Source organism: Zobellia russellii (assembly GCF_018728565.1).
Taxonomy (GTDB): Bacteria; Bacteroidota; Bacteroidia; order Flavobacteriales; family Flavobacteriaceae; genus Zobellia; species Zobellia russellii.
This window is the reverse complement of the sequence record NZ_JACSOI010000012.1, coordinates 57,672-110,473: the sequence shown is the minus strand read 5'-3', so window position 1 is coordinate 110,473 and position 52,802 is coordinate 57,672. Positions and strand designations below refer to the sequence as shown.

Below are 52,802 nucleotides of genomic sequence, written 5' to 3'. Positions count from 1 at the left end.
ACCCCAAAATCAACATTATGGACTAATAAAAAATAAAATATTATCTTTAGAGAACTGGCCTAGGGCTTTTCATAGGAGCCATTGTTGGCAATAGTGTTTTTTAATAAATTAATAATCTAATGTCTAAATTTTTGTCAAAAGTCATAAAGGTTTTTAATTCTAAATTTAAATTAATTAAATCCTTTTCTGCTTCGAGAAGTTCTTTAATCAATTCATTTTCAGATTGGTCAATTATTTCAACTTTGTAGCCTTTATTACTCGTTAAAGACAACTTTCCATTCAGTTCTGGAATTTTCTCATTATCTGAGCTAATTTTAAAATCAATCGTTCTTTTTTTACTTGATGTTTTAGTTGAATTGACTTCTGATATTGTTATTTTTCCCTGAATTAGTCCAAACCAATTTTCAAGTATATTTTTTATAGTTTTATATTTTTGTCTTTCCTCTAATTGCCATAATAATTCTTGATAAAGGTTTTTTAATAGTTCAAAAAAGTCTTTATTGAAATTAGAACTGACAATTCTTAAAAACTCCTTTTCTTGGTCATATAAAAAATTCGGTGAATACTTCTCTATGGTTTTTAAAATCGACCTGTCTTTAATTTCAGAGCCTTCGTGAATTATTTTATTTCTTATGGATTGAATATCTTTTAGTTTGGATATATACTTTTCAAATGGTTCAATTGGTATATCTATAACCAATTCTAAATAATTAAATGATGATAGTAGATAATCTCTCTGACTAAAATGTGAAAGCTTTATTTTTTTTGCAAATGTTTGAGAAGACAACTCACATATTTTACTTAAAAAATTTTCATTTAATGAGTAAAGTCCAATTAAGGTAGACTTACTAAAAAGGTCTAAAAAATCTGAATATTTAGCTTTTATCTCTTCAATATCCTCTTGTTTTTTGTGTGCTAAATAGTCTATTCCTGAAATATGAGTAGCGTAAGCAATGTTGTTTTGGTCGTTAGGGTCACTATCTCCAATTGTTTCATCATATTTTTGTTGAGCACTTTTTTCCGATTTTTTATATCGTTCAGTTAAAGCGTCTAATTCTTCTTGCCAACTTTTTAAATAATTTTTAATTGTACTCGAATGTTGTTTTTCAAATAACTCAAGCTGTTCATCTATTGCTATAAATGATTTCTCGAGTTGTTCAATCTTCCGTTGATTATTCAAGAAGTGAAATGTAATTTGAAATGGTGTCATTGAGTTTTTTTAGACATTATTGCCAACGTCTCGTATAAAAATAGTAGCGGATTTTGAAAGGCTTAACTTTCTGTTTAAGACCTACCGTAAATATATATAAGCGACTTTGATTAAGCACCAAGGCCGCTTTTATTTTTATACCTTGTTGGCAAATCGTTATTTTTTCATTTAGCGTATTAATTGTCGTGCGTTATTACTTATTCATTTGACCTAAAATTTCAACTTTTCTTAACCATTTTGCTCTAAAGTCTTCTTTAGAAAGTCTTATAGGTCCAATAGTAGTAATTCGCACCTTTTTTATTCCAATGTATTTTAATGTTCCTTTTTTCATAGCGTTGTGGCTAGGGTTTCCATAAACCCATTTATAATACCACGCAGGTTGGTCTAATGTACAAATTACTCTTGCTGTTTTTCCAGTAAAATACGTATCGCTAAATAATGAATTTTCTCTTTTGTTAAAAGCAAATCCAGGAAGTAAAACTCGGTCTAAAAACCCTTTCATTATTGCAGGTACAGAACTCCACCAAACAGGATAAATCCAAACTAAATGGTCAGCCCATTTTAATTTGGCTTGAGCGTCTAATAGGTCAGGTTCTAATTCTGTTCGTTTTCTATATCCAAATTGTAGGTTTGGGTTGAAGTTCAATTCTCTGATGTTAATTTCCTTTATTTCAGCATTCGATTTTTCAGCCCCTATTTTATAGGATTTTGAAAGTGCAAAATTGAAACTTTCTTTATCTGGATGTCCATTTATGATTAGTATGTTTTTCATAAACCTAAAAATAAGTTTTCAATTTTCTTTCAAATTTCGTGTCTGTTAAATTCTCAATTTTGAAGAACTTATAAAGAATAAAACAAGTTGATACCGTTAAGAAGAATGTGCAAATTATGAAGCTGCTAACACTACAAAAAACAGCTAATATTTGTGTCCCGATTTCTCCCAAATATGAATCGAAGTAATCTTGCTTTTCGATAAAATAGCTGTAAACGGCTATTGCATATTTGTAAAAACGAATGGTAAGTTCATATAATAACCAAATAGGATAAAACCATTTTCTAATAGGTTCCCACCATTTTCCCCAAATTGATTTTAGTTGTTTGTTGTTTTCTTCCATTTTTTAAACCTTTTTACAAAGGTTATTTTAATGGAAGATGTATCATTTGATATAAATCAAATTCGTTTTTTTGGATTTCTTATTCTGCTTAATGTTTCAAGTGTAATTCCTAAATAGGATGCAATGTGCGTAAGAGGTATTCTTTGGGTTATATTTGGATAAATATTTAAAAGGTGTTTATAGCGTTCTTCTGCCTTGTTGAACTGAATTGTATATAATCTTTCACATAGACCTAACATAGTTTGAGTAACAACTTTACTAATAAAACGTTCAAAATCGTGGTACTTCTTCGAAAGGCAATCAACTGTATCTTTTGAAAATTCAAGCACAACGGAATCTTCAATAAATTCAACATAATGAGGACTTGGCTCTTCGCTGAAAAAACTGATAATTGCAGCCATTATTTCATTTTCAAAAGTGAACCAGTCAGAAATGTCCTTTCCGTCTTTTAAATAATATGCTCTTGAACAACCTTTTACAATTAAGTAGGCTTTTTTGGAAAATTGTCCTTCACGAGCTACAATCTCGCCCTTTTTATAACTTACAATTTTTGAATTCGCAATTAACTCTTGTTGACATTCATTGGTGATAGGATGATATGTTTCTCCAATTTTATTTAAGATTTTTTCAATATCCATTTGTTTAAGTGACTACTGTTTTTCAGTTTGATGAATGTTCGTCATAATGTTTGCCAACGTTTTTGTATATGGAAAGTTGCGGGTTTGCGTGCGAGGAATTTCCGAAGGAAATTCAGACGTAGCAAACGTGCAACGACCCTTGTTTGAGCCAAACACCAGCAATTTTTTATATACGGTGTTGGCAACAGTATTTTTATTTTTTCCGATTATGAAATTCCGTCAGAATTTTTTCTTTTTCAGATTCCGATAATCCATAATCAGCAATTAATTCAGGTCGGAATGGTGGCATTTTATTGTCAATTTTTAAAAACCATTGAATTAGATATTCACTAACATCCAATTCAATTCCCTCACAACCCATTAAATAATAAACTTTGTATTCTTTGTCTTTTATTGATTCTAAAATTAAGTCGGTTTTTTTATCAAAAACACTATTTCTTATAAGTCCTTCGTAACCGATTGCTTTTACAGTTCCATTCGGATATTTTGTCAAATTTAAGAGTTCATTTTCAGTCGCATTATCCATTATCCAAAGTCTTTTATTAGCGTACTTTTCCATTGACCTTCCATTCGGTCCAGTTCCACCTGTATAAGCAATGTCTCTAACGACTAAAACAGAGTCTTTAATAGATTCCGAAACACCATTCCAATTATGCGACCAACTTTTTTCGTAACCAGAAGTTAGCACAGCAATAATTCCAATTCCGATTATTGTCAAAATTGGGAATAAAATCGAAAATCGACTTCTTTTGCGGTTATTTCTGCGTTTCGTCATATTGTTGCCAACGGTCCAGTATATGAAACGTAGCGTGTAAAAAGACGCTAACTTTTCGGATTATACACGAGCCGAATTTTTAAATTTTTCTTTTTATTTTAATCTCTCAAAAAGCCAAATTTAAAAATTTGGCGGTCTTCGCAAATACACGCAAACCTTTGGGAAAGCTTGTAACAGCTATGTTTTATATACATTGTTAGCACACGTATATTATTCCGTGTCGCTCTCTTAATTTCGCATTATCTATAAATTCAATTCCAAATGTCCGCTCAAAATATTTGAATGAAAGATAGATTGAATTGTAACAATATTGAAAACCTTCTTCGATTTTTTGAAGATTTATTGGATTCGGATTTGTCTCAAGATAAAATGATGAATTAGAATAATGAACAAATGATGAAAACTCTTTCCATAAATAAAATGCTCTATCCTTGAAAATTTCCACGTCTCGTGAGTGAGTTATATTTTCCGCAACTTGTGAAAGAGGCAAGAAATTTTTGAATCGAAATTCGTCTTTATTTGTGAAGTATTTGTCATTTTCAGGTTTTCCAGTAAATATATCTTTTAGTGCCTGAAATTGTTCGTCATTTAAATAATAACCATAAGCTCCATTGAAGTGATTATGATTTGAATTTGTTAAATCTTCTATGGACTTAAATGACTGTTTGTGTGTCTTTGCATTAATTTTTACAATTTCTTCTTCTCTGTCAGCGTGAAGCTCGAGATAGAGTAGGTGAAGAAAGTCATCCATTAAACTCCTCAGCAAAATAAAAGGCGTAGTAATTAATTCAGCGTTTCGATTTTGCAGTATTCTTTCCAAGTCAAGATGTAAAATAGCTTGTCTTCTTAAAATACCTAAATAGTAATCTTGAATTTCAATTTTTTCAGGGCAACGTCCTTCTAAACTACCCAAATTTGAATTGGCTAATTCTGCTAATAATTTCGCTTCGTTTGTTAAATGTTCGATGGTTGCCATATGTGTGCTAACTAGTGGATATGCGGCAAATTCCACATAACCATCGTATTAGGTTTAAATTTAATACTTTTTTAGAATTAATTAGTATATTAGACATAATATGTCCATTCCTGATTTTGTGAAAATATTGGAGGTTAAACGGTATAGTAAAAATACGATTGACAGTTATTCTTCAATTGTAAAGATGGCCGAGCATTTTTTCCAAAAAACCTTAAACCGAGTGAGCGAAACGGAGCTGCAAAGGTATTTTTACCACATGGTGCATACCAAAAAAGTTTCTTACTCCTATCAGAAACAGATTGCAATGGCGTTGAAGCTCTACTATAAGGAGATGTTCAGGCAAAATATTAATCTAGAATTTTTATTTCCCAGTAGGAAGCCTGAAAAACTTCCTGTGATAATTTCAAAAACGGAAATTCTAAAAATCATTCAATGTGCCAATAACGTTAAACATAAAAGTATGATTGCCCTTACCTATAGTGCGGGTTTGAGGGTTGGCGAACTAATAGACTTAAAAATCATGGACATAGACTCATCTAGGATGGTTATACATGTTAAATCTGCAAAAGGCAACAAAGACCGCATAATTCCCTTATCCGAAAAAATTCTAGTTATGCTTCGTATGTATTACAAAGAATTTTCACCAAAGCTCTTTTTGTTCGAAGGTCAAAAAGGGGGAAAGTACTCTAGTTCAAGCTTTAATAAATTACTTAAGGCGGCGGCAAAAAGAGCAAAAATCAATAAACGGATTACAGCACATACCTTAAGACACAGTTATGCTACGCACCTTTTGGAAAAAGGAACTGATATAAGGGTGATACAAAAGCTACTCGGTCACAATTCAATTAAGACAACAATGATTTATACCCAAGTTGCAGAACCTACTTTGTTAAATGTGGTCAGTCCTTTTGATGATTAAAGCAATCACTAAACTTAGTTGATACACTTATTCCTGAAACTATCATACTAATAAGGTAAAATGCGGTCATTTAGTGTTTCTATTCTGTATGAGGGTAAAAATCATTAAAACGTATTTTCAACCTCCGCTGCTTCCAGCATAAGGTAGTGCAGGTCCGTATTTTTTATAAAGGGTTTCAACAGTTGGCTTCCCGGTCCGTACATGGCCAGTTCTACATAATCGGCAGAATGTTGCATACCGGTCCAACCCACGGAATTATGTTTTAGTTGTATTTTGGTCAAAGCTTTAAATAAAAATTTTCTTTCATGTGTAGAATATGATTTAACAATGAAGTTTTTTACCGCGCCTAAAAAACCAACAATCGTAATTATCGCTTCCATATGGTAAAAGGTTTGTTTAAGCTTATGGGTGTTTTTTACTCCACGATTTTTATATCTATGGAAGTTCGGCTTTGCCAGCCGGTTGCATCTGTAACCGAATAGGCACAGTGGTAATCGCCGGTATCAACATCGTTTGGTATGGTTACGGCAATATTTATTTCATAGCTTGTCAATTCGCCATCAATTGTAAAGTTCTCCACATAAATTAAAGGATTCACAGGGGATTGAACTTCGCCCAATTCACATTTCGCTACTTGGTCGTCATGGGTATGATGGTCAAAATTATGGTGGATATCAATACTGTAAGCGGCCAGTTCACTGTTATCGGTCACCATGGCCCTAAAATTATAGGTTTCTCCTCTGGTCAACAATGTGCAACCTTGTGGAAAACCTTCTGAATAATTAACGCTGATAGTAGGCTTTTCTTCATCTATGTCATCACTGTTATCGTTAGAGCATGCAGCGGTTAACAAAATAAAGGATGCTAAATAGAAATATTTTAATGAGAACTTCATTTTATGCGATTTAAAACCGCATAGCACTTCTAAGTACTATGCGGTGTTATTGGATTTAGTTACTCGGTAACAATTAAATGCGTGTCATATTCTTTAGTATTGCCATCTTCATCTTCCACAGTAAAAACCATGTGGTACTCACCTGCAGGAGCAGTAACCGGCACATCAATATGTTTATGGAACTCGGCATCGGTGAGTTCGTGGTATCCTTCTGTGTACTCAGATTCAAAATGCCACTCTTCTTCGCCTTCGGCAAGCGTTAGTCCGTGTGCGTGAATATCAACGGTAATACCATGTATACCGTTTACGGCACTGATCATAAATTCGGCATGAAAATCTTCGCCTCTGGCAACGGTTTCATCAATTGAAAAATCGCTTAAAGTAATAACGTCCATAATTTCAAGGTGACCTTCTACCTCTGTGCTGTTCCCTAGTTCATCGGTTACCAAAAGTTCAATATGGTATTCACCTGAAGGAATATCTGCAGGGATATCTATATGCTCATGAAATTCTGGATTAATTACTAAGTATTTAGCATCCGTAAATACCTTTTCAAATTCCCAGTCTACTTCTCCTTCTTCGGCAGTTACGTCATCTGAATGAATTGAAAGTGTTATACTGCTTACCGTAGCTTCTGCACTGATTTCTGCCGCTAAATGGATGTCAGAACCTTTAAAAGCATATGCTTCTTCTGATTTATGGTCGTGGTCTTCACCCTCGTCATGATGACCTTCGCCATATTCAAAGCTGGTAATGACGGGAGCATTCATTTCAATAGCTCCATCATCATCACTACTACAGGATTGTAAAAAGAGTCCGGCGGAAGCAACGATTGCTAAAAATTTTAAATTGGGTTTCATACTAGTTGTTTTCATAGGTTTTAATTTTTAATTTGATTACTGATTACTGATTACTGATTACTGATTACTGATTACTGATTACTGATTACTGATTACTGATTACTGATTTTAAAAAGGTATTGTTAGGGATAATGAGATGTTTCTACCGGCTTCTGGAACATCTATGAGTCTGTAGAAGCTGGTGTGATTAAAATATTTGGTATCGAATACGTTGTTCAGTTTTACACGCATTTCTAGAGGCAGATCGTTCTTAAAAACATCTACTTGCGTTAAAAAAGACATGTTCAACACCTGATAGCCGTCCGTCTTTTCCTCCGGAGGTACAATTTCTTCCTGGGCCGCTGTAATTCTAAAATCGGCGATCAATTGCGGCTTCTTAAAAAATAGTAGCTTGTTGAATTCATATCTAGCGGAGAGCAAGCCGGATAATGGAGGGGAAAACGGCAATGTAAATCCTTCCTTCGCGCCACTGATCTGCCTGGAATGCACGTATTCAACAGAGGCATCTACCTGTAGGCTTTTAGTAATGGTAGTACTTGCGTTAAACTCGCCACCAATTCTAAATACCTTGGCTTGGGTATACTCATAGATCTGTATGGTTTCGTAATAGCTTGATGTTGGGTTGAGGTAAATGTAATTTTGAAATAGGTTTACAAACGGACTCACACCTACGGTAAATGATTTCTCTGTATGGTCTACGGCCAAATCTAGCTGATACGATATTTCCGGGTCCAAATCGATATTCCCTTTTTCATAACGGTACATGTGATAGTTAACACCGTCCGATGCCAATTCATTGGCCAATGGCATTCTAAAGCTTCGGCCAACATTTATTTTGTAACTGGTTTTATTTTTGATGTAGCTGATGCCTAGAGAGGCACTAAGGCTACCAAAATCGAGTGTTTTGTCTTTTGACCGTTGCAGGAAAATATATGATGTAGAGCCATCCTCGTTATTTACGGTGGAAGGGAACCAATCATAATACGCTTTGGTATCTACACGACCCACATCATAACGCAGGCCTGCTAGAACATGAAAATCAGAATTGACCTCAAACTGATCGTATGCAAAAAGACCAGCGGTAAAACGGTTGTATTCGGGAATTAAAAATCCCCATCCGCCTATATTGTTGTTCTGGTACTCCGTATTTAAACCTACCACCATGTCATGTTGGTCAGTAGGTTGAAAGGCATCCCGAAAATTTAAGGAGTAGGTATTTTTAATAAATAATCTTTCTTTGGTTTCCGGAGGTGTTGGCATATAGCCATGAGGAACAGGCTCTGAATGTTCTTCACGGTTGTTGTTCTGATAACCAAGGTCTAGGTGTAGATTATGCTCTCCAATATTTATTGAAGTATTGTTGGTGATTTTAAAGTGATTGACCTTGTGATAGGGAAGGTCTATATCTCTGCTAGAGTTGTCATAATCTATACTGGAAGTTCTAACTTCTAAACCATGTGCATTTGCAAAGAATCCGTTTTTGGCGTTAACATTACTAAATACGGTTTCAGATTTTAGGCCATTAGAAACAAAACCGATTCCTAGACTTGCATCCGCTTCGTTTCCGGCCGTATTCCTTAAATTATTTTCATGCAATTCAAATATGTAATTCTCATAATTGATCTGGTCAGCCGGTACCTTATAGTCGCCATAATCCCTATACGTTAGGCGCCCGCGATAAAACCATTTGTCTTTTCTAGCCGTAACACCTGCAGAAACACCCAGCAGATCATTGTTGCTTTCGCCTAGGATATTCACTTCGCCATCAAAAGAATTGGGTAACGGTGTTTGGTTTGGCTGTATATCTACAACACCTGCTATAGCATCAGATCCGTATAATAAAGAAGCCGGACCTTTAATAATCTGTATGTTTTCGATACCGTGCTGGTCAATTTCCAAGCCGTGGTCATTGCCCCATTGCTGTGCTTCGTGCTTTATGCCGTTCTGTACCACGGCAACGCGGTTAAAACCCAGTCCGCGAATTACGGGTTTGGATTGTCCCGAACCAATATTTATAGTACTGACCCCGGCTATTTTGCTTAAGGTCTGCATTAGCGTGTTTTCCCTGTTCTGATCAAGGAATTCCTTGGACACCGACGTAGTGACTATGGGAACTTCTAAAGCTTCTCTTTTTTTGGTTTTTCCATTGACTTTTACTTCGTCTAGTACGGTAGCGGACTCATGCAAGAATACGGTTAGTTCTTCCATATGTGGGCCTACATCAACACTAATGGTTGTAGGTTCGCAACCAATATGAGATATCGTAAAGGAGTACGAGCCCTTAGCCACATGGTTTATGATAAAAGCACCATTTTCCGTTGAAACGGCATACAAGCTTTTACCTGCAATTGTAGCGCCCTGTGCCGGCGATAAGTCTTTTGCGTGCAACACAATCCCTTTAATTTGAAAAGTTTCCTGTGCGAACGCTGTGGCGCATAGACTAAGGAATAGCCATATACCCAGTATTTTATGAAACATAATGGAGAACTAAAAGATAATAATCTGTTATCCCAGGAAAGGGGCTAGGTGAGCCTATACTTAATGCTGTTGAGGTAAGTAGTCAATTACTTGGTATATGGAATCACTACCATAGTACTAGAGCAAAAAAACATTGAACTTTTGTATGGAACCAAACCAGCAATGATAGCGTATAGGAGTGCTTAGTGTTGAAATGGCGGCGGCCGTGAAAAAAGCTGGTCCGTGGCAATAGAACTTGAACCGACAAAGCTATAAATTTCAGTAACCGTTTCTTGAAGTAAGTATGTTGTATTCTGAATTGCCGAATACTGAGATTCAGGAGTAGTGGCGGGAGTTAAATTAATGGTGTTTACATGGAGACAAATACAGCATTCCACACCATGGTCATCTTCATCTGTATGTGAAAATAAATGAAGGCCCGCCATTTTTGTTGTAATAAATAGGGCAAGGAGGAGAAACGTTATACTATTTCTTAAACGACCAATCTTCATTAGTAAAACTACTGAACTAAAAATATTATGAATCTAACCTTTAATAAAGCTATTGCCTGCAATTGACTATAGCTTGTAAACTTTTGTTGTTCACTATAAACGCTCATTAACATATTGTCCAAGGGAAACTTTACTATTGGATTCTCTAATGTTCAATGGCTGTGTGACAAATTTGTTACGTCGGTAAAATTAATAATAAAAACCATTAATGCAACTGAATTGCGATTATAATGCAATTAAGGTGCAATAATGTTTAGGGTGAGGAGTGTCATAAATTCTAATGAGCAAGTGAAATTAGGGTAGGTAAGGCTCTTTGTTGTTTTTTATGAATAGGATTACAGCCTATAAGTGAGAAAACCTTAAAGGCGAAAACACCATACATTATACGAAAGCATGTTCCATTGCATAATGACGATGAGGATTCACATATACATTACTACGGAATTTTATTTTCTATTAAAGTGTTGTAAGGGTATAAGACCACTATAAGATTTACTCCCCAATCAGATTCTTTTTCAACCGTAAAGGAAGTTCTACTTCTTGATTGATGAGTTTTTTTGCTCCGGTATCATCTTTTTGTAATTCAAAACTATCGTACAATCCTCCTAAAGGTGTAAAGGCTTGGTATTTTATGGTGTTTTTAGAAACCGTAATAATCTGGAACAATTGAGTGAATTCACCACGGCGGGCCATCCAATTCTGATTCTGGGATTCATACATTTTAGGACCACTAACGGATACGGCATAGATAGTCCCAACATCTGAAATAATGGTTTTGCCTTGATCTTTGTTTAAGTCGTTTCCACGGGCATAGGTATGGTCATGGCCTTGCAGTACTAAATCCACCTTGTACTTGTCAATTAAGGGTTTTAATGCTTCCCGTAATACTTTGTTATCACGCCCCTTAGCGGTAGAATAAATAGGGTAGTGCATAAAAAGCGTTATCCATTTACGGGTATTTGTGGATAGGGTTTTTTCAAGCCATTCCATTACTTTTTTACGAGATTCAGGGTGCTCATCAAACTGTTCCGCATCAAAGGAAATCAACTTCATATTTTGGTAGTCCAGTGTATAATAGGTTTCCATGTGCTCCAATTGAGGTCCGTTTTGTGGCAGGTTGAACTGGGGTTTCCACAGTTTGGAAAGCTCCCCATCCTTATACTCATGATTTCCGGGCGTCATTACGCTTGGTATTGTGGCGTGAATGTAGCTGCCTGCGTAAAACCATTCACCCCATTCTTCATTGGATTCACTGTGATTGATCAAATCACCGGCATGTAGCATAAAATCAACATCCGGCACCATTTTGTAAGATTTACGAATGACTCGGGACCACATGGATTTTACATCGTTCTGCGCATCTCCAAAATATACAAAGCTGAAAGGGGTATTTATATTTGCATCGGGCATTTCTATTTGAAACCATTCGCTCCAAGTATTCGCATTCGGCGTTCCATATCCAACACGGTATACATAAATTTTACCAGGTTCTAGACCGTCTACCAAAGCCGAGTGGTAAGCAGCAAGCACTTTGGGTTCTTTGTCCCGTATATTTTCGTTCTCGAACAGTTGTGTTTTTGCCAATATTCTCCTAAAATTACCGGGTAGTCGTAATTCCGGCCCATGGGATTCTAGGGCAACTTCTACAAAAGCGGAATCTACGGATTGCTGGGTGCGCCAGTTTACAGCAAAACTGTGGGCAGGGTCCGCAGTTAGGTTAACAATAATGCGATCAGGAACTTCAGAGGGAAATATTAATTTATGACCAGCTATCTTAGAAAAGGACTTGTAGTGGCTGTGACCATGGGTATTAAGCTCTTCGTTGTCTTGAGCGTAACCAACATTTACGATTAACAAAGTTAGAAGGCTTAAAATGAGGGTAAATGGTTTTAGTTTCATCTGATGCGGCATTATGGAATAGGTTACTTTTCGATTAAAAGAAATTCATTTAATTCCTCTGGAAGGTCTGTTTGAATGATATTAATGTTTTTTTGCTTTAATAAGGCTTTAAAACCGGAATTCTTCTCGTTTTTTTCCATGCTGTCATATTTGCCCAAAGCATTCATCCATACTCGAACGTTAGCATCTAAAATATGCTTCATAAGTGCATCATCATAATAACTTTCATCAACGTGGATGACTTTAATGTAATCCCACTTTAGAATTTCTTCTACTTCATCCTGGCTATGGGCCCTAGGCATAATTTTAATATCCGGACTTTTCTCATGAAGTTTTGGAGATAGCTTATAATCGTACAAAAAGAAGATAATCTGCCCTTCCATATTATGTTTTTTGATTAGCGCAAGGGCTTTGTCAATATGTTTAGGAGCAGCTTTAAAGTCCACATCAATTAAAATTTTCCCTTTTGTTTCCAAAAGCACTTCTTCAAAAGTAGGAACCTGTTCTTCGGTCAAGTGGTTATTATGTTTAAGGTGAAGTTGCTGTATTTGCTCATAACTGAGCATCTCAACTTTACCAGTACCATTGGTGGTTCGGTCTACGGTACGGTCGTGCATTACCACTAATTTGTCATCTTTGGTAACCCTGATGTCCAATTCAACAATTTCTACTCCCAAACGAATGCTTTCACGGATGCCAGCAATTGAGTTTTCTGGATAATTCTGGTGAGCGGCCCTATGGGCCGCCACTAGAATCTTTTCGGGTCGGTGATTAAAATCATATAAAATACTATCTGCCTTAGTTGTTTGACAGAAACCTTGGTTGAAGCACAAAAAAGCAAAAACAATAGTGCTCAGGTTTATTTTTAGATTCATTTTATCAATTTTAATTCACGGTTTTCATGGTTCTTAAACCTTTGCTTTCAAGATAGCGAAGCAATTCTTCAGGTCTATCCGTCATGATTGCGTTGGCACCTTGTTCCAATAACCAGCCCCAAGCTTTGTCAGGACCTTGCAATAGAGCCATTTCATCTGTTCTACCGGCACATAATTCATCCCAGAGAGCAATTGCTAAAAAACCATCTCCATTAGTTTTCATTTGTGATTTGGCTATTAAAAGCGGTTGGGCTTGTTCGGTATCAAAGATAGTTTCGTAGTAGAACGGATTAATGTCTTTTTCATATCCTTGGTATAGCTCTTTTACTTTTGGATTCTTGTACCAAAGTTTGGGCATGTATATAATGCTATCCATAAGGGAACCGTATTTTTGGCGCATCACCTTAACGTCATCATTACCTTTAAAAATAGCATGGTCTACGGTTCCGGTCTTCTTTAAAACTTCATACGACTCCCTTACCCATTTACTTTCGGTCTTGTCCAAGTTTACCATGACCTTACCTTTTACCAAGTTCATGACCTCCTCTAGTGTGGGCACCTGTTGGTTGGAATGCCTAACTCCAGCAGCATTTTTAAGGCGAAATTGTTTTATCTCCGCCAAGGTCAACTCATTTACTTTTCCACTTCCGTCAGTTGTTCTATCCACCGTAGTGTCATGCATAGCCACTAGATGACCATCTTTAGTAAGCCTAAAATCCAATTCAATTACATCAATACCCAAGTCAATACACCTTTGAACGGCCATTAATGAATTTTCAGGTGCATAGCGCCAATCTCCTCTGTGGGAAATGGCAACGATATATTCCGCAGACGGATTTTTAAGCTGATGTAAAATTTGCGTGGCTTTGCTTTTGGATGCGTTGTGGGACTCCTGTCCCACAACCATTTGCATTCCAAATATCAAAAACAAAAACCCTTTAACGGTGTATTTTATCTGTTTCTTCATATTCTATTCTTAGTAACCTGGATTTTGAACTAATGCCGGGTCCGCGGCTATTTGACTTGCGGGCAGCGGTAGTAGTAATTTGTTGGCATCCGTGATGCCCAAAACGGACTGTGCACGACCTTGGCGTAATAAATCGAACCAACGGTGACCTTCCCAAACCAACTCTAAACGTCTTTGTAAATCAATTTCAGCAAACAATGAGGCCTTATCCGTACCACCGCTATAATCCCCAAGATCAGCTCTGTTACGAATTTCATTCAAGTAAGTGGTAGCTTCCACGGTGTTACCCAATTCGTTTTCTATCTCGGCCAACATAAGAAGCACATCGGCGTAACGCAATACCACCCAGTCACTAGGGGAGTCACCAATCACGGTTGTGGGAACGGCAATTTTATTATTATAAGCTAAACCGGATTCCAATTGTCCTACAAACACTCCTTTTCGGGTATCTGCATCATCGTACAATGCGAAGAAATCAGGTTTAAGTACGCCATGCCCTTTGGTACCGGCCATACCGCCATCCTGTCTTCCGGTTGGGTTGAACATTCTATAAGCATCAGAACCTTCGCCATTAGAGTTTATTCCTGAAGCGTATTGAACCACAAATATGAGTTCTTCATTAAGTTCGTTATCAACTGAAAAAACTTCATCTACCGCGATTAAATCATGAGCGTTAGAGTTTACCACTTTTAACAAACTTTCCTTTGCGGCAGAGTAATCTCCTAGGGTAAGGTATACTTTACCCAAAAGGGTCTGTGCTGCCGTTTTTACAACACGTCCTCTGTTGCTGTCATTGCGAGAGGGGAGAGCACCTTCCGCAGCTTCCAAATCTGAAATAATCTGGGTGTAGACTTCCGCAACAGGTGTTCTAGACTGGCCAAAATATTCCTGTGGATTACCAACTTCGTCTATAATAAGGGGAACGTCTCCAAAAGTTCTCACCAAATTAAAATAAAGCAAAGCTCTAATAAACAGCATTTCTCCGGTACGTGCCTGTTTTAACTCTGCGTCTTCAAACTCTACTTCTTGAATTCTACTGAGCACAATATTGGCTCTTTGGATGCCTTTGTAAGTGTCTTCCCAAACGTTAGCAATAAGGCTGCTTTGTGGAATGACTATAAAATCGTCCAACATTCCGTAATTGCCACCATCATTGGCAGGAGTTTCATCATAGGCATCTTCACCGGGCAATTCTCCCACAGCGGGCATTGCCGTGTCATAAACCCCTGTAAATTGCAATGTAGCGAACACCGCATTTACGGCTTCTTCCATTTCGGCCTCATTGGCGTAAAAGTTATCGGCAACCTTGGTGGTGGTCGGGTTCTGTATTAATTCTTTTTCGCAGCTTACCAGTCCCAATACAAGAACGGCAAGAGTTAAGGATATATACTTTTTCATTTGAATAGCTTTTTAGTATGAGATTTTTAAACCAATTGTATAGGTCTTGGAAATAGGGTAGTTGCCACCGGAATTGTAGCCGGAAGTAAGTATGTCACTAGAAGTTCCATCAGGGTTCCAGCCTCTCCACTTAGTTGAGGTGAATAGGTTGTTTCCAGAGAAATAAACCTGCAAGCCGGAAAGTTTAATTCTCTCCAAAAGGTTTTCTTGAAAATTATAACCTACTCGTAAGTCTCTAAATCTGAAATAATCCCCATTGTTCTCTTCTACGGTAACAGAGCTACGCAGAATTTTTCTTGAGTTGGAGAAATTTCCGAAGTTGGGTTGTCCCAAAAATCCGTCAGGATTGTTGACAGGGTGATACCTATTATCAAAATAATATTTGGTAGGAACCCCAAAACCTTCTCCGGATTCAGTTATAGAGCTTAAGTCTCCATCCAATAATGTTCTTCCTTCAACACCTGCAAAATTGGCGCTTAAAGTAAAACCCTTATAATCCAAGTTTACACCAAAGCCATAAGTAAAATCCGGAGCATAAGTGCCTTTGGAACTCTTGTCCTCATCATCTATAACACCGTCATTATTAATGTCAACTACTTTTAAATCGCCCGTAAGCGTACCGTCCAAATGTGGTGTAGAATCAATTTCTTCTTGTGTCTTGAATACACCATCTAAGGTGTAGCCATAGATTTCGGCTATAGGTCTACCAATCTGGGTTGTAAAAAGTTGGTCCCTACCTGTAGCAATTTTATCTTGACCTGGTCCAAGAGCAATAACTTTGTTTTCATAGGAGGTTAGGTTGGCGTTAAATCCAATACCCAATTCTCCTACTTTAAAATTGTTCCCTGATATCTGAAACTCCCAGCCTTGGTTTTCCATCTCTCCAATATTGGCCAATACATTATCATAACCAGTTTGCTGTGGAACAGGAACATCCAATAGCAAATCTTTGGTGTTGGTTTTGTAATAGGCCATGTTAAAGTTCAATTTATTGTTGAACAAACCAAGGTCTAGGCCAATGTTAAAGGAAGAAGCTATTTCCCAACCCAAATCTGGATTAGGGGCAGATGTGGTAATATATCCTGGTGCAATGCCACCATCAAATACATAGTTGGAATCCGTTACCAATGCTTTGGAAGCATAGGTGCCAATCTGGTTATTTCCTGTTTGCCCCCAACTGGCGGATATCTTACCAAAACTTACTACATCATTTTGAGGAAAAAAGTCTTCTCTGGTAAATACCCAACCGGCTGCAACGGATGGAAAGTTACCCCATCTATTGTTGATTCCGAATCTTGAAGAACCGTCGCGACGAATGGCTGCCGATATTAAATATTTAGAATCAAAATCATATTGCAAACGAGCTAGGTAAGACTCCAATGTCCATATACCTACATCCGCCGATGCCGTAAAAGCACTAGCACCCGCAATGTTCTGAATGTTATCATCTGCATATCCGGTACCTATTACCCTTGTATAATCCGTATTTTCCTTTTGAAAAGTATAACCACCTAAAAGGTTAAGGTGGTGTTTCCCAAAACTCTTGTCATACGTTAAGGTATTCTCTAGCAAATAGTTGATTTTGTTCTGTTTGCGTTGTTCTCCATTGGCATCTGCTCTTGGGGCTGGAGTTCGGTATGATCCCACACCAATAGGGTAGTAGTAATCCCGTACATAGGAATCATAATCGCCACCCAATGAGAATTTATAGGTTAGTCCCTCCAGAATTTCTGCATCTATAAAGGCATTACCAAAAATCCTAAAACGTTTTTTAACGTCCGTAATTAAATTGGCTGTGGCAATTAGGTTTTCAACCGGCGTACCGTTAATACGAACGCCTTCAACTTCATGCTGTTCGTGTACAAGTTGATCACTGATATTAATGCTTCCATCTGAATTGTATGGACTATAGAATGGGAAATTAAGGACAGAGAGACCAAGTACACCATTACTACGGCTACCTTGGTCTACCGAGTTTTCAATGGAATACGTAGGCTTTAAGTTAATGCCAAATTTCACCTTTTCCGAAATTTGGCTCTGAAGGTTTACAGATCCTGAGTAGCGTTTAAAATCCGTACCAACAACAACACCTTCTTGATCATAATATCCTAAAGATGTATAGTACGTTGTTTTTTCATTTCCTCCGGAAACAGAAAGTGCATAATTTGATAAAGCGGCATTTCTAAAGCCCTCATTGATCCAGTCAGTATTCACAAGACCGGGCTCACCATTTAAGTAGGGAGTCAACTCCGGCAAGAAAAGTTCACGGCCGTCAATCTGTTTTCCATCAATTAGTTTTGTGACCCTTACTGAGTTTGGATCCGTTTCGCTTCTATTAGTGGGGTCTTTAGAAACATAGCCCCAGTTTCTAGCTTCCGTTAGGAATTGAGCAAATTCATAACCATCTACCAATTCCACTCCGGAACTTTGTTGTTGCACGCCGCCATAAGTTTCTAGTGTTACCGTTGTTTTTTGATTACGGGTACCGGATTTGGTAGTAATCAATATTACTCCATTCGCAGCTCTTGAACCATAGATAGATGCAGAAGCGGCATCTTTTAAAATATTTATTTCCGCAATATCGTTAGGGTTTACAGAACTTAGTGAACTACCTTCCGTAAGCGGAAAACCATCAACTACGATTAAAGGGTTGGTACCTGCAGTTAACGTTCCTGTACCTCTAATAATAATTTGCGAATCTGTACCCGGTTGTCCGTTAGATTGATTAATAATTACCCCTGAAATTTTACCTGCCAGTTGCTGGTCAACCGTAGCAGCTGTAACATTTTCAAGTTCGCTGTTTTTTATTTCTGAAACCGATCCAACAACTTTGGCCCTGGCCTGTTGGCCATAGCCAATAAGCACAACTTCTTGTAAGGCAGAGGAAGCCATGGATAATTTAATGTCTATCTGTGTCTCGTTTCCTACGGGAATATATTCTGTGTCGTAACCAATATAGGATACAACCAGTACCGCATCCGGTCCCACATTAATACTGTAATTGCCATCAAAATCCGTAGCTGTACCATTAGTAGTTCCTTTTTCTACAATAGAGGCTCCGGGTAAGGGTTGGCCGGTTTCGTCTAGAACCCTTCCTTCAACTTGTTGAAAAATTAGGTCAACAACTTTCTTTTCGGTTTGCTTTCGTCGATCTATGGAAATATTTTCATCTATTCGCCTAAATGCAAGACCTGCGTCTTTGGACAGGATTTCCAAAACTGATTTTAACGAGACTCCTCTGTAATTAAAGTTGTACCTATTTTTTAAACTGGTAATGGAACGCCCATAAACAAAGTTAAATGCAGTTTGTTCCTCAATAGTTGAGATGACCTCTTCAATAGAGGCATTCTTTAGGGATAGTTCTACGGAAACTTGGTCTAATCGTTGTGCTTCAACCGTCGATGCAAAAAGAGGGTTCATTAGCGCAACAATCACAAGTAGAACGGTAATTTTCATTGTCAACGCAATAAATTGTTTAATACTTAGTGAATTCATAACTTCACAGAATGTTTAATGGTTATCTATTTAATCGTTAAATGCTATGCAGTCTGTTGATCCTCGCCAAAGTGTCACAGGCTGCTTTTTTGTTTTGAGTCTATCTTACATGGTGGTTAAGGGTTTTAATGGTTGCATGATCCTTTAAATAAAATGGTGTTATTTTCTAAATACTCGTAGTCCATACCTTTGGTGGCAAATTTTATACTCTCTAAGACTACGTGAAGTTTTGCTTTTTCGTAACGAGCCGTAACATGGCAGTTTTTAAGAGATGGAGACAGGAAGTCTACTTCAATACCATACCATCTGGTTAGCATTTTTGAGGCTTCTAGGAAAGTGATGTCGTTAAATCTGATAATTCCATTTTTCCAATCTAGATAGTTCTCATTGGCAACGGTAGATGTGATAAGTTCATCCCCTTTTTTACTGTACTCTGCCATCTGATTTGGCGTTAGATATACCGTATTAATGTCACCATCCTTATTTTCTGATTGTACGCGTACTTTTCCTGTCCTGACCGTAACAGATATATTTTCACTAAAATCGTAAGCGTTTACATTGAACGAGGTTCCCAATACTTGGGTTGTTACGTTTTCGGTATGTATAATAAACGGTTTGGAGGGATTTTTTGCTACTTCAAAAAACGCTTCACCGTTGAGTTTTATCTCTCTTTTGGAAAGGTTATTGAAACTTTCGGGAAACTCAACACTACTGCCAGCGTTTAAGGTAATTTTTGTTCCATCTTGTAGTGTTAAGGTGGAACGCTGCCCCCATTTAGTAGATTTAGTTATAAATTCTTGTGCAACTACATCTTCTTTTTCAAACGGATTGATGGTATAAAGAGCAGCGCTTAAACTAAATAAAAGCAGAATCATTGCGGCTGCAATTTTCAACCATTTATAAGTGTTGGGGGATTGGTTTTGGGTAGGGGTTATTCCCTTTTTGATAATGTTGGAATATATTTCGGATTGAATACGGGACTCTTCGTCTTGTATCTGCATCGTAGCGTCCGTAATAGTATAACTATCAAGAACTTTATCCAAAAGCTCTTTTTCCTCTTGGGAACAGTTACCTGAAATGTACTTATCAATTAAATTTTGAAGTTCTTTTTCCGTCATTACTATGGTGCTCTATAAGTAAGAGTGAAAAAAGAGGGGTAACCCTAAAGAAAAAGGTGTTTTTTTTGAAAAAAATAATTTCAGGAAGCAATAACAGGTGTCAACTGTTTGATTGATTGGGTTATATGATATTCAACCGTTTTTATAGAAATATTCAATTCATGAGCAATTTCTTTGTTAGACAGATCATCATATCTGCTCATAGTGAAAATTTGCTTGGTCTTTAATGGCAGGGTATTAATGCAACTTTCAATTTTGGATTTGGTTTCTTTAAAGTCCAATTCTCTCTCTGTATTGTTTTCTATATGGACAAGATTTACCTGAGTTAGTAAATCAGTATAATTTTTGTTTTTCCTGATGTATTCCAAACACTTGTATTTAGTAGCAGAAAATAAATAGGATTTTACATTTTTGATTTCTAGTTCCTTCCTTTTGGTCCAGAGATTACAGAAAACATCTTGAACTACATCTTTGGCTTCCGTTTCATTCTGTAACAGCTTTAGAGAGAATAGATAAAGTCCTTTCCAGAGCCGGTCATAGAGTTGCTTAAAAGCAACCTCGTTGTCTTTGAGAGTGAGCAAAAACAAATTGGCATCTGAGATTTTCATAGGTGTGGTCTAACACCTGCAATGATACCTAGATAAGTTAAGGCATATATTACCTTAACTTTAATTTTGTCTTATAATAACTTCAACTCAGTGTAGCCTGTATTGATTAATTGGTCTTTAAGAACCTATTATCGGTTTGATTCGGTTTATCATTTAGTCCGGTTCCGGGTAAAGATATTCTTATGCTAGTATTTCAAATCGATCAATTAAAATTTTTATTGGTTCCATTTTCATCGCCTGTTGATTATATCTTCGTTTGTTAACTCTCTTAAACTACCGCATCTGTAGTGGTGGTTATTTTATAAAACCCGTTAGGGCATTCGTTAACATAAAAGATTTACTCAATGATTACTTCAAATATCACTACCGACAAAAAATGGTCCGTATTCTTGGCGGACGATGATGCCACTGATCAAGAAATATTTAGTGATGCCTTGGCTGAAATTAACGCTCCAATTTCCTTACGCACTTTTAACAATGCTTTAGAATTACTTAAGGAACTTGAGACCGGCACTGCTTTACCTGATGTTATTTTTTTGGATCTTTACATGCCTATAATGGACGGTAGCGACTGTCTAATTAAAATCCGTAAGAATCCATTGTTTCAGAATGTTCCTATAGTCTTATATTCAACCGAATTTGACATAGACCGTATTGAGGAACTTTTTGAATGTGGAGCCAATAGATATCTAAGAAAAACCGCGTCGTTTGAATCTCTTGTGTCGTCTCTTGAAAGAACGCTTGATTCATTAAAAAGAAATGCAATTAGTGGCCCCGCATTAATTAATATTGTGGTCTGATCATTTTAGGAAAAGGGGAGACTCATTAAGGTCTTATTTGTTTCATAGTACTTAAAATTAAAGTTATTAAAGACTATTATTACATTCTCCTAGTATTCAGCTTTGTTATAGTACTAATGGCCTTTTTGCCATTAGTACTATCTCGTATAAAAGTTTCTTTTACCGTACCGTTGCTACTTATTGGGTTTTTAACCTATTACCTAGGGGTACCGGTAAATTGGCCTGAACCCATATGGGGCAATAAACAGGTAACAATAATTACGGAAATAATAGTAATTATTAGCCTTATGGGGGCGGGTTTAAAACTAGGCATGAGATATAGTCCTAGGCATTGGAAAAATACATTGCGGCTCATACTGATTACCATGCCGTTATACATCTCGTTTTTGTTTCTTATCTGTCATTATTTTTTAGGTTTTGATGGAGCATCTTCGCTATTAATTGCTGCCGTCTGTGCACCTACGGACCCTGTATTGGCAGCGGAGCTCCAGTTAAAAAAGGACGAAATGTATGATAAGAAAAATACGGGAATGCGCTATTTACTTACTTCTGAAGCTGGTTTGAACGATGGTATGGCGTTTCCGTTCGTGTTTTTGGCAATTTTATGGTCTCAAAGCACTTCATTTCAAAATATAGATCTCACCTATTGGTTTGGTTATTATATGGCGTTCAAGATTATTGGAGGGGTACTTATTGGAAGCTTATTGGGTTTTGTCTTTAGTTATCTGATTCGTAACCTAAAGTCCATACATAAAAACAAGGTTCTTTCCGGATTTGTTGGAATAGGTCTCGCATTTTTTTCTTTTAGCCTTGCAGAGCTATTGAGTACTTATGGATTCCTTAGCACGTTCTTTACCGGCTTGTTCGCACAATATCACTTTCACAAAAAACTGAAGCAAACTGAGCAAACGGACAATATAAATTCCGATGAAGATAAACAGGAGATTTTATTGTTCAACGAAAAGATAGAGGAGTTTCTAATAATGGTATGGACTATTCTTTTTGGAGGTTTTATAGCATCGGGAATTTTAAATTTTGCCACTTGGCAAGGAATAGTAATCGCTTTGGTTACTATTATTGTCATTAGACCTCTCACCGGTAGAATAGCTTTAATGGGAACTCCCTTTACGGAACCTAAAAAATGGGCCGTTTCATCCTTTGGAATTAAGGGGGTAGGCTCTTTTTTCTATTTGGCATTTGCGTTACATGAAGGGAATTTTATTGCTACTAACGAAATTTATGCATTTGTGTCTTATGTAGTAATGTTCAGTATTTTAATTCATGGAATTACAGGGCCTAGTGTTATATCCTATTTCAAGAAAAATAATCCAGGTTAATGGAATTTTTATTTTAAACTTAGGTAGAAATTATACTCTATTCAATCTAAAAGAAAGGTTTGATACTATGTATTAGGAGTATCAAATTATCTCTTTGCATCACTTTCGGATAAATACAAATCCTACATTTAATATTGCTTAACATCTTGTTTGTTATAAAATAACAGGATTAAAATGTGATGTAAATGGAAATGCAAAAAACACCTAAAAAAAGATTGGCCATAATTGGTTCTGGCCCAATGGCCATATATCTACTGAAACATATAAACGACCGTATAAACACCCTTAAACAAGAGATAGGTAGCATTTTTATTTTTGAAAGTGGTAAGAACATGGGCATGGGTATGCCGTATACTCCAGAAACTACAGATGTTTATAATCTATCCAATATATCTTCCGAAGAAATTCCTGAGCTTACAGATACTTTGGGAGATTGGTTGCGTAAGCAGAATAAATCTGTTTTAAAATCTTTGAACATTACAGAGCTTCCTATCAACGATTCTGAAGTATATAGTCGTTTGGCGCTAGGACAATATTTTCGGTCGCAGTACATCCTATTAATTAATAAATTAAAGGCCAAGGGCGTTTCCATTACCGAATTTGCCGAAAACAAAATTATAGATATTCTACCTGGATCTGATGAAGTTCGAGTGGTAGACCAAGATAACAATACGCATGTCTTGGACAAGATTGTTATAGCTACAGGCCATGAGTGGAAGAATGAGGAAAAGAGTGGAGCAGGCTATTTTTCCAGCCCATGGCCCATACATAAAATTTTACCTGAACAAGGCCACCTGTATAATTTTACGATTGGTATTTTAGGAGCTTCGCTGAGTGCTTTTGATGTGGTTACTTCTCTTGCGCATCGTCATGGAGAGTTTGTTAAAGAAGCTGATCAACTGATTTTTAATCCACATAAGGACGCTCCCGATTTTAAAATTGTACTGCATTCCGCCGAAGGATGGTTGCCCCACCTGCAATATGAACAGCGTAAAAGCATGCGGGAAATTTACAGGCATACCAGCAGGGAAGAGATTTTGTCCTTAGTTGATGATTTGGGTTTCTTAAGATTGGAAACCTATTTTAATGAGGTTTGTAAACCTGCATTAAAAGAAGCACTTTTTGAAGATCGCTTAGAAAAGGTTGCCCATAGATTGGACTCTCCCGATTTCGGGTTTGCTAACTTTGTTGAGGTCATGTCCAAAAAACATGAATACACCAATTCCTTTAATGGAATGAAACAGGAAATGGTAGCTGCCAAAGATTCTGTGGAAAACAATAAACCCGTACATTGGAAGGAAACACTTGATGATTTAATGTATGGACTCAATTTTCATGCAGAACTACTGCCTGCCGAAGACCATTTCTTTTTTAGAAAAAGGGTAAAGCCTTTTCTAATGAATGTCATTGCTGCAATGCCCCTTTCATCCGCCAATATTCTTTTGGCACTCTATGACGCGGGTCGTATAGATTTAATTAGTGGGAAGGTGAAAATACTGAATTCCGATTCCAACTCTGGGACAACTCATGTTGAAGTAAAAGACTTGGAAGGAGAAACTAGAAGTATAGCTTACAAGATGTTTATTGAATGTGGAGGGGATGGTACTATAGAGTTGACGGACTATCCCTTTCCGTCACTCGTTTCCGGAAAAAGTGTTCGTGAAGCTAGGGCCAAGTTTTCATCTGAAAAGGGCAAAGAAGAAGTGGAGGAATATGTTTCTAAGGAAAAAATATTCTCAGAAAATGGCAGATTATACATGTATACCGGGGGTATAGACATAGATACAGCATACCGGATTATTGATGGTAATGGAAATCCAAACAATCACATAAACAATATTGCCTTTACGCACACATTAGGGGTAAGACCTTATTCCTATGGGCTGCAAGCATGTAGTGCTACAAGTGAAATCTTGGTCGATTTTTGGTTGTCACAAATTTCGGGAGACAATACAGGAACCATCCAAATACGGGAAACCACTAAAATTTACGAAAGTAATACACATCTATAGAACTAACTCAGGGCTTTGCGGATTTCTTATCTTTGTTTAATTACCCAGATTTAATGTCAAGAGTGAATTTAATTAAAACATTTTAGGTGTACAGAATCGGTTTTTGGTTTTCTGTTATTGTACGATTTGTTTCGTTGAGCAATTGCCAATGGTTAAGAGCTCATTCCATTGAGTGGTGTATCTGGGACTGCGGTGTTCTTTTATAAGCGCCCACTCCTTGTCACGGTTGCCAACCGTAGCAAGTTTAATTTTATTCTTGCCGTACTTGCTGTTGAGATAATCCATTACATGGGTGATTGCAGGACTTTCAGTTTTGTGAGGGCTATTGAACAGATTAGTTTGGATTGTATTTTTATGGACCAATTGAGTTAGGTTGACACCTACTTTCTTGTAACGATAACCGGGTTTATAAATCTTCCGTAGGGCTTTAAGGGCTTCTTTGGTTAGCTTGGCCGTACTATCCGTAGGGGTGTCTAGTGTAATAACTATTTTATTATAGTACTGCTTGTCTATGGCACTATGTTGATTGGTCTGTAAGAATACTTCCATTTTTGAGGCAGCACTGTGCTGCTGTCGCAGAAGGTCGGCAACTTCAGCTACATATGAGCTACAAGCTTCTTCTATTAATCCTAAATCCGTTAGTTTAAAACCGAATGATTTTGCAGTACCAATTCCTTTTTTCTCATTGGGAAATGATGTCAACTGCAAACAGGGCACATTGTTCAATTCTCTCCAAAGGCGTTCACCAATTACCGTCATCTCTTTCCTAACCCACGCAACCGGCATATTTGCAAAATCTAGGGCAGTTTTAATATTCTTGGATTCAAGCCGTATGGCATGTTTTTTACCTATTCCCCAAATATCCTTTACCCTAAGACTTTGTAACAGATCTTTTCTTTTTTCTTCGGAATCAACAATGTAAACATTATTATTTGAAGGTATTTTTTTTGCTAATTTGTTGGCGAGTTTGGATAAGGATTTAGTTTTTGCAATTCCTACACCAACTGGTATTCCCGTATTTTTTTCAACTGTATTTTTAATATGATGGGCTAACTCTTGAAGGTTTTCCTTTTGGTAATGTGTCAAATCTATAAAGCTCTCGTCAATACTATATTCTTCTACCTGTGGCGAAAACAATTTTAGGGTATCCATTACTCTTCGGGACATATCACTATAAAGTGTATAGTTAGACGAAAAATAGGTGACGTCATGCTGATCCAGCAACTTTCTTATTTTAAAAACAGGTTGAAACATAGGAATTTCAGTTAACCCCTTAGCCTCTTTATTTGCGGCAATAATGCAACCATCATTGTTGCTAAGAACAACCACAGGTTTATTTTTAAGGTCTGGGCGGAAAACTTGCTCACAGGATGCATAAAAACTATTGCAATCTACCAACGCAATCATAAAACGGATTTAATAATAAAAGTTATAACTCCCCATATATTCAGCTCTGAGTTAAGATTTTTATCCATGTGCACTACATTAAAGGTATCATCCATAGTAGCCAACACGAGCTGATTGCTCTTTGGAGTCATGGATTTATCAACTATAAGCACATCATTCTCAACAATATTGAATTCCTGGAAATGGTTGTCGGCAACCCTAATAAAAAACGTTGCGGAAGGGTTCGTGACCAATATCTCGTTCAAGTCTATTCTAGGTTCTTTATAATGTGTTGCCGGGCTGGAAAACCCAGTTTGTACAGGTCTTTCGACCCTAAAATTTCTCTCGGATTTTTTTATCAGATTTATCTTCTGTTCCATTACACTTTAACTTGTTAGGCTGATTGATTTAAGACAACTATTATATAATATGGAATTAATCCAAAATTACGGATATATTCCATATTAAAGTATTTTTGGCTCTAATTTTTATGTAATTAGAATGGGAATTTGCCAACAATAAATTGAAGTCTCTTTTAGATTTTATCCGGTCAATTAAATACGAGTTAGAGCAACTGTATTGGGATTCAGGTAGGTAACTTCAACATTCAATATTTAAAATGTTAGTCATGAGTACAATAATTAAATCTAGTAAAGAAGGATTAAATAACGAAGTTCAACAAAACCGAGGGCTTGGTAATGAATATGAAAGACAGGAAAATACTTCCGAGGAAGTTGGAAAACCTGTTGATAACGGTGGTGTTTCAATATCGGTAGATGAAGAGCACCTAAGAAAACAATGGTTGGCGGTAAGGGATGAATATTTGGCCAATTTTCCTGAATTGGATGGCGTGGATGACCACAATGAAAAAGATAACATAGGGGTCTTGATCAATAGTCTGGCGAAAAAAAGACAGCAAACTCCGGAAACCATACAGCATGAAATTATGAATTGGTCCGCTAGTAAATAAGTGGTCATCAGAATTTGTACTATTATAAAATCTAGCCAAGTGTTATGAAGGAAAGCGCCACTACTATATCAGAATCAATAACCTTGTTCTATAATAATTTTATAGAGCGGTTACCTGGGATAGGCGTAGGTGTCCTTATTATAATACTTGGTTTATTATTAGGCTCATGGATAGGAGGTTTTGTAAAAAGAAGATTGGCCATCCGGACAGGTGATCCCTTAATGAGTAAATTTCTGGGGCAAGCTATCAAATACATCTTAGTTATTGTAGCCATAATGCTTGCATTGGAAGCTTCGGGTCTAGGTGCAATAGCAACTGGAATATTAACGGCGGCCGGTGCAAGTGCCGTGGTGCTGGGTTTTGCCTTTAAGGATATTGGTCAAAATTTTATCGCCGGAATCATAATGGCCTTCAGCAGACCTTTTGATGTAGACGATACCGTGCAAATAGATGATAACTTTGGAAAGGTAAAAGCTTTAGAGTTTAGATATACAAAATTAAAGACTTTTGACGGGAAGGACGTTTACATTCCTAATAGTGATGTTTTGACCAAGCCGGTCACGAATTATACCGAGGACGGCTTTTTTAGATGGGACTTCAACATTGGTATTGCCTATGAGGATAACATTGAAGGGGCAAAGGAGACTGTTTTAAAAGCTTTAAGAAAGGAGCCAAATGTTATAGAGGATGAGGAACACGAAAATTTTGTGATTGAGGACGAACTAGCCACTAGCACAGTAAACCTAAAGGTGTTTTTTTGGGTGGATACCAAAGATTTCAGAAGGATGGCCCTGATTACTAAGGGTAATGTGGTGCGGAATGTAAAGGAAGAATTAGAATTAGCAGGTTTCTATATGCCAGCCGATATACAAGAGATAAAGTTATATGGAGGCGAAACGGAGTTTCCTGTGAAGGTTAGCTCATTATCGGAATAAAGGCGGGCTTCTTTTTTACATATAATTTTGACATGAGCTTGTGTACTGCGTCTAATGGTTACAGCATATTACCGAAAAAATTTAAGGGTAGGGCAGAGTAGTTTGTCACGAAAAAGGTTTAGCACCACTTAATATCTATATAGACAAAAAAAAGGAGCTACTGTATAGTAGCTCCCAATCATTTAGTACGTAGTAAACTTAAGCTAAATCTTCAAGAGACTTAATCTTATTCAAATCTGTTCTAATCTTTAATTTCTGATCACGTATAAGGGCAGCTATCGAGGCGGGTAGCGTTACATCATCTAGAACTTCATCATATTCTTCTACGGCCGCTTTGTCTCCTCTAATAGCTTCTTCCAACATAGACTCATCGTTATCTGCCGAAAAGAGGGCTTTGATATCCATCCAAGCTCTATGGATACTACCTGTAAAACTACTATTGTCGTCAATAGAATCATAACTGGCTATCATTTCCGTTCTTAAAGCATTGTTGAATTGAGCACGCTCGCGTGATTTGTTGTCAAAATAAGCCTTTAGATTTGGGCTATCTGCATTCTCTGCAGCTTTCTTATAGCCTTTTTCGGCATCTCTATTTTTCTCTAGTATCTCTTCTAATTGATCAACTAACTTTTCATATTTTGTTTCCATGATAATCTTATTTTATTTGGGTTAATAATGGTAAAGTTTCATTTTTTAGATAACATCTATTATTGCAATAACTAATTTTAATAACCTTAAAAGATTAATTCTATTAGTTGTAAGAGGTCCAACCTATTAATATGTACCAAGCCGTTGTTCGGTAGTTATTAAATTAGGTTCGTAGGCTGCGCTCCATTAATCATTATTTACGATAAAGGCATGGATTACACCTGGTAACCAAGCCAACATAGTAAGCAAGAGGCTTATCAAAAAAGTAGAGCCTAGACCATGTTTGAGAAATACGGCCAATGGTGGTAATATTATATTTAAGATAATTGTGATTAAAGACATGATATATTAAATTTTGGTTCACACCAAAAGTAACTCCTACCTAGCAGAGTAGTTGACCGTAATCATGGTATGATTAACTGTATGACATTAAGATAATCTAATGTGGCATTCACCTAAATTCAGAATCAATAATTTTAATCCATTTTGTTTTTGAATTTTTAGAGTTCTCTAGTTTTAGTCTTATAAGATTAGATTTTTAACCCTAAACCTTTTTCTCTCACAAATATTCCTTAACAGAGTTTGGAATAATTAATATCACGTTTAATTTCGGTCGTCAATGAATTTTAAAAAATGTAATTATGAAAAAGCACATAAAAAAAATAGCTGTTTTATTCTTCGTTACGGCCCTTATTGTTTCTTGTAGCAAAGACAATGACCCTGCCGATGATGATTTCTTTGTGGGAACTTATAAAGGTTCAATCAGTTATTCCGAGACTTCTGGAAACACAAGCATTTCTACGGACGATGGGCGTGTAACGTTAGTAAAAGTTGGAGATTCATATAATTTTGATTTTTCAGATGGGATTCCAAGTCTAAAAGGCATAAAAATTGACAAGAACGAGAATATCCTGATCAGTAGTGATGGAGGAATACAAATAGATGAAGGCAATCTTACTATAGCCTATACCAAAGATGGAGAGGTGTGGGGTGCAGATTGTACTAGATAGCCACAAATGAATTTAGCCGCTCTCAATTGAGCGGCTAATTTTTTTGCCTTTCCCGTTTAAGAGCTAATAATTTTATGAAGTTGATTAAAATCCATTACCATTGATACATCAATTTCGTACGGCTTATTTATATCCACTTCTTTAAAATTGTGCTTTTGAACATTTTTTTGAATTATTGAAGACATAGGTATTTCTCAAAAAAAGTTGAGACTAATTTAAACTCAATTTAAAACTACTCGAGGTCAGATATTACAGCCTTAACATTTCCAATAGCAGAGGCTTTTTTAAATTCTAATTACAAGAGGTGAGATACCGGATAGGGAAATTACCTTTTAATATTCATTATTTACATGGGGTATTATTATCGATTATAAAATTTATTGATAATGGATTAAGTAAATCCGCAATTCGTTTTTCTCTTTTAGTGCTGTTCTCAGTTTTTGTCACACACTTTTAAGACATGGGTTTGTTTCATCAAAAATTCTTTAACCTTGTTGCAATGTTCTGAATGTAAGTTATTTAAGGTTTATTCGGTTGTCCAGAAAATCTTTTTGATTACAAGGTTTCAAATCTCAATTTAGGTCATTTTATAAAATGAAGCGAAATAGAGACTATCTAAAAGTAGTTTTATAAGGCAAATTAAAGAGTTCTCAACTCTTGACAACTAACTTAAACTTAACTCACTTATGCGAAAGAAAATTACAATGTTTTTCTTGGTGTTACTTTGTGCACCATTTTTTGCATTGGCGCAGCTAAACGTGACCGGAACGGTCATAGATGATTTGGGATTACCCTTGCCTGGCGCTTCAATTGTTTTAAAGGGAACTACTAATGGTGTTACCACAGATTTTGACGGAAACTTTTCCATACAGGCCAATGAAGGCGATGTATTGGTGTTTTCGTACATAGGTCTAAAGAATAAGGAGGTAATCGTTACTTCTGAAGTGGTAAATGTGGCCATGGAGAGCGATATATCACAACTTGATGAAGTCGTAATTATTGGTTATGGTACCACCACCAAAAAAGATGCCACCGGTGCAGTACAATTATTAACTGCCGATGACTTGAACAAGGGTGCCATTACTACTGCAGACCAAATGATTACCGGTAAATCTGCTGGTGTACGTGTGGTAAATAATGGTGGCGATCCAGATGCGGAAATTAACATAAGAATTCGCGGTGGTTCTTCCTTGAATGCTAATAACAGTCCATTGATAGTGATTGATGGAGTACCGTTATCGAATCAGAATCCCGCAGGGCAAGCAAATCCTTTAACATTGATAAACCCTAATGATATTGAATCTTTCTCAGTATTGAAAGATGCTTCTTCTACCGCTATTTATGGGTCTAGAGCTTCTAACGGGGTTATTATAATCACTACAAAGTCCGGTACTAAGGGAGCACCTCAATTTAATTTCTCCTCTAATGTACAGGTGGGGACATTGAGCAATCAAATAGATATTTTTGATTCTGCGGGGTTCGTAGATTTTATTCAGGGAACTTATCCGGATAGTGCAGGATTTTTAGGGTTAAACGGTACTGTTTATAATACTAATTGGCAGGAAGAGATTTACAGAACCTCTTACACCATTAATAACAACCTAACGGCCAGAGGGAATTTATTTAACAAAATCCCAATAAGAGCTTCTTTTGGACATTCTGAAATTGCAGGTATTTTAAAAGAATCCCAATTGGACAGGTATACGGCTTCTTTAAATATTGCTCCTGAGTTTTTTAATGAACATTTAAAAGTTACTATTAACGCAAAGGGTATTGCTACTGAAAAAGACCAACCGGATTCGGGAGCCATAGGCAGTGCGTTGGCTTCCAACCCTACATTACCCATTTATGACCCACAGGGAGGAATTTTTGGTGGTTATTACCAGTTGACCGATGATCAAGGTATTGTTGGTCCGGCAAACCCATTGGCCTTGTTAAAACAAAGAGAGCGTAATGAAGATGCGGACCGCTTTATTGGTAGCGCTGAGTTTAGATATAAGATACACGGTTTGGAAGATTTAACGGCCGTGGTAAATACGGGTATTGATTACTCGGAATCTACCATAAACGAATATTTCTTGCCAAGTGCTGTTGGGGCATATACGGTATTTAATGGTCTACCAATTTTCAACAACTTTAGCGAGAGTTTCAGCGAAAAACAAATAAAGAGAGACCACTTATTGGATGCGTATTTATCCTATGCCAAGGATTTTAGTGGGGCATTGAATAAATTGGATGTGCAAGCGGGCTACGCTTACCAAAACTTTACGAATCAGGGAACTACTTTTCCGACAACTACAGAAAATGGTTTTCGTGAGCCACAACAACCGTTTAAATATTACACAGAATTGAATTTGCAATCGTTCTTTGCCAGGGCAAATTTAACTCTTTACAATAATTTCTTGTTTACGGCTTCTGTGAGGGCAGATGCTTCTTCTTTATTTTCTGAAGACGATAGATGGGGCTATTTTCCAGCCGCCGCTTTAGCTTGGAAATTAGATGAAGAGAATTTTTTAGAGGAAGCTATTTGGATAGACCAATTGAAATTAAGGATTGGTTGGGGACTCACAGGGCAACAAGACATTACAGGTCCGGTGGGCTACTTTCCGTATACCGCTTTGTACGATGATGGCGATCCAACCGTAAGTTATATTTTCGGGAATGAGGTGGTTACCACCTATAGGGCTAACGCCTTTAACCCAGATTTAACTTGGGAAAAAACCTCCACTTATAACATTGGTATTGACTTTGATTTCTTCTCTAATTTTTTGAGTGGTAGTTTGGATGGTTATATCCGGAATACAACTGACTTGTTAGCAGAGGTGCCACAGTCCGAAGGTGCCTTAAGAAACAGATTTGTGAGTAACGTGGGGGAAACTGAGAGTAAAGGTTTTGAAGCTGCGTTACAGTTCAGGCCTATTCAGACAGATAATTTTTCGTTGGAATTTAATGCGAATGCAGCTTTTAATGAAACCTATATAACTGATTTGGATAATATTACCCAGTTTTCTAGCGGCGGTGGTATTGGTCGTGGTACCGGTATAAACATTGGGCAAACTGCAGTTGGTGAGCGTAATCGTACGTTTTGGTTATATGAGCAGGTTTATGATGCTAATGGAAAAGTTATTGAGGATGCTTTTGTAGATCAGAATGGTGATGGAGTTATCTCTGATGCCGATAGAAGATTTATTCCTTTTGAACCCAAATGGACATATGGTTTTGGAACCTTTGTGCAATATAGGAACTTAGATTTAACAGCAAATTTAAGAGGACAACTTGGGGGTAACGTATATAACGCCAACCTATTGAATAGAGGATTTGCACAGGCAGCTATTCCACAAACAGATTCTGGCTTTATCAACAACACTTTGAATTTGTTTGATGGTGTGCAATACAACGGGTTTCCAGAAATCCCTTCGGATACGCAAGCGTTGTCGGACTTTTACTTATCGGATGCTTCATTTTTAAGATTGGATAACATAACCATAGGTTATAGCCTTAAACCATTTGAAGATAAGAAATTGAGCCTAAGGTTCTATGGTTCGGCCAACAATGTATTTGTTATCACGGATTATGATGGTTTAGACCCTGAGAATTTTGATGGTATTGAGACTTCGCCCTATGCACGTCCACGTACCTACACATTAGGATTGAATCTTGACTTCTAAAAACTAACTACAGATGATTAAAAAGATAATATTCGGACTATTTACAGCTACCGTTTTAGTGGGCTGTACAGACGACTTAAATACAGAACCAAGAGTAGAGCAGAGTTTGGGTAACCTATTGGATTCGGACCCCAATGCCACTTTAGGGATTCTGGGCAAACTATATGGAGGCTTGGCCTTGCACGGTATTGGTATACCGGGTAGTAGTAACCAACAAGCGGATATCGCTGGAGACGACCCAGGGGAAACCGTATTCTTCAGGGCAATCTGGAATATGCAAGAACTCACTACCGATATAGCCAAAAACCGATGGGGAGATGGCGGTCTTGACCCATTGACTACAGCAACCAACTGGGTACCTACCAACAAATTCTTTGGCTATCTATATAATAGAAGTTATTTCAACATTGCACAGATAAACAACTTTATTATAGATGTGCAGAAAACCGATGAGCCAAATGCAGATGTATATGTGGCTGAAGCTCGTTTTTTACGTGCCTTGTTCTACTACTACCTAATGGATACTTTTGGAGGTGTTGTATTGGTGACGGAAGCAGACGGTGTAACGGGTGTGAGTAGAGTAAAGAGTACCCGAACGGAAGTTTTCGAGTTTGTGGAGAGTGAACTATTGGCAGTAGAAGAAACCATTCCTGCGAGCAATGAATATGGTAGGGCAAACAAAGCAGCGGTACACATGTTGTTGTCTAAAATCTATTTGAATGCCCAAATATACACAGGCACAGATAGGTATTCAGATGCTTTGATCTATAGTGAGAAGGTAATTTTAGAGTCGTCGTTTACGTTAGATGACGATTACCAATCCATCTTTCAAGGAGATAACTTTACATCTCCAGAAATTATTTTCCCAATTATTGGAGATAGAAATTCCGTACAATCCTTTGGTACGGCAACCTATCTTACTAATGGTAGTTTAGGCGATACGACCATGCCAATTGCAGAATTTGGAAATTCTGAAAGTTGGTTCGGGCACCGTTGTACTCCAGCTATTTACGGTTTGTTCGGTGATTTGGAAACAACTGGGGATAGCAGGGCTATCTTCTGGACGGAAGGCCACAGTTATGAGATGGATGATTATCGTACTTGGGAAAGTGGTTACCCAACTACCAAGTTTCAAAATCAATACTCGGATGGTAGTTCGGGTCAAAGTAATTTTTCCGATACGGACATTCCTTTATTCCGTTTGGCAGATGCCTATTTAATGTACGCCGAAGCCCAATTTAGGGGAGGCGGCGGTTCTGCTGCTCAGGCGGTTGATTATATCAATGCCCTGCGAGAAAGAGCATATGGGGATACTAGCGGTAACATTACCGAAGCAGACCTTACCGAGCAATTTTTGATAGACGAGCGTGCGCGAGAGTTGTATTATGAGGGGCATAGAAGACAGGATTTAATACGTTTTGACCGCTTTACGGGAGGAACTTACAATTGGCCGTGGAAAGGTAATGTGGTAGATGGAACATCAATTCCGGACCATTACAATCTATTTCCGTTTCCATTGGAAGCCTTACAGGCAAACCCGCTATTGGAACAAAACCCAGGCTATACTAACTAAAAACTAAAACGATGAACAGAAATTTGGTATTTATATACACATCCATCGTAGCAATGGCACTTTTAGTGACAGGTTGTAGCGATGATGACGAAAGTATTAGAGTAAGTGATGCTGCTAGCACCCAATTAACTTTGTCTTCTATGGACGCTCTTAATCTAACGAGAGATATGACGGGTGAAACTGTACTGGGCCTCAATTGGTCGGCACCTGATTTTGGTTACTCAGGAGCGGTACCTACCTATAACGTAGTTCTAGGTGTAGATACGGACACGGAAGCAATGCCCGCGCGCATAAATGTTGGCAATGTACTCAGCAAAAATTTCTTTGCGGAAGAACTGAATGAAGCCATTTCGGATGCCGGTGCGTTGGCAGGCTTGGAAAATGAAGTTAAAATTTGGGTAGAAGCTTTATTGGGTAAGGAGGTGGTAGCTTCCTCGGCTGAGCGGGCATTGACCATTACAGGTTACGCTACCTCATTTGATCTAAGTTCCCCTTGGGGACTGATAGGTTCGGCCACGCCAAACGGATGGGATGGTCCAGATGTGCCGGTATATGCAACGGCTATTGCAAATGAATTTGTTACATATGTTACCTTAACGGACGGCGAGCTAAAAATTAGAAGAGACAACGATTGGACGGTTAATTATGGAGATACCGGGGCAGACGGTACCTTAGACCTAGATGGTGATAATATTCAGGTTCTAGCTGGTACTTATAAAGTCATGTTTAGCTTAAATGATTTTAGCTATGCCATTGAGCCGTTTACATGGGGATTGGTGGGTGATGCTACGCCAACTGGATGGGATGGTCCGGATACACAACTAACCTATGACTCTTCTACTGACCAATGGAGAGCGGTAGTAACTCTAACCGATGGTGAAATGAAGTTTAGGCAGAACAATGATTGGGCCGTAAACTTTGGGGATTCCGGGGCTGATGGTACCCTAGAAGAAAATGGCGATAACATTCTTGTAGAGGCTGGTAATTATCTGGTTTCTGCAGACTTTACTAATAATCTTTATACCATAGAGCCTACGGATATTTGGGGCTTGGTAGGTGATGCCGCACCAAATGGGTGGGATGGTCCCAATATGCGTTTCACTCCGGATTATGCCAATGAAGGGGTATGGATTCTAGAAAACGTGACAGTATTAGATGGTGAAATTAAGTTCAGAACTAATGATGCGTGGGATTTAAATTATGGCGATGATGGTAATGACGGGACCTTAGAATCAGATGGCGCTAATATTCCGGTAAGTGCAGGTACTTACACCATCAAACTTTTCTTGGCAGATGCCGATAACCCAACCTACACTATCGAATAAATTAAAAATTATGAAAATCAAAAACTATATAAAAATAAGTATAGCTGCGCTAACTATATTGTTCGCAGCCTGTACCAATGATGATTTTTCAGAGCTAAAGGTAAAAGAAGCCAACGATGCCGAAGATTTACCTTCTGGTTCGGCAGTCGAAAGAACGGAAGCATTAGTGCCGGGTAATGGCGTTATGATGCAGGCCTTCTATTGGGACGTAACCGAAGGAGGAATATGGTGGGACAATGTTGAATCTAAGTTGAATGGCTGGGCGGCAAATGGTATTGATGCTATCTGGATACCGCCTATTTCTAAAGGCCAGAGTGGTGGCTTTTCCATGGGGTACGACCCAGCAGATTACTTTGACTTCGGTGATTTTCAGCAACATGGTACTGTTGAGACTCGTTTTGGTAACCGTGAAGAGTTGGAAAAAATGATCGGTACTGCTCACGAGAATGACATTGCCGTAATTGCGGATATTGTTTTAAACCATAACTCGGGCGGTCAGTTGGAATACAATGAGTTTAGGCAAATTGAAACTTATACATTGTTTGAGCCTGCATCAGGTTTGTTCAATAGAACTTGGTTAAACTATTTGCCTAATGCAGAAAATTTGGAAGACGAAGGTCGTTTTGGCGGTTTCCCAGATTTGGATTTAAATAATGAGTATGTGCGAGATTGGTTATGGAATTCGGAGGAGTCCGTTGCTAATTACTATATGAACACGTTGAAAATTGATGGTTGGAGATTCGATTTTGTAAAGGGCTTTTCTCCTGATGTTGTTAAAGACTGGATAGCCACCGTAGGTGGGTATAGTATAGGTGAGAATTTTGATGGAAATGTAGAAGGCGTTGTACGCCCTTGGATAGAAGCATCCGGCGCTAATGCTTTTGATTTCCCCAACTTTTTTAATATGCGAAATGCTTTCTTGAACGGTAATTTAAACGAGTTGGTTAAACCAAGTTTAATTTCTACAGTACCGGACAAGGCAGTAACTTTTGTAGGTAATCATGATACAGAAGCAAGGGATGGTAGTAATGAGTTTCCTGATGAGTTTGAAACGCATGCATATGCTTACATCATGAGTGCTCCCGGATATCCATGTGTTTTTTACTCACATTATGAGGCTAGTGGAGAGAAACAAAAAACTAAAATCAATCAGTTAATTAAGATTCGCTCAGAACTAGCTGCGGGAGATTGGACTGTAAACCATGTTTCTAATGAGGAATTTGTAGCGATTAGGGGTGGTGATGCAGAGAAGTCAGGTTTGGTACTCTACATTAATCTGAGTGGGGAAGAGGTAACAAGGGAGGTTCAAACCCATTGGGCCAATGCCAACATCAAAGATTACACAGAAGAATACCTGATTTTTGAGCAATCAGATGCTAATGGAACGGTAACATTAAAAGCACCTGCAAATGGGTATGCAATCTGGGCGGCTACGCAAGATGAACAATTAGCTTTTCCCGAAGCGTTATATGTGCCTGGGGGTTATCAAGGTTGGGATCCAGTTTCTGCGCCAATGCTTAATGCGGTAGAATTACCAAACCTAGCAGGTACCTTTAGGGGGCATGTGAGATTTACAGATGCAAGTAACGAATTTAAACTTACGGATGCAGCTAACTGGGACAATGGAATATATGGTGATGAGGGTGACGGTACTTCGGGTGTACTTGTTTCTCCTGGAAATAATATTGTTTTATCAGGTCCTCAAGATTATGAAATCAATGTAGACTTAGTTAATAATACATTTTCTGCAAACACTTGGGCAATAATTGGTTCTGCCACGCCAAATGGTTGGGATGACCCAGATTCTGACATGTCTTATGATTTTGATAGAAATGTTTGGACAATTACTGCGAACCTTACTGATGGAGAATTAAAGTTTAGGGCCAACAATGGTTGGGACGTAAATCTTGGAGATGCTGGCGCTGAAGGTTCGTTAGAAGATGGAGGTGGGAATATTCCTGTAACCGCCGGTAGTTATCAGATAGATTTGGACGTTGTCAATAAAACTTTTAGTCTTGGTACTTGGGCAATTATAGGTTCTGCAACCCCTAACGGATGGGACGACCCCGATACGGATATGGTTTACGATATGACCAATAATGTATGGACAATAACTACTGATTTGTTGCCGGGTGAAATGAAATTTAGGTTTAACGATACGTGGGATGTAAACTTAGGTAATACCGGAACTGATAATTCATTACGTCAAGATGGAGATAATATTATGATATCAACTGCAGGCAGTTATACAATCAACTTAGATATTATGACCAATACGTATACTATTAATATGAATTAGGAAGTTAGTTTAGTTAGTTTATTAGTTAATAAAGGTTGTCATTTGGCGACCTTTATTTTTTTAGTTTACCCCATCTTAAAAATTAAATTTACGGTTGTCAATTGTCATTCGTTATTTCTATATTATTTCAAGTCAAATACTATATTTGAGAAGTAGGTTCTTAATGGCTTTGACCTACTTATATGGCGAACGGTAATCTCGGTTCATTTACATTTATTAAAAGTTTTGGGTTAAATGATTTTCAATAAAATTTTCGAACAAATTTTTTCAACGGCTAATTATTTCAATTTTTTTTGGATAGCCATAATTTATCTGAACATAGGCAGTTTGGTCGCTCAAACAAATTTTGTGATAGATTATGTGCCAAAAGACACCAAACCATCAGACATACTATATTTAACGGGAACATTTAATAATTGGAACCCTGCAGATGTAAATTACAAGTTTACAAGAAAAACTGATGGAACATATGAGTTAAGAAATAAGTTTTTTAATGGGTCTTGGATATCCTATAAAATTACTAGAGGTAGTTGGGCTACTGTAGAGGTCAAAAAAGATGGAACACCGCTAACGGTAAGAAAACACTCTTTTAACAATGCAACAGAAGAAACGTTAGTCTTACAAGTGGCGGGTTGGTCCGACACTTTTTACGAACTAACCAAACCTCAAAAAGTAACGATTCTTATAACGGAAATACCCCGAAACACTCCTCCAAATTCCTCAATATATATATGTGGTAATTTTAATGGTTGGGTACCAGGAGATCAACGTTACAAAATGAAACAGCTTGCCAACGGAAACTTTCAAATAGAGGTTCCTGTTTATACAGCGCCGTTGGAATATAAGTTTACTCGCGGTAATTGGCTAACAGTTGAGGGTAATAGCTATGGCAGGCCTATACCCAATCGTATATTGAGTAGTAAAGAAATTAGTCTGAACCAGCCCATAAAAAACAGAATAACATATTGGGAAGATCAGTCTTATGGTATATTTAACCCTTATACCTTACTTTTAATCCTTACAGCTTTACAAGGCTTTTTTCTAATATTCATTATTAATTCCGGTAGGAACAATAACAAGTGGGCCAATCAGGCATTAAGTGTTCTCATTTTTATCATATCGTTCACATTAATTTCTAGAGTAGTAATATATGATCGTGTAATCTATACAGATTATCCAAGACTATCGCTATTGACTGATTTGGTGTTTTTCTTATACGGCCCCATTTTTCTTATATATATTGAAAGGTTATTGCAACATAGTAAAAAGTCCTTTTTGGCCTATTGGCCCCATTTTATACCCTTTTTAGTACAGATTGCTTTATACATCACTTTTTCTTTTAATCCCACACATACCTTTATTGAGCAAAATTTATTTCAATCTTTAGAATCTCCACCATACGCATTTTACGAAGTGATCGTACTGCTGGCATTAGTGTTTAATATATGGTATTGGTTTAGGATTAAAGGGAAAATTAAAATGTACTTTAGAAATATTGAAGTCAATTATTCTACGGATCAGAATATAAAATATTTGAATGTGATTATGTTGGTGCTTGGGATGTGTTTAGTATTATGGACGGTAATTGTTCTAGTTGATATCTATAGTACCTATAGTAATTATCCCATAAACTATACAGCAAATTTATTGATAGATATATTATGGGCCGTTTTTTCGGTGGTGGTTTATTTATTGGGGTATTTTGCTATAAAGCAACCGGAAATTTTTAGAATGGCCGTTGTAGAAGTAGAAGAGTCAGCACCGGAAGAAAATCGTACGCAAATCAATACAAGCGAGTTGAAGGAACTTAAGCAGGCATTGCATTTAAAAATGATTCAAGAACAGGTATATTTAAATCCAGAATTAAGTTTGCCCGAATTGGCCGAAAAAATGGATACCAATGTACATACCTTATCCAAAACTATTAATGCGGGATATTCCAAAAATTTCAGGGATTTTGTAAATTATTACAGAATTCAAGATTTTATAGAGCGCGCCCAAGACGAAAAATACAAGAACCAGACCTTCTTGGCTATTGCCTTGGCCGTTGGTTTCAATTCCAAATCATCCTTTAACCGGTCATTTAAAAAAGTAACCGACAAATCGCCTAGAGAATATTTCAATGATCTGAAAGCGGACTAGTCCTTAATCTTAGAATAAGTATCATTTTACAATATATATAGACCAAGTTATAATATAAGTCGATATAGAAGCCAATTCTCTATAGTTTAGTTTTCTCAACTAAAACTAAATAAGATGAAAATTGCAACAACCTTAATGTTGGCTTTGGTATTTTCTTTTACTCAACTAACAGCCCAAAATTCAATAGATAGATTAGAACCGCCCAACTGGTGGGTAGGGATGGAGTATAATACTATAGAATTGTTGGTTCATGGTAATGATATTGCATCTCATGATGTAACCTTAAAACCTTATGAAAATGTGCAATTACTGAGCACTAAAAAGGGAGCCAATCCAAACTATTTATTTTTGAAGTTACATATCGGGAATACTACGAAGCCAGGAAATTTGCAGTTAAACTTCCAGAAAAATGGAACATCAGTTTTTGTACAATCTTATGAAATAAAAGAGCGGGAAAACAACCGTAGAAATATAGAAGGCTTCAATACTTCGGACGCCATCTATTTGATTACACCGGACCGTTTTGTAAATGGTGACCCAAGTAACGATGCTGTTAAAGGAATGGTAGAAAGACCTAACCGAAATGATAAGGATGGAAGGCATGGAGGTGATGTAGCCGGAATTGTAAATCATTTGGGAGACATTAAGGATATGGGATTTACCGCCATTTGGACGAACCCAATTCTAGAAAATAACATGCCTAGTTATAGCTATCACGGTTATGCAATCACCGATTTTTATAAAGTAGACCCACGTTACGGAAGCAATGAATCCTTTAAGGCAATGTGTGATAAAGCTTCTGAAATGGGAATGAAGGTAATTATGGATATGATTGCCAACCATTGTGGACTAGAACATTGGTGGATGAAGGATTTGCCATCTGATGATTGGATAAATCAATGGGATACTTATACCCAAACCAACCATAAAAAAACTGTGGTACTGGACCCATATGCAACAAAAAAAGATATGAAAGAATTTTTTGATGGCTGGTTTGTTCCAACAATGCCAGACTTAAACCAGCGTAATGAATCTATGGCCAAATATTTGATTCAAAATACTCTTTGGTGGATAGAGTATTCAGGTATTTCTGGCATCCGTATGGATACATACCCTTATCCTGATATGTATTTTATGCGAGACTGGACAGCAGCAGTAATGACCGAGTACCCTGATTTTAATATAGTAGGAGAAGAGTGGGTATTGCGTCCAACGATTGTTTCGTACTGGCAAAAGGGAAAAGAGAATACAAATGGCTATACATCAGAATTAAAAAGTGTTATGGACTTCCCGGTACAACACGCACTTACCACTTCATTAAATGACCCAAATTCATGGAATGCTGTTTACGAGGAATTAGGTCAAGATTATTTGTACCCAGATCCTAACAACTTGGTTGTATTTCCTGATAATCATGACATGAGCCGTATTTATACACAATTGAATGAAGATGAAGATTTGGTTAAGTTGGCCCTTACCTATATAGCTACTGTTCGTGGAATACCACAAATTTATTACGGAACAGAAATATTAATGGGCAACAAAGGCACAGAAGATCACGGTGTTATTCGTAAGGATTATCCTGGCGGATGGAAAAAAGATAAGGTAAATGCTTTTTCTGGTGAAGGTCTTACAGAGTCACAGGTGGAAACGAAGAATTACCTCACTCAACTTTTTAAATGGCGAAAAGATAATAAGACAATTCATAACGGTAAGCTCGTTCATTTTGCCCCGGTCAATAACACCTATGTTTTCTTTAGGTATACAAAGGATGACATGGTTATGGTGATATTGAATAAAGATAAAGACCCCATTAATGTAGATATACAAGAGTATAAAGAAGTACTTAAAGGAAAGCTTTCTGGAAAGGACATTTTAACAGGAAAACTTTACAATGCCGTAGACCATCTGCAAGTTTCAGGAAAAACAGCGATGATTATAGAGGTTGAGTAATAAATCAATTATTAAATGATTTTTTGAAGGTAGATTTAAAACTAAACATTCAATAGGAAATTATAAAGAAACTGGATAACAGTAGTTTGTAAAGTTGAGTTATGTGATGTTAAAGGCAACAATTTTTTGTTGCCTTTTTTAATAAGAACAAAAATATTATAATCTCACCCTTAAAAACCATGAAAACTTAAACCGTAACTTTAAAATAGCATGGTTACCATTTATTCTGGTAAGAACTACTTTTCAAACAAAAATTCGAGAGGAAAATTGAGCCGTTTACTCCAAGCATTTTCACTATGGTTTTCCCCTGGAAAAAATTTAGTGGACCAATTAGTTTCATTATAACCTTTTTCGACCATCAACTGGTCTACTTTTTTTTGAATTTCCGGATACAATTTATCCAAAGTTTCATCACCACAGTCAAAGTAAAATTTATGATTTTTTGGATTGGGAAGGTTTTTATCTAGATATCTCAAAAATGCATCTGGTACCGGGTTGTTTTCAAGCGTAAAAGTACCGGGCCAATGTGTTGATAAACATGCGGCTCCTCCAAATACGTTGGGATATTCACAAATAGCGTACATAGAGATTAATCCTCCCATACTGCTGCCCATCACAAAAGTGTTTTCTTTGTCAGGGTAAACAGAGTAGGTTTTATCTATATATGGTTTTAGTTCTTCTACAATAAACTTAAGGTAGTTATTAGATTGGGGACTAAACATATTTTTTATAGGAACGTGAGAGCTTTTAAGTTGGGCATTAACCGTGTCCTTCTGACTATCTAACAAAGATTCAAACGGTTTTTGTGGGAAGTAATCAGAGTGTCTTGTTTCTCCTCCATTCCAAATACCAACAACTATAAATTTTTTAATTTTATTGGAATGAAATAATTTGGAAGCCACATCATCTACGTTCCAAGCTTGTTTGTTCCACGAGCTTTCAGGGTCAAATAACATTTGTCCATCGTGCATGTATAATACAGGATATTTTTTTAATGGAGAATAACCTTCAGGTAACCATACATCAACATTTCTGGACGTTATAAACTTTGACTCATAATTCTCAATACGTTCAAGCTTACCATGTATTACTTTGGGAAGCGTAGTTTGCGCTTGTACAGTTAGAATTGAGAATAAGATTATAGTGTACATATTAATTTTTTCATCAATTACTTGTGTTAATTACGGCTCTATTTTACTTTAATTTCCTTAAATGATACAGCTATGAATAGTACCGAACAAAGTAATTTTAACTTTCCTCCAAGTACAAGCACTTTCCTTAGATTTTCTTGATATATGAGCGCTGATTCTTATTAGTTGTTTTTTAGCTTTTCGGCTATTTCATCATAATACTCTTGTGTAATCACTTCAGTCCACGTGGTTGGCTGCCCGCCACCATATAAAGCTAGATATGTTACATTACTAAGCTTCGTGGAGGAATGCCAATGTTCAATATCTTTCTCACATTTAATTACATCGCCTTTTTTCAAAATTACAGGCACATTCCCTCTCTCCTGGTAATAGGCCTCTCCATCTACAATTATCAATACTTGTGCTGTTGCATGTTTATGCCAGTCCAATGTTGAGTTAGCTTTAAACGTTGCTTTTGTAATATTATAACCCAATTCCGCGTCATCGTGAATAATAGCATTCAACCAAGCTTCTCCAATATAATGTGTGTTTGGAGCTTTTGTTCCTTCGGTAAGATATGAGGATACGCTGTAATCAGAATCCTGAGAAAATACGGATGTAGATACAAAAATCAACAACAGTAAAATTGAATTTTTTATTTTCATAAGATTCTTCATTTATTTTGTTATTAGCGGTTTCCTATAAGAATAGTTGAGGGTTTGTGCCCGAGTATTTCCCGAAGAAAAACCAGAAGTAGCAAACACGCAACGACCTTTGATTAAGCACTAAGCCTCAATTATTTTTAGAGTGTTGTATGCAGGCTCTTTTATAGCTGTTCCACTAGTTTTCTGGCGGTAACAGTATCATATATAATTTTCAGTTTACTAATCTTATTTTGATTATCGAATTCAATAATGTCAACTACGTCAAATTCCACTTTTTGATTATTTTTTAAAGTCCATTTATAAGAAAAATAAAGAGCTAAATTGTTTGAGTCACTTTCTTCAAAAATTCCTTGTAAGCGAAGTTCAGAATTTGATGTATCACTATTTAACTCACGATAAAATTCATTCGCTTTTTTTATTCCGTATAGTGGTGAATCAACCATTCCATTTTTATTGAATAATGCAACTACTTGTTCAATATTTCCATTTTCAAGATGAGTAATATATTGCTTTGCTATTTCCTTTCTATTCATTATTCCATCAATTTTAAATTTCAGAGTTTGTTTCTCAGCTTTGTACCTACTAATCTAAATGATTTTTAACTATTTAAAAAGTGTTTGTAACTGCATAAGTGCAGATTTCTGTTGTTTTAATGGAACATGGCCTAGTAGCACTTGAATCTGTCTTAAATCGGTACCTGATTCCAGAAGATGGGTGGCAAAACTATGACGCAAAACATGTGGTATAACAGTTTGTGTTACTTTTGCTTTAATAGCTATGTCTTTTACAATTTTCAGTATATTCTGGACAACGTATTCCCCACCTTTTCTTCTTTCGAATAAATAGTTGGAAGCACTTCATTACATAGAGTATATCCTCAAGTCTTCCAGTACTGTCTTAGGGAGTAGGTTGTACATATTCTTATTGTGAAAACGATAGCAAAATACATTGAACAATTTTAACCTTTCCGTTGGATAATTTGTCCAAATAGGACAAATCGTGTTCTAAAACGTGTTCACTTTCGTATTCAATTCTAATAGCGTCAAGAAATATAGACATAAAACAACGGTTTAGAGTGAACTAAACCGTTGTTTTTGAGTGATTTTACTTATGTAGCGAGAGGGGGGCACGATCCCCCGACCTCCGGGTTACGATTCTACTTTGAAAATTATGAACGCTTGAAAACAGGGCTTCCCGAGATGCTATCTTATAAAATCGTGTTCAAAAACGTGTTCAGTTTTGTGTTCACAATTAATTCAAAATTTTGAACAGCTATTTAATCAAAATTTCATAATCATCCACCTTTGAATCACCTAGTCTTAGAAAGTAAGAATAATGTTTCACAAATATGACACCTAGAGCGATTTTTGAAATAGTTGTGTTGTTCAATTTTTCATAAATTGTTTTTGTTAATAGATAGTCTATCCTACTATCCGCATTACCATCGTCTTACCGCCCAAATGAATTTCTTGCCTTAATATTTTTCTGTTGTATTTATTTAGGTAATAGACACTTGTAGTTAAATTGTTCGAAATATCATCCGTAACCTCTACCTTCCAAACTGCCACTGACTTTCCCTCATGCTCAAAGTTGACTTCTTCAACTTTCCTAATAGTTGCCGTTATGACTCCCGTTTTTGATTTAGGATTGTAATCAAAAATGGAAATGGTTTTTGAAAAGTTCTCATCAAAAGGAAGCAACCTAATCAATTGAGGATAAAAATTACTATCAAAAAAAGACATACTGACCTCTTCTTCTAATTGGGTTTTTGCTCTAGTATCCTTATCCAGAAAAAAACCGGTTATCTTTTCGCCAAACCTTAACACCATATTTCTTTGTTGATTGTATGAAGAATGATAAATAGGTGCAAAATCATAAGTTCTTACTATAGTACTGTCTACCCAAGTTAAGGGCGACTGTTTCAAAACAACCGTCGTTATAATCGTAACGGAGTCTTCTCCTTTTTTGATATCCGTTACGACTTCGCCGATTTTCACTTCTTTTGAGTCTTGAAGCATGGTCCAAGACATTTTTGTGGTTTCAGTTTGAAGCAAATTAATATTTGCCGGATTGTTCATAGGACTTAATGGAATTTCTTGCGCTGTAACCTGAAAAGCAAAACCTATCATATAGATTAGAAGGAAAATCATATCTTTCATTTTGTCTTTGCTATTTTAATTTTAGTTCCAAATACCGCTTTTTGCCGTTTGCGAGGCGTAGCTTTTGAAATCAATGGCGGGCCTTCCCAATACTTTGGCCACATCATTGGAAATTTCTTGGTTATCAGGGTTTCCCAATACTTCTTTGAACAGATAGCCAAAAAGCCATACGTAAGAATCGGGTAGGCCGGCTTGGCGCATTCCCTCCTTAAACTCCTCAATAGAGATAGGAATATATTGAATGGATTTGTCAGCGGCTTTGGCCATAATTTCTACCACCTCTGCAAAGGTTCTCTTTTGTGGTCCCGTTACGGTAATGGTTTGTCCGTTATAGGAATCATCCATTAGTACTTTAGACACTACATCTGCAATATCGTTTACATCTACAAAAGGAATTTCAGCCTTTGGCATCGGCAGGGCAACGGTGCCATTCAAAACAAAATCTAAAAAGGCACCTTCGCTAAAATTTTGATTGAACCAAGAGGCCCTAACCAGAGTATAGTTAAGACCAGAATTTGCTACTATGGCCTCACAAGCCTCCGCTTCGGCTTCTCCCTTGCCTGAAAGCAACACAACCTTCTTTAAACCGGCTTCCAGAGCTTTTTCGGTCAGAGCTTTTATGGAATCTCTAGAACCTGGCACCGCCAAATCGGGATAATACACAATATACGCCCTGTCTATACCTATTAAGGCAGCTCTATAGCTTTCAGGATTCTCCCAATCAAAAGCAGGACTTGTTTTTCTGCCGGCAACACGAACATTGTGTCCGGTATTTGCCAAATTGTCTGCGACTCGACGACCGGTTTTTCCGGTTCCTCCGATAACTAAAATGTTTTCTGATTTCATGATTTAAGATTTATAAATTTTACAGTATTATTTTGTGTAAATGAGGCCTATCAGCAATAGAGCAAAAGATGTGATAGAAGCAATGGTACGCTGTATATGCCAGCGATTCCATGGATGCTCAAATTTGGTTCTCAGTTCCTTGAGTTCGGCAGCGGAAAGCTGTTCCAAAGTAGTTTTATCAAGTATTTCGTTTAGGGGAACATTTTTAAGAATCGTAATCAAACCGATACCTACGAAATATAAAAGTGCAGCAAGTGTAAATGACCACATTGTCATAGAAAATGCATTGCGGTGCAGAAAGGCATTTAAGAACAACAGCACTATGGGCGCAAAAAATACTACTAAAAAACTACGGTTGATGACAGCACGGTTCATTGCTTGAAAGGATTGCAAGAACCCCAAATCATCCAATCTACCAATACCCGGTGTGATGGCGTTGGACCATGTGAAGCACAATCCCGCGGTGAGCCCCGTATACAAGATGCTCAGCATCAAAACAATCATTTTAAACTTTATTTCCATTTTGTTGGTTTTTTGTGGATGAACTCCAGATTAACAATGTTTGATACTCATTAGAAGGGAGTTTTACTTTTCGGCCTTTGGATATATATTTTTCTAAAAGCCCCCCATTAAACAGCTATAATTCAATTACATATTCAAAAATTAAAGCAATAATGAATTTTACCAAGCTTATCACGATGCTGTTTTTTGAAGAGTATATTTTCTGAAGTACACTACAGTGAAAAAGAATTCAACAATAATGATAAAAAACATGGGGTCCCCAAAAAAGGTTGCATAACTACCCCCTGTAGGAATTATAAACACGGGTACCGTAATGAATATATCCAAGATGGTAGCGATGAGCACAAAGGTCAGTGCCAATATACTAGGTCTCATTCGCCCCTTTTTGTAAAACAAATATGTACCTAGACACGCACTAGGAATAATACCTAAGAATAGTGCTATGCTAGATTGTAATTCTACGTTGTCAAGTAATGGGAAACTAAAAGAAAGCAAGTAAACGCTTACGACCAAGACCCATACGAATGCGCCATAAACAATACTTAATAATCTGCTGGTTGTCATAATCTTAGTGTTTAAATTATGATACAAATCTATGTCTATGGCCAATTAAGCACTTATTCCAAAAGAAGTATGATTTGTTCCAAAAGTGGCCCCAAGAAAAGAGAGGCAAACAAATTCATGGTCAATAAATTTCTACGGGAATTTTTTTCCTACTATGATTTTCAGGATGGAAGAAGGAGGTTTATTTAATTTGACTAGGACGGTAACCAAACCTTTTCACGAAGGCATTAGAGAAGGAGCTCAGGCTGTCGTATCCAACTTGCCATGCGGCCTCTTGCACTGTAGCCTCTTTTTCACTAATGAGTTTATGGGCAGAAACAAGCCTTTCATTCTGAAGATATTTAAATACGGGCACTCCAAAAATGGCCTTAAACTCTTTTTTAAGACTGGTAGTATTAAAACCAATAGCTTGGGAAAGCTCCGAAAGTGAAGGTGGATTATCCAAATTTTCCAAAAGAATGTCTTTTGCCTTATCTAATTGCTTTCGATGTTTTGGTTTTGAGACCTCTTCCTGTTTGATGGCAAGCTGACCAAAAAAGTGCGATAACAATGCGGTTATATGGCTCCTAAAAAACATCATTTTCGTTTTACCGGAGTAACTGTTTGAGAAAAATGCATCCACTATGTTTTCCATCTCCGGGATCATATAGAAACATGGTCCTTCTACATAGCTAGCCTTAGGATTTACCAATTCTTTCAATAAATCAGAAAACAATTCGCCTTCTTGATTGGGCAACTGTTCCATATTACTAAGTTTAGTAGCTACAACGATGCACTTTAAATTCTTATTTGGACTTACGGTATGTTCAAACTCTACTTGCTCGTCTGCATAAAAGGATAGAGAAAGTCCTTTGGTGTATTGAAATTTTTTTTGATTTTGATGATATTTTACGGTTAGGTCCACATTGCCAGAACCATAAAAGGCAACGCCTACAATCGGTTCATCAAATCGGCATGAATCAACTTCTATTTTGGTAGAATTAGCTTCTTCAACCAAAATTATAAAGTCATTGATATGTATAAAATCACGTGTCATGTTATCATTTAAATCAAAAACTTAAAGTTAAATAAAATAAGTAATTCGGTTTGAACAAATAATATAATCAACTCATCTAAGCCTTTCAGTGATACTATAATTAAGGGGGGAGGACATTTTTTGAATACTATCCCCCCTTAACCCTTAAGAAAACTTAGAGTTGGTTATAAAATTCTATTGATTTTTTATCAACTTCTTTTTTTAAATTACCTGCTACCACTTTGTTCTCTTTAAAATTATCATAGAAATTAGGCAGTGAAAAATCTGCTATCACCTTCGCTCCCAAGAAAGGAAAATAGGCCTTGGCGGATTCCAATACCGTTTTGCCACCCCTACCTCCGGGTGAGGTTGCCAGTAAGAGTAAGGGTTTTTCCCTCCAAATTTTTATGTTTACCCTAGAAAGCCAATCAATGGTATTTTTAAAGACAGCGGCATAAGACCCATTGTGCTCTGCTAGGGAGACCATAAAGCCATCTGCCTCATCCATTAATTCGTTTAATCTTCTAACCGCAGTGGGAATTCCATTTTCCTCCTCATAATCTACCCCATATATGGGTAAAACATAATCGTTTAGATCTATTGAAATGATTTTTGTGTTTTCCAATAAACCAGAGGTGTAGGAAAGTAATTTTTTGTTGATTGATTTTTGGCTGTTGCTACCCGCCATAGTGATTACTTTTTTCATGCTGCTGTTTTGTTTGATATTAAATGATCCAATGACCAGTTCCCACTGCCGTTCACCAAAGTGGCCAATGCAAGGCCTATAATCAAAAGAGAATATTCATAGCCTTCGCCAGCTTGGTTACCGAACCAATTCATGAAAAAACCATGTTGCCATTGAGTGGTGTAAATGATACCTACGAACAATCCTGCAATTGATAATGCCCAGAACCTGCTTAAAAATCCTAAGATCAGAGAAATGGACCCAAAAAATTCAATCATAACAATGGAAAATGCCACTATACTCGGCAGTCCCATTTGATCCGTTAAAGAATCCATTGTGGCCGAATAGCCATAGCCTCCAAAGAGACCTAAAAATTTTTGCGCCCCATGTGGAAGCATGATTAGACCAAGGGTCAGTCGTGAAATGCCAAATCCGATATTCGGCTGCGTTTTTAAAAGTTTTTGTGTCAACTGTTTCATACGTTTTAAGATTAAATTGTTTATATGGATTTTCGGTAATACACCCCGAAGGATGATTTTTTAATGAGATTGGGTCCGTATTGGTCAAAATCTACCCCAACTCCAAACTGATGGGTGTAGAACGATACCCCGGCCCGTAATTGCTGAAAGCTTCTTGAGTGGTTCTTGAATTCGTCCCACACGGTTAAAAATTGACCGTTTAACCAAATGGATATTTTATCGTTAAGCGATGAACGAAACTGGAACTGTACAAACGATTCGCCCTGAAAGATGCGCTTTTGCTCTGAATGAGCTACCGTAGGAATAATAACCAATAACCATCGTGAATTTTTAAGAGAGTACATGACCGACAAACGTTTGGAATAACCGGCAAAACTGTTGTAGTATAACGAGGCTCCAAGGGCAATTTTTTTGTGAAAACTCCAGAATAAGGTTGGTTGAACCCCTAGTTCGTCAAAACCATGATTTTCTTCATGCCTGAATTTTTGAAAGAAAGCCAATGTATTGATGCTAAGGGCCGGGTTAATATCCAAAGGCTGACTAGAGAATAAAGTGAAATCAGTTTTATCAAAGCCACTAAACAACTCTACTTGGGTAATTTGCGCATGCAGATTGCCTATAAAGGCAATAGTTGCAACTGATAAAAGGAGTCGTATTCTTTTCATGCCCCAAAATTGCGTGAGGAGCAAATAAAAAAAAATGAACTAGTTTAAGACTTTTACCTTCTGTTGACTTTGGTAATAATCTTGCTCATAAACTCTGGGGTAATGCCTATATAGGCCGCAAGGTCTTTTTGTGTAACTCTGTGAACGATGTTGGGATATTTCTTTTTAAAGGTGATATAACGTTCTTCGGCACTTAAGGAGATGCCATGGTTGGAGCGCTTGATATAGCTAATGAGTGACCTTTGATACAGGATGCGATAGAACCTTTCAAATTTTGGAATTTCCTGAAAAAGCAATTGGTAGTTTGCCCTGGAAATACCTAAGAGTTCCGAGTCTTCGGTAGCCTTAATAAAGTAACGGGTAGGTTTATTGGTTATAAAACTGGCCATGTCTCCTGTCCAATAATCCTCAACTGCGAACATCGATATATGGGGAGCGCCGGTGTCATCCAACGTATACACTTTTAAACAACCTTTGGTAATAAAATACTCATATTTAGCCACATCGCCTGCCTGCATTAGGAATGCCCTCTTTTTTACTTTTATTTCCCTAAGTAAAGAGAGGTATTTTTGTTCTTCCAAAGAAGTTAGGTTAATAAACCTGGCAACATTTTTAAGAATTAGCAATTGTGGTCCTTCCGGTTTCAATATTCATTTGGTTTTGGTGGACCTTAAATTAAAAATTTTGACTAAAACCTCCATCAAATTGATATGTTTCTTAACTTTTGTTGGCTAAGGGTTACTTCTCATTGCTAAAAGCATAATACTTTTAAACGCGTATCGAACTCAAATAGGTCCAAACGACAAATAAAATCTGTAAGGGTATACGAAACCATAGGTAGGCAAGCCCATTTCCGTCAAAGGTTCCTTTTTGGTAATTCACATTATATATGGAGGCATAAACATTCGCCGGCAACATGAACAATAAAAAAATAATCAGTGCCCAACCACTAGTAGTTTTCAGCTTAGGAATCAATAGACCTACGGCGAGAAGAATTTCAAAGATTCCAGTGAGGTAAACAAAAACTTCTTTAAAGGGAACGAACTTTGGAATCATCATGGTCATGCCCTTGGTGAACAAAAAATGCCCCATGGCCGTGAACATTAGCATTACGGACATGGCAATTCTTGCCGATAAGGCAAAATCATATTCTTTTTGAACCATTTTAATGAGTAGAATAGAGATGGAAAAACTTATCACAAGTACAATGAGCGGTTTCATATTTTTCTTAATTGTATGGACTACAAAGGTTTTAAAAGAAAAATCGAAAAGAATGAACCTAGGTTAATTAATACGT

At 37.1% G+C, this 52,802-nt stretch carries 50 protein-coding genes and 1 pseudogene (1 of these 51 only partly in view); 13 read left to right on the top strand and 38 right to left on the bottom strand.

Going from position 1 to position 52,802, the window contains the following annotated elements; translation table 11 throughout:
- Nucleotides 1–100: 100 nt before the first annotated feature.
- From H9565_RS19590 to H9565_RS19565, 6 genes are all read right to left on the bottom strand, one after another.
- Nucleotides 101–1,210 carry a hypothetical protein gene (locus H9565_RS19590; RefSeq protein ID WP_215442062.1) on the bottom strand — a complete coding sequence of 370 codons (1,110 nt, stop codon included), beginning with the start codon at nucleotides 1,208–1,210 and terminating at the stop codon, nucleotides 101–103.
- 193 nt (nucleotides 1,211–1,403) lie between these two features.
- A complete protein-coding gene (locus H9565_RS19585; protein WP_215442061.1) occupies nucleotides 1,404–1,982 on the bottom strand; it encodes an NAD(P)H-dependent oxidoreductase in 579 nt (192 codons plus the stop codon).
- Nucleotides 1,983–1,986: 4 nt separating this feature from the next.
- Complete coding sequence (locus H9565_RS19580; RefSeq protein ID WP_215442060.1) at nucleotides 1,987–2,325, bottom strand: hypothetical protein; 339 nt, start codon at nucleotides 2,323–2,325, stop codon at nucleotides 1,987–1,989.
- A gap of 56 nt (nucleotides 2,326–2,381) precedes the next feature.
- Nucleotides 2,382–2,963: a Crp/Fnr family transcriptional regulator gene (locus H9565_RS19575; RefSeq protein WP_215442059.1), complete on the bottom strand. Its 582-nt coding sequence runs from the start codon at nucleotides 2,961–2,963 to the stop codon at nucleotides 2,382–2,384.
- A 193-nt stretch (nucleotides 2,964–3,156) separates the two neighbouring features.
- Entirely contained in the window at nucleotides 3,157–3,738 is a 582-nt protein-coding gene (locus H9565_RS19570) for a hypothetical protein (RefSeq protein WP_215442058.1), read from the bottom strand.
- Between the two features lie 196 nt (nucleotides 3,739–3,934).
- The gene (locus H9565_RS19565; protein ID WP_215442057.1) at nucleotides 3,935–4,714 is read right to left on the bottom strand and encodes a hypothetical protein; all 780 of its coding nucleotides are present in this window, start codon (nucleotides 4,712–4,714) and stop codon (nucleotides 3,935–3,937) included.
- Between the two features lie 100 nt (nucleotides 4,715–4,814).
- Between H9565_RS19565 and xerA the strand changes: the two genes are divergently transcribed.
- Nucleotides 4,815–5,633: a site-specific tyrosine recombinase/integron integrase gene (gene xerA, locus H9565_RS19560; protein ID WP_215442056.1), complete on the top strand. Its 819-nt coding sequence runs from the start codon at nucleotides 4,815–4,817 to the stop codon at nucleotides 5,631–5,633.
- 104 nt (nucleotides 5,634–5,737) lie between these two features.
- Here the strand turns inward: xerA and H9565_RS19555 are convergent.
- The 12 genes and pseudogenes from H9565_RS19555 to H9565_RS19500 form a co-directional block, all read right to left on the bottom strand.
- Nucleotides 5,738–5,905 (bottom strand): annotated as a pseudogene (locus H9565_RS19555) (alkaline phosphatase); the annotation flags it as partial.
- A 143-nt stretch (nucleotides 5,906–6,048) separates the two neighbouring features.
- A complete protein-coding gene (locus H9565_RS19550; RefSeq protein WP_215442055.1) occupies nucleotides 6,049–6,528 on the bottom strand; it encodes a DUF4625 domain-containing protein in 480 nt (159 codons plus the stop codon).
- 59 nt (nucleotides 6,529–6,587) lie between these two features.
- Nucleotides 6,588–7,403 (bottom strand): DUF4625 domain-containing protein, encoded by an 816-nt coding sequence (locus H9565_RS19545; RefSeq protein WP_246560843.1) that lies wholly within the window; start codon nucleotides 7,401–7,403, stop codon nucleotides 6,588–6,590.
- 93 nt (nucleotides 7,404–7,496) lie between these two features.
- Nucleotides 7,497–9,866, bottom strand: a complete 2,370-nt coding sequence (locus tag H9565_RS19540; protein ID WP_215442054.1) for a TonB-dependent receptor — start codon at nucleotides 9,864–9,866, stop codon at nucleotides 7,497–7,499.
- Nucleotides 9,867–10,048: 182 nt separating this feature from the next.
- Entirely contained in the window at nucleotides 10,049–10,291 is a 243-nt protein-coding gene (locus H9565_RS19535) for a hypothetical protein (protein ID WP_215442053.1), read from the bottom strand.
- Nucleotides 10,292–10,849: 558 nt separating this feature from the next.
- On the bottom strand, nucleotides 10,850–12,256 hold the full coding sequence (locus H9565_RS19530; protein ID WP_215442052.1) for a purple acid phosphatase family protein: 1,407 nt from the start codon (nucleotides 12,254–12,256) through the stop codon (nucleotides 10,850–10,852).
- 23 nt (nucleotides 12,257–12,279) lie between these two features.
- A complete protein-coding gene (locus H9565_RS19525; protein WP_215442051.1) occupies nucleotides 12,280–13,131 on the bottom strand; it encodes a glycerophosphodiester phosphodiesterase family protein in 852 nt (283 codons plus the stop codon).
- Between the two features lie 10 nt (nucleotides 13,132–13,141).
- Nucleotides 13,142–14,098: a glycerophosphodiester phosphodiesterase family protein gene (locus H9565_RS19520; protein ID WP_246560841.1), complete on the bottom strand. Its 957-nt coding sequence runs from the start codon at nucleotides 14,096–14,098 to the stop codon at nucleotides 13,142–13,144.
- A 9-nt stretch (nucleotides 14,099–14,107) separates the two neighbouring features.
- On the bottom strand, nucleotides 14,108–15,496 hold the full coding sequence (locus H9565_RS19515) for a RagB/SusD family nutrient uptake outer membrane protein (protein WP_215442050.1): 1,389 nt from the start codon (nucleotides 15,494–15,496) through the stop codon (nucleotides 14,108–14,110).
- Between the two features lie 12 nt (nucleotides 15,497–15,508).
- On the bottom strand, nucleotides 15,509–18,991 hold the full coding sequence (locus H9565_RS19510) for a SusC/RagA family TonB-linked outer membrane protein (protein WP_215442049.1): 3,483 nt from the start codon (nucleotides 18,989–18,991) through the stop codon (nucleotides 15,509–15,511).
- Nucleotides 18,992–19,116: 125 nt separating this feature from the next.
- A complete protein-coding gene (locus H9565_RS19505) occupies nucleotides 19,117–20,109 on the bottom strand; it encodes a FecR family protein (protein ID WP_215442048.1) in 993 nt (330 codons plus the stop codon).
- Nucleotides 20,110–20,189: 80 nt separating this feature from the next.
- Nucleotides 20,190–20,717, bottom strand: a complete 528-nt coding sequence (locus tag H9565_RS19500) for an RNA polymerase sigma-70 factor (protein WP_215442047.1) — start codon at nucleotides 20,715–20,717, stop codon at nucleotides 20,190–20,192.
- 344 nt (nucleotides 20,718–21,061) lie between these two features.
- Here H9565_RS19500 and H9565_RS19495 point away from each other — a divergent pair, with 344 nt between their 5' ends.
- The 3 genes from H9565_RS19495 to H9565_RS19485 all read left to right on the top strand — a co-directional run bounded on the left by H9565_RS19495 (nucleotide 21,062) and on the right by H9565_RS19485 (nucleotide 24,866).
- Nucleotides 21,062–21,517, top strand: a complete 456-nt coding sequence (locus tag H9565_RS19495) for a response regulator (protein WP_215442046.1) — start codon at nucleotides 21,062–21,064, stop codon at nucleotides 21,515–21,517.
- Nucleotides 21,518–21,633: 116 nt separating this feature from the next.
- Complete coding sequence (locus H9565_RS19490; RefSeq protein WP_394370260.1) at nucleotides 21,634–22,854, top strand: cation:proton antiporter; 1,221 nt, start codon at nucleotides 21,634–21,636, stop codon at nucleotides 22,852–22,854.
- A gap of 185 nt (nucleotides 22,855–23,039) precedes the next feature.
- Nucleotides 23,040–24,866 (top strand): FAD/NAD(P)-binding protein, encoded by a 1,827-nt coding sequence (locus H9565_RS19485; protein ID WP_246560840.1) that lies wholly within the window; start codon nucleotides 23,040–23,042, stop codon nucleotides 24,864–24,866.
- A 114-nt stretch (nucleotides 24,867–24,980) separates the two neighbouring features.
- On the opposite strand, the gene H9565_RS19480 is transcribed toward H9565_RS19485, so the two are convergent.
- Both H9565_RS19480 and H9565_RS19475 read right to left on the bottom strand, forming a co-directional pair.
- Entirely contained in the window at nucleotides 24,981–26,273 is a 1,293-nt protein-coding gene (locus H9565_RS19480) for a Y-family DNA polymerase (RefSeq protein ID WP_215442044.1), read from the bottom strand.
- Entirely contained in the window at nucleotides 26,270–26,632 is a 363-nt protein-coding gene (locus H9565_RS19475) for a S24 family peptidase (RefSeq protein ID WP_215442043.1), read from the bottom strand. Before H9565_RS19475 ends, H9565_RS19480 begins: the two co-directional genes overlap by 4 nt.
- 248 nt (nucleotides 26,633–26,880) lie before the next feature.
- On the opposite strand from H9565_RS19475, the gene H9565_RS19470 reads away from it, so the two are divergent.
- Complete coding sequence (locus tag H9565_RS19470; protein ID WP_215442042.1) at nucleotides 26,881–27,222, top strand: hypothetical protein; 342 nt, start codon at nucleotides 26,881–26,883, stop codon at nucleotides 27,220–27,222.
- A 44-nt stretch (nucleotides 27,223–27,266) separates the two neighbouring features.
- Complete coding sequence (locus H9565_RS19465; protein ID WP_215442041.1) at nucleotides 27,267–28,157, top strand: mechanosensitive ion channel family protein; 891 nt, start codon at nucleotides 27,267–27,269, stop codon at nucleotides 28,155–28,157.
- Nucleotides 28,158–28,355: 198 nt separating this feature from the next.
- On the opposite strand, the gene H9565_RS19460 is transcribed toward H9565_RS19465, so the two are convergent.
- Entirely contained in the window at nucleotides 28,356–28,805 is a 450-nt protein-coding gene (locus tag H9565_RS19460; RefSeq protein ID WP_215442040.1) for a ferritin-like domain-containing protein, read from the bottom strand.
- 186 nt (nucleotides 28,806–28,991) lie between these two features.
- A complete protein-coding gene (locus H9565_RS19455) occupies nucleotides 28,992–29,147 on the bottom strand; it encodes a YqaE/Pmp3 family membrane protein (RefSeq protein ID WP_215442039.1) in 156 nt (51 codons plus the stop codon).
- Nucleotides 29,148–29,446: 299 nt separating this feature from the next.
- Between H9565_RS19455 and H9565_RS19450 the strand changes: the two genes are divergently transcribed.
- The 7 genes from H9565_RS19450 to H9565_RS19420 all read left to right on the top strand — a co-directional run bounded on the left by H9565_RS19450 (nucleotide 29,447) and on the right by H9565_RS19420 (nucleotide 42,775).
- Nucleotides 29,447–29,815, top strand: a complete 369-nt coding sequence (locus H9565_RS19450; protein ID WP_215442038.1) for a hypothetical protein — start codon at nucleotides 29,447–29,449, stop codon at nucleotides 29,813–29,815.
- Between the two features lie 686 nt (nucleotides 29,816–30,501).
- A complete protein-coding gene (locus tag H9565_RS19445) occupies nucleotides 30,502–33,483 on the top strand; it encodes a SusC/RagA family TonB-linked outer membrane protein (RefSeq protein ID WP_215442037.1) in 2,982 nt (993 codons plus the stop codon).
- Nucleotides 33,484–33,496: 13 nt separating this feature from the next.
- A complete protein-coding gene (locus H9565_RS19440; RefSeq protein WP_215442036.1) occupies nucleotides 33,497–35,056 on the top strand; it encodes a RagB/SusD family nutrient uptake outer membrane protein in 1,560 nt (519 codons plus the stop codon).
- A gap of 11 nt (nucleotides 35,057–35,067) precedes the next feature.
- A complete protein-coding gene (locus H9565_RS19435; RefSeq protein ID WP_246560837.1) occupies nucleotides 35,068–36,381 on the top strand; it encodes a SusE domain-containing protein in 1,314 nt (437 codons plus the stop codon).
- A 10-nt stretch (nucleotides 36,382–36,391) separates the two neighbouring features.
- Nucleotides 36,392–38,680, top strand: coding sequence for an alpha-amylase domain-containing protein (locus H9565_RS19430; protein WP_215442035.1), 2,289 nt, complete (start codon nucleotides 36,392–36,394; stop codon nucleotides 38,678–38,680).
- Nucleotides 38,681–39,028: 348 nt separating this feature from the next.
- Nucleotides 39,029–40,822 (top strand): helix-turn-helix domain-containing protein, encoded by a 1,794-nt coding sequence (locus tag H9565_RS20310; RefSeq protein WP_215442034.1) that lies wholly within the window; start codon nucleotides 39,029–39,031, stop codon nucleotides 40,820–40,822.
- A 114-nt stretch (nucleotides 40,823–40,936) separates the two neighbouring features.
- A complete protein-coding gene (locus H9565_RS19420; RefSeq protein ID WP_215442033.1) occupies nucleotides 40,937–42,775 on the top strand; it encodes a glycoside hydrolase family 13 protein in 1,839 nt (612 codons plus the stop codon).
- 236 nt (nucleotides 42,776–43,011) lie between these two features.
- Here the strand turns inward: H9565_RS19420 and H9565_RS19415 are convergent, their stop codons facing one another.
- The 16 genes from H9565_RS19415 to H9565_RS19340 all read right to left on the bottom strand — a co-directional run.
- Complete coding sequence (locus H9565_RS19415) at nucleotides 43,012–43,926, bottom strand: alpha/beta hydrolase (RefSeq protein WP_215442032.1); 915 nt, start codon at nucleotides 43,924–43,926, stop codon at nucleotides 43,012–43,014.
- Nucleotides 43,927–44,087: 161 nt separating this feature from the next.
- A complete protein-coding gene (locus H9565_RS19410; protein WP_215442067.1) occupies nucleotides 44,088–44,564 on the bottom strand; it encodes a cupin domain-containing protein in 477 nt (158 codons plus the stop codon).
- 167 nt (nucleotides 44,565–44,731) lie between these two features.
- A complete protein-coding gene (locus H9565_RS19405) occupies nucleotides 44,732–45,103 on the bottom strand; it encodes a nuclear transport factor 2 family protein (RefSeq protein WP_215442031.1) in 372 nt (123 codons plus the stop codon).
- A gap of 69 nt (nucleotides 45,104–45,172) precedes the next feature.
- Nucleotides 45,173–45,361, bottom strand: a complete 189-nt coding sequence (locus H9565_RS19400; RefSeq protein WP_317195451.1) for a tyrosine-type recombinase/integrase — start codon at nucleotides 45,359–45,361, stop codon at nucleotides 45,173–45,175.
- A gap of 130 nt (nucleotides 45,362–45,491) precedes the next feature.
- Complete coding sequence (locus tag H9565_RS19395) at nucleotides 45,492–45,629, bottom strand: hypothetical protein (RefSeq protein ID WP_215442030.1); 138 nt, start codon at nucleotides 45,627–45,629, stop codon at nucleotides 45,492–45,494.
- 362 nt (nucleotides 45,630–45,991) lie between these two features.
- Nucleotides 45,992–46,720, bottom strand: a complete 729-nt coding sequence (locus tag H9565_RS19390) for a DUF3108 domain-containing protein (protein ID WP_215442029.1) — start codon at nucleotides 46,718–46,720, stop codon at nucleotides 45,992–45,994.
- A gap of 30 nt (nucleotides 46,721–46,750) precedes the next feature.
- Entirely contained in the window at nucleotides 46,751–47,575 is an 825-nt protein-coding gene (locus H9565_RS19385; protein WP_215442028.1) for an NmrA family NAD(P)-binding protein, read from the bottom strand.
- 27 nt (nucleotides 47,576–47,602) lie between these two features.
- Complete coding sequence (locus H9565_RS19380; protein ID WP_215442027.1) at nucleotides 47,603–48,097, bottom strand: anthrone oxygenase family protein; 495 nt, start codon at nucleotides 48,095–48,097, stop codon at nucleotides 47,603–47,605.
- Between the two features lie 171 nt (nucleotides 48,098–48,268).
- Nucleotides 48,269–48,661 (bottom strand): DUF5367 family protein, encoded by a 393-nt coding sequence (locus tag H9565_RS19375; protein ID WP_215442026.1) that lies wholly within the window; start codon nucleotides 48,659–48,661, stop codon nucleotides 48,269–48,271.
- Between the two features lie 181 nt (nucleotides 48,662–48,842).
- Nucleotides 48,843–49,697: a helix-turn-helix domain-containing protein gene (locus H9565_RS19370; RefSeq protein ID WP_215442025.1), complete on the bottom strand. Its 855-nt coding sequence runs from the start codon at nucleotides 49,695–49,697 to the stop codon at nucleotides 48,843–48,845.
- A 154-nt stretch (nucleotides 49,698–49,851) separates the two neighbouring features.
- Nucleotides 49,852–50,382, bottom strand: a complete 531-nt coding sequence (locus tag H9565_RS19365; protein WP_215442024.1) for an NADPH-dependent FMN reductase — start codon at nucleotides 50,380–50,382, stop codon at nucleotides 49,852–49,854.
- Nucleotides 50,379–50,840: a DoxX family protein gene (locus H9565_RS19360; protein ID WP_215442023.1), complete on the bottom strand. Its 462-nt coding sequence runs from the start codon at nucleotides 50,838–50,840 to the stop codon at nucleotides 50,379–50,381. The genes H9565_RS19365 and H9565_RS19360 overlap by 4 nt, the downstream gene beginning before the upstream one ends.
- Nucleotides 50,841–50,860: 20 nt before the next feature.
- Nucleotides 50,861–51,505, bottom strand: a complete 645-nt coding sequence (locus H9565_RS19355) for a hypothetical protein (protein WP_215442022.1) — start codon at nucleotides 51,503–51,505, stop codon at nucleotides 50,861–50,863.
- A gap of 53 nt (nucleotides 51,506–51,558) precedes the next feature.
- Complete coding sequence (locus H9565_RS19350; protein WP_215442021.1) at nucleotides 51,559–52,152, bottom strand: Crp/Fnr family transcriptional regulator; 594 nt, start codon at nucleotides 52,150–52,152, stop codon at nucleotides 51,559–51,561.
- A gap of 121 nt (nucleotides 52,153–52,273) precedes the next feature.
- A complete protein-coding gene (locus H9565_RS19345) occupies nucleotides 52,274–52,726 on the bottom strand; it encodes a DoxX family protein (protein ID WP_215442020.1) in 453 nt (150 codons plus the stop codon).
- Between the two features lie 63 nt (nucleotides 52,727–52,789).
- Nucleotides 52,790–52,802, bottom strand: the end of a protein-coding gene (locus H9565_RS19340) for a Crp/Fnr family transcriptional regulator (RefSeq protein WP_215442019.1). It continues 554 nt past the right edge of the window; only the last 13 of its 567 coding nucleotides appear in the window; the start codon falls outside the window, past its right edge; its stop codon occupies nucleotides 52,790–52,792.

What these genes read in the sequence shown, in the direction of transcription:
- H9565_RS19590 (WP_215442062.1), bottom strand. Translation starts at nt 1,210, where the DNA reads ATGACACCATTTCAAATTACATTTCACTTCTTGAATAATCAACGGAAG.
- H9565_RS19365 (WP_215442024.1), bottom strand. Translation starts at nt 50,382, where the DNA reads ATGAAAAAAGTAATCACTATGGCGGGTAGCAACAGCCAAAAATCAATC.
- H9565_RS19465 (WP_215442041.1), top strand. Translation starts at nt 27,267, where the DNA reads ATGAAGGAAAGCGCCACTACTATATCAGAATCAATAACCTTGTTCTAT.
- H9565_RS19470 (WP_215442042.1), top strand. Translation starts at nt 26,881, where the DNA reads ATGAGTACAATAATTAAATCTAGTAAAGAAGGATTAAATAACGAAGTT.
- H9565_RS19355 (WP_215442022.1), bottom strand. Translation starts at nt 51,505, where the DNA reads ATGAAAAGAATACGACTCCTTTTATCAGTTGCAACTATTGCCTTTATA.
- H9565_RS19430 (WP_215442035.1), top strand. Translation starts at nt 36,392, where the DNA reads ATGAAAATCAAAAACTATATAAAAATAAGTATAGCTGCGCTAACTATA.
- H9565_RS19445 (WP_215442037.1), top strand. Translation starts at nt 30,502, where the DNA reads ATGCGAAAGAAAATTACAATGTTTTTCTTGGTGTTACTTTGTGCACCA.
- H9565_RS19520 (WP_246560841.1), bottom strand. Translation starts at nt 14,098, where the DNA reads ATGAAGAAACAGATAAAATACACCGTTAAAGGGTTTTTGTTTTTGATA.
- H9565_RS19485 (WP_246560840.1), top strand. Translation starts at nt 23,040, where the DNA reads ATGGAAATGCAAAAAACACCTAAAAAAAGATTGGCCATAATTGGTTCT.
- H9565_RS19535 (WP_215442053.1), bottom strand. Translation starts at nt 10,291, where the DNA reads ATGGCGGGCCTTCATTTATTTTCACATACAGATGAAGATGACCATGGT.
- H9565_RS19440 (WP_215442036.1), top strand. Translation starts at nt 33,497, where the DNA reads ATGATTAAAAAGATAATATTCGGACTATTTACAGCTACCGTTTTAGTG.
- H9565_RS19380 (WP_215442027.1), bottom strand. Translation starts at nt 48,097, where the DNA reads ATGGAAATAAAGTTTAAAATGATTGTTTTGATGCTGAGCATCTTGTAT.
- H9565_RS19405 (WP_215442031.1), bottom strand. Translation starts at nt 45,103, where the DNA reads ATGAATAGAAAGGAAATAGCAAAGCAATATATTACTCATCTTGAAAAT.
- H9565_RS19345 (WP_215442020.1), bottom strand. Translation starts at nt 52,726, where the DNA reads ATGAAACCGCTCATTGTACTTGTGATAAGTTTTTCCATCTCTATTCTA.
- H9565_RS19575 (WP_215442059.1), bottom strand. Translation starts at nt 2,963, where the DNA reads ATGGATATTGAAAAAATCTTAAATAAAATTGGAGAAACATATCATCCT.
- H9565_RS19540 (WP_215442054.1), bottom strand. Translation starts at nt 9,866, where the DNA reads ATGTTTCATAAAATACTGGGTATATGGCTATTCCTTAGTCTATGCGCC.
- H9565_RS19585 (WP_215442061.1), bottom strand. Translation starts at nt 1,982, where the DNA reads ATGAAAAACATACTAATCATAAATGGACATCCAGATAAAGAAAGTTTC.
- H9565_RS19505 (WP_215442048.1), bottom strand. Translation starts at nt 20,109, where the DNA reads ATGACGGAAAAAGAACTTCAAAATTTAATTGATAAGTACATTTCAGGT.
- H9565_RS19460 (WP_215442040.1), bottom strand. Translation starts at nt 28,805, where the DNA reads ATGGAAACAAAATATGAAAAGTTAGTTGATCAATTAGAAGAGATACTA.
- H9565_RS19525 (WP_215442051.1), bottom strand. Translation starts at nt 13,131, where the DNA reads ATGAATCTAAAAATAAACCTGAGCACTATTGTTTTTGCTTTTTTGTGC.
- H9565_RS19570 (WP_215442058.1), bottom strand. Translation starts at nt 3,738, where the DNA reads ATGACGAAACGCAGAAATAACCGCAAAAGAAGTCGATTTTCGATTTTA.
- H9565_RS19510 (WP_215442049.1), bottom strand. Translation starts at nt 18,991, where the DNA reads ATGAATTCACTAAGTATTAAACAATTTATTGCGTTGACAATGAAAATT.
- H9565_RS19415 (WP_215442032.1), bottom strand. Translation starts at nt 43,926, where the DNA reads ATGTACACTATAATCTTATTCTCAATTCTAACTGTACAAGCGCAAACT.
- xerA (WP_215442056.1), top strand. Translation starts at nt 4,815, where the DNA reads ATGTCCATTCCTGATTTTGTGAAAATATTGGAGGTTAAACGGTATAGT.
- H9565_RS19455 (WP_215442039.1), bottom strand. Translation starts at nt 29,147, where the DNA reads ATGTCTTTAATCACAATTATCTTAAATATAATATTACCACCATTGGCC.
- H9565_RS19515 (WP_215442050.1), bottom strand. Translation starts at nt 15,496, where the DNA reads ATGAAAAAGTATATATCCTTAACTCTTGCCGTTCTTGTATTGGGACTG.
- H9565_RS19375 (WP_215442026.1), bottom strand. Translation starts at nt 48,661, where the DNA reads ATGACAACCAGCAGATTATTAAGTATTGTTTATGGCGCATTCGTATGG.
- H9565_RS19550 (WP_215442055.1), bottom strand. Translation starts at nt 6,528, where the DNA reads ATGAAGTTCTCATTAAAATATTTCTATTTAGCATCCTTTATTTTGTTA.
- H9565_RS19475 (WP_215442043.1), bottom strand. Translation starts at nt 26,632, where the DNA reads ATGGAACAGAAGATAAATCTGATAAAAAAATCCGAGAGAAATTTTAGG.
- H9565_RS19450 (WP_215442038.1), top strand. Translation starts at nt 29,447, where the DNA reads ATGAAAAAGCACATAAAAAAAATAGCTGTTTTATTCTTCGTTACGGCC.
- H9565_RS19530 (WP_215442052.1), bottom strand. Translation starts at nt 12,256, where the DNA reads ATGAAACTAAAACCATTTACCCTCATTTTAAGCCTTCTAACTTTGTTA.
- H9565_RS19500 (WP_215442047.1), bottom strand. Translation starts at nt 20,717, where the DNA reads ATGAAAATCTCAGATGCCAATTTGTTTTTGCTCACTCTCAAAGACAAC.
- H9565_RS19390 (WP_215442029.1), bottom strand. Translation starts at nt 46,720, where the DNA reads ATGATTTTCCTTCTAATCTATATGATAGGTTTTGCTTTTCAGGTTACA.
- H9565_RS19565 (WP_215442057.1), bottom strand. Translation starts at nt 4,714, where the DNA reads ATGGCAACCATCGAACATTTAACAAACGAAGCGAAATTATTAGCAGAA.
- H9565_RS19490 (WP_394370260.1), top strand. Translation starts at nt 21,634, where the DNA reads ATGGCCTTTTTGCCATTAGTACTATCTCGTATAAAAGTTTCTTTTACC.
- H9565_RS19495 (WP_215442046.1), top strand. Translation starts at nt 21,062, where the DNA reads ATGATTACTTCAAATATCACTACCGACAAAAAATGGTCCGTATTCTTG.
- H9565_RS19580 (WP_215442060.1), bottom strand. Translation starts at nt 2,325, where the DNA reads ATGGAAGAAAACAACAAACAACTAAAATCAATTTGGGGAAAATGGTGG.
- H9565_RS19435 (WP_246560837.1), top strand. Translation starts at nt 35,068, where the DNA reads ATGAACAGAAATTTGGTATTTATATACACATCCATCGTAGCAATGGCA.
- H9565_RS19545 (WP_246560843.1), bottom strand. Translation starts at nt 7,403, where the DNA reads ATGAAAACAACTAGTATGAAACCCAATTTAAAATTTTTAGCAATCGTT.
- H9565_RS19370 (WP_215442025.1), bottom strand. Translation starts at nt 49,697, where the DNA reads ATGACACGTGATTTTATACATATCAATGACTTTATAATTTTGGTTGAA.
- H9565_RS19480 (WP_215442044.1), bottom strand. Translation starts at nt 26,273, where the DNA reads ATGATTGCGTTGGTAGATTGCAATAGTTTTTATGCATCCTGTGAGCAA.
- H9565_RS19395 (WP_215442030.1), bottom strand. Translation starts at nt 45,629, where the DNA reads ATGTCTATATTTCTTGACGCTATTAGAATTGAATACGAAAGTGAACAC.
- H9565_RS19360 (WP_215442023.1), bottom strand. Translation starts at nt 50,840, where the DNA reads ATGAAACAGTTGACACAAAAACTTTTAAAAACGCAGCCGAATATCGGA.
- H9565_RS19420 (WP_215442033.1), top strand. Translation starts at nt 40,937, where the DNA reads ATGAAAATTGCAACAACCTTAATGTTGGCTTTGGTATTTTCTTTTACT.
- H9565_RS19385 (WP_215442028.1), bottom strand. Translation starts at nt 47,575, where the DNA reads ATGAAATCAGAAAACATTTTAGTTATCGGAGGAACCGGAAAAACCGGT.